Origin of the sequence: Clostridium tyrobutyricum DSM 2637 = ATCC 25755 = JCM 11008, from assembly GCF_000359585.1 — a bacterium.
Taxonomy (GTDB): Bacteria; Bacillota; Clostridia; order Clostridiales; family Clostridiaceae; genus Clostridium_B; species Clostridium_B tyrobutyricum.
In genome coordinates this window covers 1-57671 of the sequence record NZ_APMH01000024.1, presented here as the reverse complement: position 1 = coordinate 57671, position 57671 = coordinate 1, and the positions used below count along the sequence as shown (strand labels likewise).

General features: G+C 30.4%; 72 protein-coding genes and 2 riboswitches. Of the genes, 3 read left to right on the top strand and 69 right to left on the bottom strand.

What is annotated here, in order from left to right; genetic code table 11:
• Positions 1-65: 65 nt before the first annotated feature.
• Genes J418_RS0110615 through J418_RS0110595 form a run of 5 tightly spaced genes read right to left on the bottom strand, consistent with a single transcriptional unit; the run spans position 66 to position 4948 of the window.
• Positions 66-2384: a sulfurtransferase TusA family protein gene (locus tag J418_RS0110615; RefSeq protein ID WP_017895551.1), complete on the bottom strand. Its 2319-nt coding sequence runs from the start codon at positions 2382-2384 to the stop codon at positions 66-68.
• A gap of 27 nt (positions 2385-2411) precedes the next feature.
• Positions 2412-2822 (bottom strand): M67 family metallopeptidase, encoded by a 411-nt coding sequence (locus J418_RS0110610; RefSeq protein ID WP_017753046.1) that lies wholly within the window; start codon positions 2820-2822, stop codon positions 2412-2414.
• Positions 2823-2828: 6 nt separating this feature from the next.
• Positions 2829-3659 (bottom strand): HesA/MoeB/ThiF family protein, encoded by an 831-nt coding sequence (locus J418_RS0110605; RefSeq protein WP_017753045.1) that lies wholly within the window; start codon positions 3657-3659, stop codon positions 2829-2831.
• Positions 3649-3864 carry a sulfur carrier protein ThiS gene (gene thiS, locus J418_RS0110600; RefSeq protein WP_017753044.1) on the bottom strand — a complete coding sequence of 72 codons (216 nt, stop codon included), beginning with the start codon at positions 3862-3864 and terminating at the stop codon, positions 3649-3651. Before thiS ends, J418_RS0110605 begins: the two co-directional genes overlap by 11 nt.
• A gap of 10 nt (positions 3865-3874) precedes the next feature.
• Positions 3875-4948, bottom strand: a complete 1074-nt coding sequence (locus tag J418_RS0110595; protein WP_017753043.1) for an ROK family protein — start codon at positions 4946-4948, stop codon at positions 3875-3877.
• Positions 4949-5206: 258 nt separating this feature from the next.
• A riboswitch (SAM riboswitch) is annotated at positions 5207-5311 on the bottom strand.
• A 181-nt stretch (positions 5312-5492) separates the two neighbouring features.
• Between J418_RS0110595 and J418_RS0110590 the strand changes: the two genes are divergently transcribed.
• Positions 5493-6107 carry a histidine phosphatase family protein gene (locus J418_RS0110590; protein WP_017895550.1) on the top strand — a complete coding sequence of 205 codons (615 nt, stop codon included), beginning with the start codon at positions 5493-5495 and terminating at the stop codon, positions 6105-6107.
• Between the two features lie 71 nt (positions 6108-6178).
• Here J418_RS0110590 and J418_RS0110585 read toward each other — a convergent pair whose 3' ends face one another.
• The 16 genes from J418_RS0110585 to cdaA all read right to left on the bottom strand — a co-directional run bounded on the left by J418_RS0110585 (position 6179) and on the right by cdaA (position 24840).
• The gene (locus J418_RS0110585; RefSeq protein WP_023625168.1) at positions 6179-6709 is read right to left on the bottom strand and encodes a phosphatase PAP2 family protein; all 531 of its coding nucleotides are present in this window, start codon (positions 6707-6709) and stop codon (positions 6179-6181) included.
• A gap of 61 nt (positions 6710-6770) precedes the next feature.
• Positions 6771-8150 carry a 4-aminobutyrate--2-oxoglutarate transaminase gene (gene gabT, locus J418_RS0110580; protein ID WP_017753040.1) on the bottom strand — a complete coding sequence of 460 codons (1380 nt, stop codon included), beginning with the start codon at positions 8148-8150 and terminating at the stop codon, positions 6771-6773.
• Between the two features lie 197 nt (positions 8151-8347).
• Positions 8348-9556 (bottom strand): PucR family transcriptional regulator, encoded by a 1209-nt coding sequence (locus J418_RS0110575; protein WP_017753039.1) that lies wholly within the window; start codon positions 9554-9556, stop codon positions 8348-8350.
• A gap of 135 nt (positions 9557-9691) precedes the next feature.
• On the bottom strand, positions 9692-10468 hold the full coding sequence (locus J418_RS0110570; RefSeq protein WP_017753038.1) for an ABC transporter permease: 777 nt from the start codon (positions 10466-10468) through the stop codon (positions 9692-9694).
• The gene (locus J418_RS0110565; RefSeq protein ID WP_017753037.1) at positions 10468-11373 is read right to left on the bottom strand and encodes an ABC transporter permease; all 906 of its coding nucleotides are present in this window, start codon (positions 11371-11373) and stop codon (positions 10468-10470) included. The genes J418_RS0110570 and J418_RS0110565 overlap by 1 nt, the downstream gene beginning before the upstream one ends.
• Before the next feature lie 101 nt (positions 11374-11474).
• Positions 11475-12530, bottom strand: a complete 1056-nt coding sequence (locus J418_RS0110560; protein ID WP_017895549.1) for an ABC transporter substrate-binding protein — start codon at positions 12528-12530, stop codon at positions 11475-11477.
• A gap of 31 nt (positions 12531-12561) precedes the next feature.
• Positions 12562-13650 carry an ABC transporter ATP-binding protein gene (locus tag J418_RS0110555; protein ID WP_017895548.1) on the bottom strand — a complete coding sequence of 363 codons (1089 nt, stop codon included), beginning with the start codon at positions 13648-13650 and terminating at the stop codon, positions 12562-12564.
• 277 nt (positions 13651-13927) lie between these two features.
• Positions 13928-14779: a dimethylarginine dimethylaminohydrolase family protein gene (locus tag J418_RS0110550; protein ID WP_017895547.1), complete on the bottom strand. Its 852-nt coding sequence runs from the start codon at positions 14777-14779 to the stop codon at positions 13928-13930.
• Positions 14780-14902: 123 nt separating this feature from the next.
• Positions 14903-15736 (bottom strand): MerR family transcriptional regulator, encoded by an 834-nt coding sequence (locus J418_RS0110545; RefSeq protein ID WP_017895546.1) that lies wholly within the window; start codon positions 15734-15736, stop codon positions 14903-14905.
• A 99-nt stretch (positions 15737-15835) separates the two neighbouring features.
• Positions 15836-17491 (bottom strand): hydroxylamine reductase, encoded by a 1656-nt coding sequence (gene hcp, locus J418_RS0110540; protein ID WP_017753032.1) that lies wholly within the window; start codon positions 17489-17491, stop codon positions 15836-15838.
• A gap of 115 nt (positions 17492-17606) precedes the next feature.
• Positions 17607-18980, bottom strand: coding sequence for a DUF4179 domain-containing protein (locus J418_RS0110535; RefSeq protein ID WP_017895545.1), 1374 nt, complete (start codon positions 18978-18980; stop codon positions 17607-17609).
• Entirely contained in the window at positions 18973-19545 is a 573-nt protein-coding gene (locus J418_RS0110530; RefSeq protein ID WP_017895544.1) for a sigma-70 family RNA polymerase sigma factor, read from the bottom strand. The genes J418_RS0110535 and J418_RS0110530 overlap by 8 nt, the downstream gene beginning before the upstream one ends.
• Positions 19546-19706: 161 nt before the next feature.
• A complete protein-coding gene (gene glmM / locus J418_RS0110525; RefSeq protein WP_017895543.1) occupies positions 19707-21071 on the bottom strand; it encodes a phosphoglucosamine mutase in 1365 nt (454 codons plus the stop codon).
• Between the two features lie 91 nt (positions 21072-21162).
• Positions 21163-22761, bottom strand: coding sequence for an NAD(P)/FAD-dependent oxidoreductase (locus tag J418_RS0110520; protein WP_017895542.1), 1599 nt, complete (start codon positions 22759-22761; stop codon positions 21163-21165).
• Complete coding sequence (locus J418_RS0110515; protein WP_017753027.1) at positions 22742-24022, bottom strand: CdaR family protein; 1281 nt, start codon at positions 24020-24022, stop codon at positions 22742-22744. The genes J418_RS0110520 and J418_RS0110515 overlap by 20 nt, the downstream gene beginning before the upstream one ends.
• Positions 23989-24840, bottom strand: a complete 852-nt coding sequence (cdaA, locus tag J418_RS0110510) for a diadenylate cyclase CdaA (RefSeq protein ID WP_017753026.1) — start codon at positions 24838-24840, stop codon at positions 23989-23991. Before cdaA ends, J418_RS0110515 begins: the two co-directional genes overlap by 34 nt.
• 152 nt (positions 24841-24992) lie before the next feature.
• Positions 24993-25126: riboswitch (cyclic di-AMP (ydaO/yuaA leader) on the top strand.
• Position 25127: 1 nt separating this feature from the next.
• Here cdaA and J418_RS0110505 point away from each other — a divergent pair.
• Positions 25128-25652: a cell wall hydrolase gene (locus J418_RS0110505; protein WP_017753025.1), complete on the top strand. Its 525-nt coding sequence runs from the start codon at positions 25128-25130 to the stop codon at positions 25650-25652.
• Positions 25653-25725: 73 nt separating this feature from the next.
• Here the strand turns inward: J418_RS0110505 and J418_RS0110500 are convergent, their stop codons facing one another.
• The 4 genes from J418_RS0110500 to ptsP form a co-directional block, all read right to left on the bottom strand.
• Positions 25726-26592 (bottom strand): NAD(P)/FAD-dependent oxidoreductase, encoded by an 867-nt coding sequence (locus J418_RS0110500; RefSeq protein WP_017895541.1) that lies wholly within the window; start codon positions 26590-26592, stop codon positions 25726-25728.
• Positions 26593-26686: 94 nt separating this feature from the next.
• The gene (gene trxA, locus J418_RS0110495) at positions 26687-27004 is read right to left on the bottom strand and encodes a thioredoxin (RefSeq protein ID WP_017753023.1); all 318 of its coding nucleotides are present in this window, start codon (positions 27002-27004) and stop codon (positions 26687-26689) included.
• Between the two features lie 88 nt (positions 27005-27092).
• Entirely contained in the window at positions 27093-28316 is a 1224-nt protein-coding gene (locus J418_RS0110490) for a tetratricopeptide repeat protein (RefSeq protein WP_017753022.1), read from the bottom strand.
• A gap of 140 nt (positions 28317-28456) precedes the next feature.
• Positions 28457-30070, bottom strand: coding sequence for a phosphoenolpyruvate--protein phosphotransferase (ptsP, locus tag J418_RS0110485; protein WP_017895540.1), 1614 nt, complete (start codon positions 30068-30070; stop codon positions 28457-28459).
• Between the two features lie 388 nt (positions 30071-30458).
• Between ptsP and J418_RS0110480 the strand changes: the two genes are divergently transcribed.
• Positions 30459-32471: a sigma 54-interacting transcriptional regulator gene (locus J418_RS0110480; RefSeq protein ID WP_017753020.1), complete on the top strand. Its 2013-nt coding sequence runs from the start codon at positions 30459-30461 to the stop codon at positions 32469-32471.
• A 16-nt stretch (positions 32472-32487) separates the two neighbouring features.
• Here J418_RS0110480 and J418_RS0110475 read toward each other — a convergent pair whose 3' ends face one another.
• From J418_RS0110475 to rpsJ, 44 genes are all read right to left on the bottom strand, one after another.
• Entirely contained in the window at positions 32488-33168 is a 681-nt protein-coding gene (locus J418_RS0110475; protein WP_017753019.1) for a tetratricopeptide repeat protein, read from the bottom strand.
• Between the two features lie 27 nt (positions 33169-33195).
• Positions 33196-33279: a hypothetical protein gene (locus tag J418_RS17090; protein WP_368076304.1), complete on the bottom strand. Its 84-nt coding sequence runs from the start codon at positions 33277-33279 to the stop codon at positions 33196-33198.
• A 37-nt stretch (positions 33280-33316) separates the two neighbouring features.
• On the bottom strand, positions 33317-33808 hold the full coding sequence (locus tag J418_RS0110470) for a citrate lyase holo-[acyl-carrier protein] synthase (protein WP_017753018.1): 492 nt from the start codon (positions 33806-33808) through the stop codon (positions 33317-33319).
• Between the two features lie 157 nt (positions 33809-33965).
• Positions 33966-34529, bottom strand: a complete 564-nt coding sequence (locus tag J418_RS0110465; protein ID WP_017753017.1) for a Fe-S-containing hydro-lyase — start codon at positions 34527-34529, stop codon at positions 33966-33968.
• Positions 34530-34551: 22 nt separating this feature from the next.
• On the bottom strand, positions 34552-35394 hold the full coding sequence (locus J418_RS0110460; RefSeq protein WP_017753016.1) for a fumarate hydratase: 843 nt from the start codon (positions 35392-35394) through the stop codon (positions 34552-34554).
• A 21-nt stretch (positions 35395-35415) separates the two neighbouring features.
• On the bottom strand, positions 35416-36438 hold the full coding sequence (locus J418_RS0110455; protein ID WP_017753015.1) for a GntR family transcriptional regulator: 1023 nt from the start codon (positions 36436-36438) through the stop codon (positions 35416-35418).
• A gap of 42 nt (positions 36439-36480) precedes the next feature.
• Positions 36481-37176, bottom strand: a complete 696-nt coding sequence (cwlD, locus tag J418_RS0110450) for an N-acetylmuramoyl-L-alanine amidase CwlD (RefSeq protein WP_017753014.1) — start codon at positions 37174-37176, stop codon at positions 36481-36483.
• 191 nt (positions 37177-37367) lie between these two features.
• The gene (gene rpsI, locus J418_RS0110440; protein ID WP_017753012.1) at positions 37368-37760 is read right to left on the bottom strand and encodes a 30S ribosomal protein S9; all 393 of its coding nucleotides are present in this window, start codon (positions 37758-37760) and stop codon (positions 37368-37370) included.
• A 27-nt stretch (positions 37761-37787) separates the two neighbouring features.
• Entirely contained in the window at positions 37788-38222 is a 435-nt protein-coding gene (rplM, locus tag J418_RS0110435) for a 50S ribosomal protein L13 (protein ID WP_017753011.1), read from the bottom strand.
• 159 nt (positions 38223-38381) lie between these two features.
• The gene (truA, locus tag J418_RS0110430; protein ID WP_017753010.1) at positions 38382-39116 is read right to left on the bottom strand and encodes a tRNA pseudouridine(38-40) synthase TruA; all 735 of its coding nucleotides are present in this window, start codon (positions 39114-39116) and stop codon (positions 38382-38384) included.
• Positions 39116-39925: an energy-coupling factor transporter transmembrane component T family protein gene (locus J418_RS0110425; RefSeq protein ID WP_017753009.1), complete on the bottom strand. Its 810-nt coding sequence runs from the start codon at positions 39923-39925 to the stop codon at positions 39116-39118. The genes truA and J418_RS0110425 overlap by 1 nt, the downstream gene beginning before the upstream one ends.
• A gap of 11 nt (positions 39926-39936) precedes the next feature.
• Positions 39937-40791: an energy-coupling factor transporter ATPase gene (locus J418_RS0110420; protein WP_017753008.1), complete on the bottom strand. Its 855-nt coding sequence runs from the start codon at positions 40789-40791 to the stop codon at positions 39937-39939.
• The gene (locus J418_RS0110415; protein ID WP_017753007.1) at positions 40776-41621 is read right to left on the bottom strand and encodes an energy-coupling factor transporter ATPase; all 846 of its coding nucleotides are present in this window, start codon (positions 41619-41621) and stop codon (positions 40776-40778) included. The genes J418_RS0110420 and J418_RS0110415 overlap by 16 nt, the downstream gene beginning before the upstream one ends.
• A gap of 169 nt (positions 41622-41790) precedes the next feature.
• Complete coding sequence (gene rplQ / locus J418_RS0110410; protein ID WP_017753006.1) at positions 41791-42132, bottom strand: 50S ribosomal protein L17; 342 nt, start codon at positions 42130-42132, stop codon at positions 41791-41793.
• A 36-nt stretch (positions 42133-42168) separates the two neighbouring features.
• Complete coding sequence (locus J418_RS0110405) at positions 42169-43116, bottom strand: DNA-directed RNA polymerase subunit alpha (RefSeq protein WP_017895539.1); 948 nt, start codon at positions 43114-43116, stop codon at positions 42169-42171.
• 63 nt (positions 43117-43179) lie between these two features.
• Positions 43180-43800 carry a 30S ribosomal protein S4 gene (gene rpsD / locus J418_RS0110400; RefSeq protein ID WP_017753004.1) on the bottom strand — a complete coding sequence of 207 codons (621 nt, stop codon included), beginning with the start codon at positions 43798-43800 and terminating at the stop codon, positions 43180-43182.
• Positions 43801-43821: 21 nt separating this feature from the next.
• Positions 43822-44220 (bottom strand): 30S ribosomal protein S11, encoded by a 399-nt coding sequence (gene rpsK, locus J418_RS0110395; RefSeq protein WP_017753003.1) that lies wholly within the window; start codon positions 44218-44220, stop codon positions 43822-43824.
• Between the two features lie 12 nt (positions 44221-44232).
• Positions 44233-44607, bottom strand: a complete 375-nt coding sequence (gene rpsM / locus J418_RS0110390; RefSeq protein ID WP_017753002.1) for a 30S ribosomal protein S13 — start codon at positions 44605-44607, stop codon at positions 44233-44235.
• Between the two features lie 154 nt (positions 44608-44761).
• Positions 44762-44875 (bottom strand): 50S ribosomal protein L36, encoded by a 114-nt coding sequence (rpmJ, locus tag J418_RS0110385; RefSeq protein ID WP_017753001.1) that lies wholly within the window; start codon positions 44873-44875, stop codon positions 44762-44764.
• A gap of 16 nt (positions 44876-44891) precedes the next feature.
• Positions 44892-45110 (bottom strand): translation initiation factor IF-1, encoded by a 219-nt coding sequence (infA, locus tag J418_RS0110380; RefSeq protein ID WP_017753000.1) that lies wholly within the window; start codon positions 45108-45110, stop codon positions 44892-44894.
• 174 nt (positions 45111-45284) lie between these two features.
• Positions 45285-46043: a type I methionyl aminopeptidase gene (gene map, locus J418_RS0110375; protein ID WP_017895538.1), complete on the bottom strand. Its 759-nt coding sequence runs from the start codon at positions 46041-46043 to the stop codon at positions 45285-45287.
• Entirely contained in the window at positions 46024-46692 is a 669-nt protein-coding gene (locus J418_RS0110370; RefSeq protein ID WP_017752998.1) for an adenylate kinase, read from the bottom strand. The genes map and J418_RS0110370 overlap by 20 nt, the downstream gene beginning before the upstream one ends.
• Before the next feature lie 23 nt (positions 46693-46715).
• Positions 46716-47996, bottom strand: coding sequence for a preprotein translocase subunit SecY (gene secY / locus J418_RS0110365; protein ID WP_017752997.1), 1281 nt, complete (start codon positions 47994-47996; stop codon positions 46716-46718).
• A 1-nt stretch (position 47997) separates the two neighbouring features.
• Positions 47998-48438: a 50S ribosomal protein L15 gene (gene rplO, locus J418_RS0110360; protein WP_026093979.1), complete on the bottom strand. Its 441-nt coding sequence runs from the start codon at positions 48436-48438 to the stop codon at positions 47998-48000.
• Between the two features lie 21 nt (positions 48439-48459).
• A complete protein-coding gene (gene rpmD, locus J418_RS0110355) occupies positions 48460-48639 on the bottom strand; it encodes a 50S ribosomal protein L30 (RefSeq protein WP_017752995.1) in 180 nt (59 codons plus the stop codon).
• Between the two features lie 12 nt (positions 48640-48651).
• Entirely contained in the window at positions 48652-49149 is a 498-nt protein-coding gene (gene rpsE, locus J418_RS0110350) for a 30S ribosomal protein S5 (protein WP_017752994.1), read from the bottom strand.
• A gap of 16 nt (positions 49150-49165) precedes the next feature.
• A complete protein-coding gene (gene rplR / locus J418_RS0110345; protein WP_017752993.1) occupies positions 49166-49525 on the bottom strand; it encodes a 50S ribosomal protein L18 in 360 nt (119 codons plus the stop codon).
• Positions 49526-49544: 19 nt separating this feature from the next.
• Positions 49545-50087: a 50S ribosomal protein L6 gene (rplF, locus tag J418_RS0110340; RefSeq protein WP_017752992.1), complete on the bottom strand. Its 543-nt coding sequence runs from the start codon at positions 50085-50087 to the stop codon at positions 49545-49547.
• A 30-nt stretch (positions 50088-50117) separates the two neighbouring features.
• Positions 50118-50516 (bottom strand): 30S ribosomal protein S8, encoded by a 399-nt coding sequence (gene rpsH / locus J418_RS0110335; RefSeq protein WP_017752991.1) that lies wholly within the window; start codon positions 50514-50516, stop codon positions 50118-50120.
• Positions 50517-50547: 31 nt separating this feature from the next.
• A complete protein-coding gene (locus J418_RS0110330) occupies positions 50548-50733 on the bottom strand; it encodes a type Z 30S ribosomal protein S14 (RefSeq protein ID WP_017752990.1) in 186 nt (61 codons plus the stop codon).
• 12 nt (positions 50734-50745) lie between these two features.
• On the bottom strand, positions 50746-51291 hold the full coding sequence (rplE, locus tag J418_RS0110325; protein ID WP_017752989.1) for a 50S ribosomal protein L5: 546 nt from the start codon (positions 51289-51291) through the stop codon (positions 50746-50748).
• A gap of 21 nt (positions 51292-51312) precedes the next feature.
• A complete protein-coding gene (gene rplX, locus J418_RS0110320) occupies positions 51313-51630 on the bottom strand; it encodes a 50S ribosomal protein L24 (protein WP_017752988.1) in 318 nt (105 codons plus the stop codon).
• An 18-nt stretch (positions 51631-51648) separates the two neighbouring features.
• Positions 51649-52017, bottom strand: coding sequence for a 50S ribosomal protein L14 (rplN, locus tag J418_RS0110315; RefSeq protein ID WP_017752987.1), 369 nt, complete (start codon positions 52015-52017; stop codon positions 51649-51651).
• 23 nt (positions 52018-52040) lie between these two features.
• The gene (rpsQ, locus tag J418_RS0110310) at positions 52041-52295 is read right to left on the bottom strand and encodes a 30S ribosomal protein S17 (RefSeq protein WP_017752986.1); all 255 of its coding nucleotides are present in this window, start codon (positions 52293-52295) and stop codon (positions 52041-52043) included.
• Positions 52296-52314: 19 nt separating this feature from the next.
• Positions 52315-52527, bottom strand: coding sequence for a 50S ribosomal protein L29 (rpmC, locus tag J418_RS0110305; protein ID WP_017752985.1), 213 nt, complete (start codon positions 52525-52527; stop codon positions 52315-52317).
• Positions 52517-52960 carry a 50S ribosomal protein L16 gene (gene rplP, locus J418_RS0110300; protein ID WP_017752984.1) on the bottom strand — a complete coding sequence of 148 codons (444 nt, stop codon included), beginning with the start codon at positions 52958-52960 and terminating at the stop codon, positions 52517-52519. The genes rpmC and rplP overlap by 11 nt, the downstream gene beginning before the upstream one ends.
• Before the next feature lie 17 nt (positions 52961-52977).
• Positions 52978-53649, bottom strand: a complete 672-nt coding sequence (gene rpsC, locus J418_RS0110295) for a 30S ribosomal protein S3 (RefSeq protein WP_017752983.1) — start codon at positions 53647-53649, stop codon at positions 52978-52980.
• 17 nt (positions 53650-53666) lie between these two features.
• Positions 53667-54002: a 50S ribosomal protein L22 gene (gene rplV, locus J418_RS0110290; RefSeq protein ID WP_017752982.1), complete on the bottom strand. Its 336-nt coding sequence runs from the start codon at positions 54000-54002 to the stop codon at positions 53667-53669.
• Positions 54003-54025: 23 nt separating this feature from the next.
• Positions 54026-54328, bottom strand: a complete 303-nt coding sequence (gene rpsS / locus J418_RS0110285) for a 30S ribosomal protein S19 (protein ID WP_017752981.1) — start codon at positions 54326-54328, stop codon at positions 54026-54028.
• 66 nt (positions 54329-54394) lie between these two features.
• Positions 54395-55228: a 50S ribosomal protein L2 gene (gene rplB / locus J418_RS0110280; protein WP_017752980.1), complete on the bottom strand. Its 834-nt coding sequence runs from the start codon at positions 55226-55228 to the stop codon at positions 54395-54397.
• A gap of 62 nt (positions 55229-55290) precedes the next feature.
• The gene (rplW, locus tag J418_RS0110275) at positions 55291-55587 is read right to left on the bottom strand and encodes a 50S ribosomal protein L23 (protein ID WP_017752979.1); all 297 of its coding nucleotides are present in this window, start codon (positions 55585-55587) and stop codon (positions 55291-55293) included.
• Entirely contained in the window at positions 55587-56207 is a 621-nt protein-coding gene (rplD, locus tag J418_RS0110270; protein ID WP_017752978.1) for a 50S ribosomal protein L4, read from the bottom strand. The genes rplW and rplD overlap by 1 nt, the downstream gene beginning before the upstream one ends.
• Before the next feature lie 24 nt (positions 56208-56231).
• On the bottom strand, positions 56232-56861 hold the full coding sequence (gene rplC / locus J418_RS0110265) for a 50S ribosomal protein L3 (RefSeq protein ID WP_017752977.1): 630 nt from the start codon (positions 56859-56861) through the stop codon (positions 56232-56234).
• A 79-nt stretch (positions 56862-56940) separates the two neighbouring features.
• On the bottom strand, positions 56941-57249 hold the full coding sequence (gene rpsJ, locus J418_RS0110260) for a 30S ribosomal protein S10 (RefSeq protein WP_017752976.1): 309 nt from the start codon (positions 57247-57249) through the stop codon (positions 56941-56943).
• Positions 57250-57671 lie beyond the last annotated feature (422 nt).

The window sequence follows — 57671 nt, the reverse complement described above, 5'->3', positions numbered from 1 at the left end:
ATTTTCACCTCAATCTATTTAAAGATGGAACAAATTAAATTTATTCCATCTTTCTCAACTAACTTCTATTTTTTCTCTACAACAAGCAAATTATAGCCTTCATAATTTGTATCTATTGAAATTATTTTATGACCCTCTTTTCTAACACTTTCGGGAACATTTTTTATTGGATCTCCATCATCTAGATAAAATCCCCTTTTTTCACCAGATTTAATCTTGGATAGCTCAATTTTGACTTTTACAAAATTTATAGGACATTTTACCCCTCTAAAATCAATAACCTTATATCCGTCTTTTTCATTATTATCTTCTTTATCATCAGCTTTAGAATCTACAACTTCTTCTTTGGGAAGTGTTATTTCAAGTTTTCCGTCCAGTGATTTGTACATAGCTTCTACTTTTTTAAACAAATATTCAACTTCAGGCAATTTATCAGATATATTAGCTAAATCCCCAAGTTTATAATCTATAAGGCTTTCAAACAACTTCTTAATTGATGACTTTACATAGCCAGGATCCACAAAATTCTTTTCAAATTCTTTGAATATCTCTCTATCCTTATTCGTATCTACTCCTCTTAATACTAGAAGTGTTCTCGCTGAGGAAACTGCTGAAGAATACAAATCTGAATCCTTTTTAGTCTGTTTGTATTTTTCAAGTGAAGATCCTGCATTTGATAAATCCAGTTTGATTACATCCATTACTCCGCTGCTGCATTCCCCAGGTCCTCTGCCTTTTAATGAAAATCGCTCACATGAACCAAAATCAAAATAAATATCTGAATCCCCTGCAAATTTCTCTATATCAGTATATTTACTAACTAATTCTTTTATATCATCATTCTTATTATCTAAGAATTCATAAAAGTCTTCATAACCTGAATCCGCTTTTAGATATGCTAGTTTATGTAGAAATTCAGGTATCTTCTTTGCTGGAATATCTCCGTACTCTTCGCCCATTTTTGCTCCACCAGAGCCTATTCTTCCTCCAAAGGATACAGAATACATTGGTATAAGGCCATTTTGTGTTCTTTTTGCTCTTCCGTGCAAACCTATCTGACCTTTTTCATGCTGAGCACATGAATTAGGACATCCTGATATATATAATCTTGGAAGGGCTTCTTTCACATTTTTGTCAACAGATTTAAACTCAGCTTTTATTCCTATCAAAAGATTTTGTGAAAGGCAAAGGCCAAGCTGGCATGTTGACGCACCTACACAAGTTAAAGAATTATCTATATTATATATAGACGTAAATTCTTTGATTATATCAAGTAGTTTTTGGGCATCATTTTCTTTTAAATCTCTTACAATAAAGCCCTGAGTATTAGTTGTTCTTATGGATATATCATAGTTAAGTTTGTCAATAAAATTAAGTACTTTGTCAAGATTATCTACATTTAAATTTCCACTTTGTGGGTGTACGTAAACGGAATAATACCCTGCTTGCTTTTGTGGGAACAATATATTTTCAAGATCTTTTGACACTTCAGCTTTTTCTACTATTTCAGCTGATTTATTTACTATAAATTCATCCGGATTTACATTTATATCAAGTTTTGACTCTGCTTTTAATTTATTTACTTCTTCATTAAATCTTTCAATAAACTTTTCTTTTCCAAGTCTTTTAACTATAAATCTTATTCGTGCCTTATGCTTGTTGGTTCTATCTCCTTCAGCTTCAAACAGGTTCTTCATGCCCTGAATATAATATAAAATATCTTTGTCAGGTATGAAGTCTTTAAGTTTTAAAGATACCTGTGGACTTCCACCAAATCCACCACCACCATACAGTTCAAAACCTCTTTTTCCATCTACAATCTTAGCTATGAATCCAAGATCAGAAATTGTAGCATTGCCAGTATCAACTCCACTATTTGAAAAAGCTATTTTATACTTTCTTGGCATATTCATTGTGGTAGGATCTTTTATTAAATAATTGGTAGCAGCCTTCATATAAGGTGTTACATCAAACACATCATCTAATGAAACCCCTGAAAGTGGTGAACACTCAATGTTTCTTACAGTATTTCCACCTGTTCCCTTTGTAATTATTCCAACTTCTATAAGAGATTTCATTATTGGATATGCATCCTCTAAATTTACACTGTGAAACTGTATATCCTGTCTTGAAGTAAATCTTACTTTACCATCAGCATATTTTCTTCCAAGTTCACTTATAACCTGAAATTGTTTTAAATTTATTACTCCACCCGGCACTCTAGTTCTCAACATATAAGTTTCTTTTTTCCTCTGTTCATAAAATCCCATAGATACTCTGAAAGCCTTAAATCTTACAGGATTTATACTTCCCTCTGCATACTGCTTTGACTTTTCTCCTATATCTTCTATAGCTTTATAGTTTTCTTGACTTATATCTATCATAAATATCAATCACTCCCAACAATTTACTTAAACAATTTCATACTTAAGCTTTTCCACATTTTTGTCCCTGTCTATTTTAAATAGGTTAAACACAGGTTCTTCCTTTTCAAGTGATAGTATTCCATACAGTATGCTTGGATCAAAAGCAAGCCTTTTGTCCTCCTCAGATGGTCTAGAAGGAGATTCTGGATGAGAATGATAATTTCCTATCATTACAAGTCCTTCATTTCTTATAGTTTTTATAGTATTGAACTGTTCTTTTGGATCCATAGAGAAATGTTCATTACTATGATCTATATTTGTCAAAGGATATACTTTTTTTATAAAAATATCCTCTCCAGATTTTTTGCCTCCTAGATATCCACAACACTCATCAGGAATTTCTCTTCTTGCCTGATCCACAATTTTCTCGTATTTCAATCTATTTATATAAATCATATTATATCACCCTTTTAAATTTCCTGTTTTCAGATCACAAGCAGCTTGTTCATAATCTATAAGATTTGTTATAGTAGGATGTTCACCGCATATACCGCATTTTTTATTTTTAGAAACCTTTATCTTTCTAAACTGCATAGTCAATGCATTATAAGTTAAAAGATATCCTGCCAAACTGTCTCCAAGGCCTAGAATGTATTTGAGTGCTTCTGTAGCCTGAAGAGATCCTATTACTCCTCCCATTACACCTAAGACACCTGCCTCTCTACAAGTTGGCACAACACCAGCTGGTGGTGGTGATTGAAATATACATCTATAACAAGGTGTTCCATTGTCAGGTATATATGTAGTTAACTGTCCCTGAAATCTTATTATTCCTCCATGTGAGAATGGTTTTTTGGCAAGAACACAAGCATCATTTATAAGAAATTTTGCTGGAAAATTATCTGTTCCATCTATTATAAAATCATAATCTTTATCCTTTATAATATCCATTATATTCGTAGAATCTGCAATTTCATTGTAGGTAATTACATTTACATCTGGATTCAATTCATTTATTGTTTCTTTTCCTGATTTAACTTTAGGTTTGTTTACATCTTTTGTCTGATGTATTATCTGTCTTTGTAGATTAGAAAGATCAACTACATCTCCATCTACAAGCCCTATAGTTCCTACACCGGCAGCAGCCAGATACATAGCAGCAGGAGCACCCAATCCACCAGTACCAATTACGAGAATCTTGGAATTCAAAAGTTTTTCCTGTCCTTCTACTCCAACTTCGGATAATATTATATGTCTTGAATATCTTTCTATTTGTTCTTCATTAAAGTCCAAAAGTTCCACCTCCCATAAAATACAAGAAATCTATCTTATCATTTTCTTTTAATGCAGTATCAGAAAATTTATCTCTGTCTACAAATTCATCATTTAATTGAACTGAAACCATATCTGGCATCTCTACATTTTCAATTTTCAAAATTTCAGTTATTGTTACTCCATCCTTTATATCTTTGTCTTCTCCATTTACTTTTATATTCATAATTTTCCTCCTAATTATAGTTATCTAAATATTTTTCCATTATTACGGCAGCAGCACCTATGGCTGCGGTATCTTCTGCAAAATATTCTTTCTTTTTAAAAATAACTTTTGTACCTTTATCCAAATGTAACTTTTCAGACACCATTTTAATACATATATCATAAAACATTTTGGAGTTTTTGGGTAAATCTCCAGTTAATATTACGACTTTTAAGTCCAGCAATTGTATGTAATTAATCAATCCTATTCCAAATGCTATTGCTGCTTCTTTTATTATACTTATTGAAAGATCATCATTTTGTTCAGCTGCAATACATATATCTTTATAATCTATATTACTTAAAGATTTATTTATAATTGTAGTGCCACCTTTACTTATTCTGGCAATAAATCTTTTTACTAAAGCATCGGTAGATGAATAAGTTTGAATACATCCATTTGAGCTATGTAAACACTCGTTGATATCCACAATCATATTTTCAAATGCGTCTTGTCCACTATTAAAAGTTCTCAAAATTTTCCCTGATAAGATTATTCCAGTTGTAATTTTGGACTCACAGTTAAAATAACCTATATTTTTAAATGCACAATTAAATTTATAAAAATATTCCAAAACAACAGATGAAATTGCTCTGTTTTCTAATATAACTGGACAATCCAACTTTTTTTGCAGAATATTTTTTATAGATATATTTTTTAAATCAGTAGCATCAACAACTGATATTCCTATACCAATAAGACTCAGATAATCAAAACTTAGATTTAAAACCATCTTGTCTATAGTTTCCAATATTTTTCTTGTAATCTTATCAGGATTATCTTTATATTCTATTTTAAATACTTCCTTACATACTATATCAATTTTTAAATTACTAAATACAATTTTTACATAATTATTATATATATCCAATCCTATTATATATGAGGCACATAGATTTATATTATACAATACAGGTCGTCTTCCTCCTGTAGAATCCCCCATAAGATATTTAATTACCATATTATTTTGCTCAAGAGGTTTCATTACACGGTTTAGGGATGTCAATTTCATTTTTGTTGCAAATGAAATTTCATTTTTTGTCATAGAACCTTTTTTTTGAAGTAAACTAAATATTCTTTTACCTTCAGTACTCAGACTGCTAAATAAGTCACAATTACAATTGACATTTATTTTTCAACCACACCTTCCCTAAACTTTTAACCATTATGGTAAAAAGACTGTAAAATAAAACTTAATAAAGTAATTTACAAACTATCATTTTATTACAACTAAAAATCAAGTAACCTAAAATTCAAAAAAGCTTTCCTGACTAAAATTACAAGAAAGCTTTTTTATTGTACTCTCTCATCTTTCAGGTATATACCTGCTGGAATTAGCACCGTTGAATAAACTTACTCAGGTTGCCGGGTATCATAGGGCCAATCCCTCTACCTCTCTTGATAAGAATTCCGTATTTAGTTATCTTAACTTTACCATATTTCAATTAAATTTTCAATATAAAAAATTATCCAATAATCTTTTACATATACTTTTCTATAACATTTTATTGACTTGACAAGTTAAATATTTTAATATTTATATATAAATATTTTTAGTTTATATAAAAAATTATTATGGGAGATAGCTAATGGAGACTGAATTACTATTAATAAGGCATGGAGAAACTAAATGGAATAAATTAGGTAAATTTCAGGGGTGTTCAGACATAGAATTAGCATCAAAGGGAGTAGAGCAAGCTGAATATTTGGGTAAAAAACTAAATGGAGACTTTGATTATATATACTCAAGTCCTTTAAAACGTGCTAAAAAAACTGCCTCAATAATAGCTAATGGAACTGGGAAAAAACCTTTAATAGTAAATGATTTACACGAAATCAACTATGGAAAATGGGAAGGATTAACTACAAAAGAAATTTTACGTAACTATAAGGAAGAATATAAAGCTTGGAGAACAGACGATATAGAGGGACCTTTATGCGGTGGAGAACTAAGTCTCAAGAATGCTTGCTTTAGAGCTAAAAATGCTATATTATCCATTGTAAAAGAACATAGAGGCAAAAAAATTGCTATGGTTGCTCATGGTGGTATTATAAAAGCGGGATTAACTGGATTATTTGATTGGAAGCTCACTATGTATCATAAAATCATACTTTTAAATACATCTGTGTCAAAAATACTTTTTGATGATAATTTAAATCCTGTAATACTTACCATAAATGATACTTCACATTTGCTTAAATAATTAGTTAAAACTATAAATATAGATATGTTCTATATTTATAGTTTCTAAGCATCTAAAAAACATAAAATACATTAATATTCATATCTTTTAAATATATAAAAAGTCAATCTGCTGCATATCAATCCCAATGCTATACCGCCCATCACATCTGTGGGATAATGCATATACAAATATAGTCTTGAAAAGGCTATTAAAACTGCTAGTATCCAAAATGCCGCCCCATATTTTTTAAAACATTCAGATAGTATACCTGCAGCTGCAAAAGCTGCCGTGGTATGTCCTGATGGGAAAGATGATGATGTTGGTTTTGAAATCAGCACATTTAATGTGTGTACAGCAATAAATGGTCTTGGTCTTTGAAATATGTGTTTTAATATAACTTCTCCAAATACAGCTCCTAAAATTATAGCCATTACAGTCATATACCCTATATGTCTATATTTTTTATTTGCTATTAATAGAATAGCTATCGCTATCCATATAATACCCATGTCTCCAAGAGATGTCACCAAAATCATTAGTTTGTCCATAATATATCCATGCATATTATTCTGTATGAATTGTAATATACTATTATCAAACTGATGTATAAAAAATGTCATATACAATTATTTCCCTTCATTTATATGTTTAATTATAAGGGAAATTATACATCAATTACGTTTAAAAAACAATTTTCTTCTTTACTGGAGAATTCTGTTTACATAATGATATGTCAATGGCTTTATCTAATACATTCAATCCATAATCCAGCTGTTCTTTTGTAATTACAAGTGGTGGTAAGAATCTAACTACATTTCCAAATAATCCTGCATTTAAGAATATTACTCCATGTTTAAAACAATATTCTGTAATTTGCTTTACAAGTTCTCCATAAGGTTCCTTTGTAACTCTATCTTTTACAAATTCCAGGCCAATCATTGAACCAAGTCCTCTTACATCTCCTATTACATCATACTTTTCTTTCATGGCATTAAGCCTTTTAATTATATATTCTCCCATTTTCCTAGATTTATCACAAAGCTTATCATTTTTTATTTTTTCTATAACTTTAAGTGCTGCTACACATCCAAGTGGACTTCCTCCATAAGTTCCTCCAATGCCTCCTACACAGGCTGCATCCATAATTTCAGCTTTTCCTACAACTGCACTCAATGGAATTCCATTTGCAATAGACTTGGACATTGTTACGATATCTGCCTCTACGTCAAAATGTTCATGAGCAAATAATTTACCCGTTCTAGCAAAACCTGCTTGTACTTCATCTATAATAAACACTATACCATTTTCATTACATATTTCCTGAAGTATTTTAAAATACTCTTTTGGAGGTACTACAAACCCCCCTTCTCCCTGTACTGGTTCTGCTATTAAACAAGCTATCATATCACTTGATATTACCGTCTTTAGCATTGTTCTGAGTTTTTCAGCGCATGCAATTCCACATTCAGGATATTTACATCCAAGTGGACATCTGTAACAATATGCTGCATCCGTTTTATATGTTTCTGTTGAAAATGGGCCAAAGCCATTTTTATAAGGTTTATATTTACTTGTTATTGACATAGTCATGTTAGTCCTACCATGAAAAGAACCTTGAAGCGAAATAACTCCAGCTTTTTTTGTATATGCTCTTGCTATTTTGATTGCATTTTCAACTGCTTCAGCTCCACTATTAGCAAACATGGCTTTTTTAGCATAATCTCCAGGTGTAACTTCCACAAGTTTTTCTGCCAAATTAATATAAGGTTCATACATATTCACATGAAAACTTGGATGAATATATTTATCAAGTTGAGCCTTTACAGCTTCTACAACTCCATCATCTCTATGTCCAATATTTTGCACTCCTATAGCTCCTGCAAAATCAACAAATACATTTCCATCTATATCTTTTATAAGAGCACCTTTAGCCTCATCTACAAATATAGGTGCAGAACATCCAACTCCCTTAGCTACATATTTTTGTCGTTTTGAAATAAGCTCTTTTGATTTAGGTCCAGGAATTTCAGTTACAATCTTAGCACTATTTTCTTTAATCATATCAATCCCTCCAAATATTATATTTATAATAATTATTTCATAATGAATAGCAATAATAATTAAATTAATTTCATTAAATTAATTAATAATTTATTAATTTATCAACTAATTTATATATAATTTATCATATTATCAATAATATTTGTATATGTAAAAGATACAATTATAAGCACTCTTATTTGTATTTTAAGTACACATTATAAGTTTTTAATTTTAAAAGCAATACTAAAGTTTAATAAATTCTCCATATCTTTGAGATCACAGTCCAATATCTCCTCTATTCTTTTAATTCTATATTTTAATGTATTCTTATGAATAAAAAGTACATTTGCAGTTTTAATCAAATTACAATTTTGCTTAATATATTCGTTTAAGGTCCTTACCAACTTTGTAGTATTTTTCTTATCATATTCAACTAGTTTTCCAAGTACCTCATAATAAAATTTTTTCATTTCCTGCATGTTGTCTATTTCAAACAATAATCTATATACACCAATATCATTATAATTGCATATATAACTTTTATCTTTTGTAACTTTCAAAATTTTCAATGCCTTTTTAGCATTATCAATACTTTCTTTAAACTTTCCTAATTCACTGCAGTAAGTTCCAATACCAATGCTTATTTTTAGTCCTTTTATCCTAGAATGTATATTTTTTATTATTTCTTCTGCAATATTATTCATTTTCTTTTCTATTTCCTGCTCCACAGGTATCATAATAATAATAATATTGTTTTCAGATATACGAATCGTATTTTCATTATATCTGTTCATAATATTTACTATGACCTGATTGATTTGCTGCACAGTTCTAAATACAATTTCTTCGTCCCATATACCATTATTCATAGCAAACTTTGTGAAATTATTTACACTCACTACAAATGAACAATACCGCTTACTCGAATTATATCCATAGAACATAGCCCTATTTACAGTTTCTTCATTACATTCTAGATCACCGGATAATATATTTTTCATAAAACTGTTCATTGATTCCTGCTCTATTCTATTCAGGAAAATTGCCTTACATATACTCTGACTTATATCAATTAATCTTAATTCAAAAGGAAGCTCAAATATAGGAAAATCCAAAGAATCTGCAAGTTTAATAGCTTCTAAAGGAGTCTTATCAATATAAGGTCCTATATTTATTACAAGCCCAGATGCATTTTTAAAATTTAAATCTGTAATAAGCTTTAAAAGTGTATTCATATCTTGGTCCATATCCATAAGGACTCCTGTTATGAGAATTAATTCTCCTCCTTTTAACCAATCTATATATTCGGGATTCTCCATAAAATGCACCCACTTTATTACCCTATCCAATCCATTCTTTCCCGCCACCAATTTTAATTTATTTGCATAATTCAAAGTTTTTATATTTCCACAATTAATTATCATAATTATTAAACATCTCCAAATATTTTATAGTTATGATTCAATTATAATATAAATTTTTACAAATTTATTCTTTAATATAATAAAAATAGATACCCCAAAATAAAATTTGAGATATCTATTTTTATTTTATTATTTTCAACTTTGTTTTATTTTCGCTGTTCTACCTTTTACAAGTCCCTGTACAGCAATCATAACTAGAGTAATAGCAATTAATATAGTAGACACTGCAGCTATATCTGGAGTTATATTATTCCTCATACTTTCCCACATAGCCACTGGTAATGTCTTGGTATTAGCACCAGCTATAAACATAGTAACAGTTACCTCATCAATTGATGTACTAAACGCAAATATTGCAGCAGATAATATAGACGCCTTGATTTGAGGCAATGTAATGCTGAAAAACACATTAATGGACCTAGAACCCAGACCCATTGCTGCTAATTCAGTATTTCTATCCACTGTTTTTAAACCTGTCATTACAGTTACAAATACCATAGGTATAGCCAGCAAAGTATGTGATAGTACTATTCCTGGTATAGTATCAGTTAATCTCAATGGTGAAAATGTATTATACAATGCTATACTAACTATGATAACAGGAATAACCATTGGCATAACCATAAATGCCATGAAAATATCTTTATACTTAAATTTAAGCCTTGTAACAGCAGCAGCTGCCATAGTTCCTATAATAAGTGACAATATTACTGTTAGAGCAGCTACACCTAAACTTCTAACAAAACACTCTATCCATTGACTGTTATTGAAAAATGCATGATACCATTGTGTTGAAAAACTTGGTGGTGGAAATTTAAAATAGCTTAACGAAGTAAATGACAATGGTATTAAAACAAACACAGGTGCTATAAGAAAAAATAGTACAAAAACTACAATTATAGGGAGCCACATTATGATTCATCTCCTATCATATGATTTCTTTTCATTATTAAACCCAATACTATTAAAAGTGCCATAGTAATAATAAAAAGTACTAATGCAAGTGATGCAGCCAAAGGCCAGTTCAATGTAGCACTTATATTATTTTGTATAAGAGTAGAAATCAGCATATTTTGTGAACCTCCCAACAGAGATGGAGTAATAAAATATCCTAAGGATAAAACAAATACAAGTATTGATCCAGATAAAATTCCTGGAATAGATAATGGGAAAAACACCTGCCAAAAAGCTTTAATAGGCTTAGCCCCCATAATTTGTGCTACCTGCACCAATTGCATATCTATATTTTCCATAGATGAATATATATTTAGTACCATAAAAGGGAATAGAACATGTACCATACCAATTGTCACAGATTTAGTATTATATAATAAATGTAATGGCTTATTTATTAATCCAATATGAATTAATAATGTATTTAATATACCTTGATCTTGTAAAATTATTATCCATGAAAAAGTACGTACTAGTAAGCTTATCCAGAAAGGTATCATAATAATTAAAAGAACTACCTTTTTAGCTCTGACGGATTTTGTTTTAACAATAAAGTAAGCTACGGGATAAGATAAAATAATTGATAGTACGGTTACAATAACTCCTGTTTTTAAAGTAAGTAATATTACTTGCATATAAATTTTCTGTGTGAAAACTTGCGATAAATATTGTAATGTAAATCCATTCTGATCTATAAAACTTAATTTAAACAATTTTATCATAGGGATAAATGCAAAGGCTACAACAAAAAGCAAAGGCAATAAAATCAATATATATTTTGGATCAAGCAAACTATAAAGCTTATTCTTAGTTGAGCCATTTTCCAACATCAATTCCTGTTTATTTAAATTTTCATTCATCATATTTTTATACCTCCCAATCTTATAGGTTAACTCCTTATATTTATTAATACTCTGAGATTATACTTACTAAATAAAACCTCAGAGTACCAATATAATTTTGTTTAATTAATTAACCATTTTTGAAAACGCTCGTCTACAGAATTATAGTTGTCAGCCCACCAATTAATATCTACAACAATTTGTTTTTTGGATTTATCTGAATCAGACTTTCCAATACTCTTTTTTCTATCTTCTGACAACAAGCTTAATGCTTTAGAATTAGTAGGTGCATAATCAATTAATTTTGAAAATTCTGCCTGCTGCTCTGGAGTACTCATATAAGCAATAAATTTCATAGCTAAATCTTTATGTTTTGCTCCTTTTGGCACCACCCATGAATCTCCACATACTAAGGATTCATTATATTCTACATCCTCTGGTGATCCTTGACTCTTAGCTGTAGTAATACGTCCATTCCAAGCTGCTGCTGCAGTAACATCTCCACTAGCAAGAGCTTGTGGAGGCTGAGCTCCTGTAGCCCACCAAATTTTAACATTGCTCTTTATTTTATCAAGACTTTTAAAAGCTCTATCTACATCAAGTGGATACAAATTCTCAGGTTTAACACCATCTGCCAAAAGTGCACTTTCTAAAGTTGCCAAAGGATATTTCCACATTGAACGATCACCCGGGAATTTCTTTGTATCCCAAAATTCAGCCCAAGTTTGTGGATGATTAGCCTTGGAAAAACTATTAGTATTATACGCTAAAGCTACATTAAAAGTATCTGATCCTATACCATAATCATTTACAAAACTCTTATCAATATCATCCTTTTTAATTACATTATAGTCCAACTTTTCAAGTAATCCCTGTTTTCCACCTCTTACAGAAAAATCAGAATCCACATTCACTACATCCCATTCTACATTTCCCGATTGTACCATAGCCTTTAATTTGCCATAGTCAGTTGGATTTACAACAGTTATTTTAACTCCATATTTTTTCTCAAATGATTGATAATTTGCTTTATTCCTTGCATCTGAATAAGCTCCACCCCAATCAACAACAACTAAACTTTTATCACCATCTGCCTGATTTTTTGAAGAACTTCCACATCCTGAAAAATTTAAAAGCACTAACATAATACCGATTAAACATAAAATCTTCTTTTTCATAAGCTTTTCTCCTTTATCAAATTTTTTATAACTAATTACCTATTAAAGAGCACTTACCTATATCCCAATTCAATATAATTTCTTTTCCTATAGTCAATAATTCCTTATAAGATGGTTTAACTTTTATCATCATTTCTTCTTGTTTTTTATTAATTACTTTTACTTTTAAGGCATCTCCTACAAAAATAACTTCTTTAATTATTGCACTAATATTATTATCATATTTAGGCTTGTCCTTAGTAACGTAAATGTTCTCAGGTCTTAATGCTATAGAAACAGCCTTACCTTGAACAAATTGATCCGGTTCATCCATTTCTGCTTTTACAATCTGTTTATTGAATATTTCTATAATTGCAACTTTACCCTCCGTTTCAAGTATTTTCCCTCTAATGAGATTTATTTCACCAATAAACTCTGCTACAAACCTACTTTTAGGCTTTTGATATATATTTTCAGGAGTATCTATTTGTTCCAATTTTCCCTTGTTCATTATACAGACTTTATCAGACATAGTAAGTGCTTCTTCTTGATCATGTGTAACACTTATAGTAGTAATTCCTACTTTCTGCTGTATATGCTTAATTTCAAGCTGCATCTTCTGTCTAAGATTCTTGTCTAGAGCTCCCAAAGGCTCATCTAGTAATAGTAATGGAGGATTAAATACTATGGCCCTTGCTAGAGCAACTCTTTGTTGCTGTCCACCACTTAATTGTTTAGGATACCTATTTTCTACCCCCTCTAAATCTACCATTTCTAACATCGCCATAACTTTTTGTCTAATTTGATCTTTAGAAAGCTTTCTAATCTTGAGAGGATAAGCTATATTATCAAATATAGTCATATGAGGAAACAAAGCATAGTTCTGAAATAGCATTCCAATATTTCTTTCGTATGGTTTTTTTGTTTCAATATTCTCCTTGTTTAAAAGAATTTCTCCTGAATTTATTTTTTCAAATCCGGCAATTAATTTTAATAATGATGTTTTTCCTGAACCACTTGGACCTAATATAGTTAAAAATTCTCCCTTATTGACACTTAGACTTACTTTGTCAACAGCCTTAAAACTTTTATAGTATTTTTCCACATTATTCATCAGCAAGTTTGCACCAACTACAGTCATTTTTATTCCCTCCCTATATATAAAATCAATTAATGCATGTTTATTAAGATACTTTAATTAATATTAGAATATTTATATATATAATTGATTTAATTTATTAATTTAATAAATATGTTATATATAATTTATCATATTATTAATAATATTAATATATCCAAAATAAACAATTATACACATATTCATTTGTTCTTTAAGTACATATAGAACATTTATAAATTAAAATAAAAAAGCATCCTTACTTTTAAATTGAAAATAAGGATGCTTTTTTATTTTAATTCTATACTCTTTCTAGTGGAAAAGTCATACAATGGGGACCTCCTCCACCTTTAAGTATCTCTACTAAATCCAATTTTATTGTTTTAATTCCAAGTGCCTCAAGTTTCTCATTTACATTTTTATTATCATTAAATGTTATAACTCTATCATTTCCAAGTGATTGAAGATTACAATAGTGCCTGAACACACCTTCCTGAGGTACATCTATTAATGTAAATTTTCTTTTTTCAAGCATTTTCAAAAAATTATATGGTAAAGCTTCCTTACATACCACTGCCACTTTTTCAGCTACTATATTAAAACACATATCTAAATGGAGATTTTGCCTTAATGCAGGGACCATAATCATATTATATCCAAGTTCACTTACCTGTCTTTTAATATTTTCAGCTCCATCAAAGTCAGTTCTGGCTATTACTCCTTGAGCTAATGTGTACTCATCAAGAAACCAAAAATCTCCTCCTTCATAAGCACCTGATGTACATCTTGCAACGCATGGTATTCCAAGCTCCCTCATCTTATTTTCATATTTAGCGGTTTCACCTTGACGTACTGGTTCTCTAAATTTACCCATAATAAATCCTTCAGATATACATCCACCAAAATCTCTTGCAAATACTTCATAAGGTAAATTTATATCAGGGTCCATTATCTCTACTTCTACACCATTTTCTTTATATGCTTGAACTAACTCACTATGTTCTCTCAAACAAGCTTCTTTATTGGATTTTTCTCCCTTATCAAGCCAATCTTCAGTTATCACATTAATTGGCTCAAATTCGAAATATTTAGGTGAACATAATAATACCTTTTTTAGAACACCTGTTGAGTTTTTAACATAAGTTTTTTTCATATAATTTCCCCCTCTGATTTGCTCTAATTTATTATCAAGTATAAATGCTTGTGTTACACAAAGGTCAATAGTATATTTTAGCAAATAAAAAACAGCTTATTGATTAACAAGATTATCAACAAGCTATTTGTCATTTATCTTAACTGGAATTTGAATTTCAAAACATTCTTCCTCTAAAATATCTGTAACTGTTATATCTATTTTGGCAACCTGAAGTGCATCACCTATTACTACAAGATTATTATCCTTAATATATTTAATGATTTTTTTCACGCTTTCTTCTCTATACCATGGTTTTCCACTATTATATATACAAGCATAAACTCCACCTTTAATATTTCTAATATATTTTCTGTCAACTTTAGTCTTTCCATTATAAAATCCAAAAATTTTATTTTCTCTTGTATTTTTTAATGATTCAATATTTTCCTTAGGTATTATAAAGCCCAGCCTATTGCTCGCCAAAATTGGTGCTATTTCTTCAAAACTATTTTCGAGTTCAAGAAAACCATAACTCAAGTCAATTTGATTTTTCATTAGTTTGCCAAAGGTAAATATCTTTCTATCATAAAATTTCTTTAAAACAACATTATTAGTATTAGATTCGTCTATAGCTGATTTTAAAAAATTAATCTTTTGAGATATGCTTATTTCTAATAATTGCAATTTAGTTATTTTATCTTTTAACTCACTATGTTTATTTACCAACATTGATAAAGATTTTTTTGAGCTTCTATTGTCAAAATACTCTTTTATTTCCTTTAATTTCATTCCAAGCTGACGTAATTCCTTAATTGTTCCTAATTTTTCATATTGCAATATAGAATAGTATCTATATTTTGTATTGGGATCAACATATATTGGCTTGAACAGTCCTATTCTATCATAATATCTTAAAGTCTCTGTAGTTACATTTCTAAGCCTGGCCAAATCTGTTATAGATATTCTATCTTTCATTAGATCATTCCTTTATACATTTAAATATATTACTATTTTATCAAAAAAGAAAGCATTAATATAGTATTTAACCACCTATATTAATGCTATACTTCTAAACTAGCATTTTAATCCTAATATAACTTGTAAATCTTCATCAGGAGTTGATACTGGCTTGATTTTAAATTTATCTATTAATATTTGTAGAATATCCGGTGTTATAAAAGCTGGAAGTGTTGGTCCAAGTCTAATATCCTTTATGCCAAGAGATAAAAGCGTGAGTAGTACACTTACTGCTTTTTGCTCATACCATGATAAAATTATAGATAAAGGTAAATCATTTACTCCACAATTAAATGCATCTGCAAGAGCTAATGCAATTTTTATGGCTCCGTATGTATCATTACATTGACCCACATCTAAAACCCTTGGAAAATCTCCAATCTTACCTAAATCCAATTTATTAAATCTATATTTGCCACAAGCAAGAGTTAATATTATTGTATCATTTGGTGTCTTTTGTGCTATTTCACTAAAATAATTTCTGCCAGGTCTAGCACCATCACATCCACCAATTAGAAAGAAATGCTTTATAGATCCGCCTTTCACAGCTTCTACAATTTTATCGGCATTACTTAAAACTGCATTATGACCAAAACCTACCGTTATTTTCTTTTCAGGTTCATCTTCTGTAAACCCTCCAAGTTCAAGGGACTTACTTATTATTAAGCTGAAATCTTTTTTCCCATTTACTTCTTTTATATGAGAAATATCAGGCCAGCCTACAACACTTGTAGTAAAAATTCTATCCTTGTATGAATCTCTAGGTTTTTGGAGACAATTCGTAGTCATAAGTATACATCCTGGAACTCCATCAAACTCCTTTTGCTGATCCTGCCATGCTCCACCAAAATTTCCCACAAGATTAGGATATTTCTTTAATTCAGGATAACCATGTGCTGGAAGCATTTCTCCATGTGTATATATATTTATTCCTTTATCCTTGGTCTGTTCAAGTAAATCCTTTAAATCTTTCAAATCATGACCGGAGACAATTATAAAGGGTCCTTTTTTCTTTGTTATAGACACCTCTGTAGGTACTGGATTTCCAAAAGATTCTGTATTGGCTTTATCCAAAAGTTCAATACACTTCAAATTTACCTGACCGAACTCCATATTTAAATTAAACAAATCTTCTGCTGTAAGTTTATCGTCAATTACTGAGGAAAATCCTTTATAAAAAAACTTATTTACATTACCATCCTGATATCCAAGTACATATGCATGATGAGCATATGCTCCCATACCTTTCATACCATATACAAGTGTTTCCCTTAGAGAACGTATATCAGCATCCACAGTTTGATCATACATTATTCCTGCCATTTTTGAGTCCTCAAGCATTTGCTCCTTGGTATCAGGAAGTTGATATTTTACTATATCAGGTACTTTTCCAATAAGCCATCCAGCTTGTTTTTTTAAGTCATCCTTAATATCTTGTGCTTTCTTTAAATATTGAACAAATCTTTCCGGATCAAAGTTTACATTGGTAAGAGTTGAAAATGCAGCATCAATCATAAATTTGTCAATTTCATTGCTTATCTTTTTTCCTTTTTCAATCAATCTCTGTCCATAAAATCCTATCCCTTTAAGTTCATATATAAGTAAATCTTGCAGTGCAGCTACTTCTGAACTTTTACCACAATTTCCTGCTTTAGTACAGCCTTTACCTCCTATAGTCTGTTCACATTGGAAGCAAAACATAGAATTTTCCATATGGGTTCACCCTTTCATTTGTAAAATAAAAAATACTACATATATCTCAATGTAGTATTCTTCATGTTATGAATTTTATTCAAGTTAAGCTTAAAATCAATTAATATTTACTTCTTCAATCTATTCTAAATTTCAAATCATTCCTTATATTTATATTATCAAAAAAACTTGTACTTCCTATAAAATACATTTTGTTTTTATCAAGCATGGGAAACTCCAGAGTATAGTCTACAGAATTACTGTTGCTTCTCTTGACCTCATTAATCTCTGCTTTAGGGGTAATTACATTTTTTTTATCATCTTTTATATACAACTCCCTAGCCTGACTATACGGTACTAAACCTTCGGCAGTATATTTTACAATCGTTTTATTACCCTCACTTACAATCTCTTTAATTACAAGCTTTCCTACTTTACTTTGAATAATCTCAATAGGGTATTTTCCATCTATAGGTTTTAAATTGCCACCATGAATTTTAGATATTTCTAATTGATAAGGTATAACTGTTAAGTACCTGGGAATGTAATTTAATCTAGCTAAATTTCTATTAAACTGAAATACATTTCCATCATCACTTTTTTGCATCATACTATATTCTATTATTTGTCTCCCCTTATCATCAAATATAAACCAATAAACAGGTAAATCGGAGTTAGATTCCTTTTTTGTAAACTTTCCATCTCCTAATATATAAGTACCAATGGGACTTATACTTACTTTTCTTATATTTATATCTTCTTCTGGAAGTTTTGCAAAAGTATTTGGTTCAAATACAGCAGTTTTTCTGGATATATCTTCTCGCGACACATTAAAATCCAGCTTCCAACTTCCCTTAACTCCATATATTTCTTTTACATCTAGATTTATATTAAAAGTATTGCTCAAATTTTTATCAGATATATTTATATCATCATAAGAAAGATACGTATGTTTATCTAAATACTTTCCCGTACCTCCTGAACCACTTGCAGGACTAAATTGACCATTTATTTTTAAATAAGTACCTAGAAACAATGGCATTGCATTTTTTTTTCTTCTAGACATATCTACCAAATCTCTGATATCATCTTTGCTAGTTAAAGTATAAGCTACTTCTAAAGTATTATCATCACATATGATTTCTTTTACTTTTAAAGTTATCCCATTGTCAGTTGCACTGTTTTCCAGCTGTTTAGAATATTTTTTATAGTCACCATCAATTCCTTCTTTGTCCTTAAGATTTTGAATAATAGAATTTATTACTGGAATGTTCTTTGCAAAAGTAGGTACAGTAAAACAAATAGAAATTAATATTATACAAGCTACTGCCGCTATTTTATATTTTTTCTTTGAATTTTTGTCAACTATATTTTTCATTAATTTTTTTCTCAATTGTCTCTTTCTAAAATCATCTAGTCTTATATCCATTTCATCTTTATAATTACCATTACTTTCTACATAGTTCAATAATTTAAGTATATCTTTTTCATTAAAATCATCTTTATTCATTTATACAACCTCCTTTTTTCAAAAAAGCAAGTTTCTCTTTTAATATTTTTCTTCCCCGGGTAAGTCTATTGTCTATTACATTTCTATTAACTCCCATTGATTCTGCAATATCAATTATATCTTCCTGTATTAAATATCTTCTTATGAATATTTCTCTATCTAGTTTTTTTAATTGACCTATTGCCTTTATAACTTCATTCTTATTTTCTTTAGACACTAAAATATCTTCAACCTGTTCTTTAGAAGAAAATACATAATCTTCTATACAATCTATATTTTTTGATTTAATTATCTTTTTCTTATAGTTTATAGCTTTATATTTAGCTATAGTCATAAGCCAATTCTTAAAATTCCCTTTTTGAATATCAAAAGCATCTATATTATTCCAAACACACATAAAACTATCATTGATGCATTCATCTACATAAGTAACATATTCTGAAGATGCAAATACCCTATATACCACTCTATATACTGTATCTGCATACATATTAAATATATATTCTAGGGCTTTGGGATTTCTATGCTTTAATTTATTTAAAAAGTTGTTTTCATTTATGCCCAATCTTTTCCTCCTTGCATATGTTTTTTATTTTAAAGAGCTCTTCATATATTAATACAAAAACTAAACACTATTTCTATCAATATTTTATAAATTTTTATAAAAAATAATAAGGCATAAATACCAAAATAGCATTTATGCCTTATTATTTAAAAATATTACAATTAGCAATTAGCCTTTTCATTTGCTTTTTCTTCAATTAATATAGCGAGATCATTTGCCATATTATCTATTTCAGATTGAATCTTACCTTCAAGCATTACCCTGACAAGAGGTTCTGTACCAGATGGCCTTATAAGGACTCTTCCGCATCCATCCAATTTTTCCTCCATCTTCTTAATTTCCATCATTATTTCTTCATCTTCAGTATATATATTCTTTCTATCATTTGGAACTTTAGCATTTACCAGTACTTGAGGAAGTTCCTTTACAAAAGATGCAAGTTGAGACAGAGTTTTACCTCTTTGTTTTACTATGGCTGCAGTTTGTATAGCTGTAATCAATCCATCTCCAGTTGTATTATAGTCAAGCATTATTATATGACCTGACTGCTCTCCTCCTAATACATAACCGCTCTTTTTCATCTCTTCAAGTACATATCTGTCTCCAACTTTGGTCTTTACAGTTTTTATTTCCTCTTTATTTAATGCTATATCCAATCCAAGATTACTCATAACTGTAACTACTACAGAGTCTTTATTCAATTTTCCCTTGTCCCTTAAATACTTTCCAATTACAGCAATTATAAAATCTCCACTTATAAGGTTGCCTCTTTCATCTACAGCTAGACACCTGTCTGCATCTCCATCAAAAGCAAAACCAATGTCACATTTTTTATTTACAACATACTCCATAAGTTCTTCACAATGTGTAGATCCACAATTCTTATTTATATTTACTCCATCTGGATCATTGTTTATAACATAAACATCTGCTCCTAATTCTTTAAAGGCTTTGACTGATGTTACAGATGATGCCCCATTTGCACAATCGAGTGCTACCTTAAGTCCTGTTAAATCTATATCTACAGTAGATTTAGCAAATTCTATATAATCAGTCAATGCTTTATGAGATTTTATTGTCTTTCTTCCTATCTCACCGCCTATAGGCATTTCTATTCCTGAAAATTCACTTTCAATAACTGATTGTATCTTATCTTCTAACTGGTCTGGAAGTTTATACCCTTGTCTATTGAAAAACTTAATTCCGTTATATTCTACTGGATTATGCGACGCTGATATTACAACTCCAGCATCTGCTTTGTACTTTCTGGTGAGATATGCAATAGCAGGAGTTGGTATCACTCCAACACATATGGCCTTTGCACCTACAGAAAGTATACCTGAAACAAGTGCATTTTCAAGCATATCCCCAGATATTCTTGTATCCATTCCTACGAGTATTTTGGGACTTTTAGTACCTTCCGTAAGTACAAAAGCACCTGCTTTACCAAGTTTATATGCTAATTCACAAGTCAATTCTTTATTTGCTATTCCTCTTACACCATCAGTTCCAAACATTCTATGCATAAAATAATACCTCTCTTATTAAAAATGTTATTATTAAAACAAAATACACATGTTATATTATATTATAGTAGAAAAATTTGTACAATCTTATTTATTTAAATGGTCTATATTTACAAATTATTTTCTCAGCTATCTTTATGCCATCCACTGCAGCAGATATTATTCCTCCTGCAAAGCCAGCTCCTTCACCACATGGATAAACTCCCTCTGCAGATATACTTTCCAGATTTTCATTTCTTGATATTCTAACGGGAGCTGAGGTTCTGGTTTCTATACCTGTTATAACTCCATTACCATTTGAAAAGTTTTGTATCTTTCTTTCAAAATTTATAAATCCATCTTTCAGTGCATCTGAAACTGCCTTTGGAAGACATTTTCTTAAATCCCTAAATTCATATCCAGGTCTATAACTAGGTTCAACATCTCCAAGTTCGGTAGATACCTTATCATCTAAAAAATCCCTAATCAACTGTACTGGAGCCATATAATTGCCCCCTCCAAGTTTATAGGCAAGTTCTTCATAATGTCTTTGGAACTCTATACCACTTAAAGGTAAATCACTTCCAAAATCATCTTTTCCTACCATTACTACTACAGCAGAATTTGCATTTTTGGCATCTCTTTTATAGTTACTCATTCCATTTACAGCCAATCTACCATTTTCTGAAGATGCAGCTACTACTTTCCCTCCAGGACACATACAGAAACTATATACACCTCTTCCATCTTTACTTCTTGCTGTAAGTCTATAATCAGAAGCTTTTAACTTAGGATGCTCTGCATATTTCCCATATTGATTTATATCTATCATATGTTGGAGATGTTCTACACGCACCCCAATTGCAAATGGCTTTTGTTCCATAAATATACCATTTTCAAACAACATTTCATATGTATCCCTCGAACTATGACCTATAGCTAAAACTAAGTTATCACAAGGTATTATATCGTCTCCTGCTTTAACAGATTCAATTTTTTTATCTTTTATATTTATATCTTTAAATCTAGTATTAAATAATATTTTTCCGCCTTGCTCCTCTATTTTATTTCGTATGTTTTTTACTACCTTCTTTAGTATGTCAGTACCTACATGAGGTTTTCCACTATATAATATCTCTTTAGGTGCTCCACATTCTACAAATGTTTCAAGAACAATATTACATCTCTTATCCTTTATTCTAGTAGTAAGCTTTCCATCTGAAAATGTACCTGCTCCACCTTCCCCAAATTGTATATTTGATTCAGTATTCAAATTCCCGGTTTTATGAAATATTTCTACATTCTTGGTTCTATCCTCTACTTTTTCTCCCCTTTCCAATATAATAGGTTTATATCCATATTTCGCCAAAATAAGTCCTGCAAACATTCCTGCAGGTCCCATTCCAACTATTACAGGTCTATTACTCATATATTGAGTTCCAAATTCAAGGGGTTTAACAATATCTTCTTTTTTTAGTATTACGTCTCTATCATTAATTTTAGATACTATTTTTTCTTCATTTTTTAAATTAATTTCTACAATGTAATTAAATTTTATCTTATTCTTTCTACGTGCATCTATTGATTCTCTTAAAATCTTAAAGTTTTTCAGATCATCCTCTTTTAACCTTAATTTTTTAGCAGCTTTTTTCCTTAAATCATCTTTATCTTCATCTAAATGTAAAGTTAAATTATTTATTCTGATTGACATTTTCATCCCCCGATACTTTTTTTCTAACAGTAACTTTAACAGTTTGTGGAGTCTTGGACACTAAGGTAACTCCTTTTGGCAGATTTACATTCAATTCAGCATCTTTTTGACCTTCAACTGCAGATTTTAAATTCACAAAACAATTTATATCATCCTTAGTTAAATTATTTATAATCTCACTATTACCATATACTACAATCGTAGCATTGTTATTTTCAATATCTGCTATATAATTCCCATTTAAATTGTTCGCTTTTATTTGAGAATTAAAAGTTTTCTCAGAATTTTGTTGATTAACCGTCTTATCATCACTAGTATTTTTAGAATCATTTATATTAATATTGACATTTATATATCCATTACTATTAACCAATTTAACTTTATCAGGTATAATCAATTTCGCATTTACAGTAGTATTACTTGAAATATTGCTTAAGTCAATAGGCTCAGTGTCCAAACTACCTATATCTGATATAACACCTGCATCTCCTGATATATCTACTTTATCAGGAGATGACAATATGGATTCAATATTAGTCTGTCCTAATGGCTTTCCAGTAGTTTTAATACTTACAGGCACATTTTTTGTATTTTTTACCGGGATATTTACTTTAACAGTTTTAGGAGTTATATTAACATTTTTTATTACATTACCATTTGAATCCTCCGCTTGCAAGGCTACATTTACAGTTGTATCTTTAGAAATATTCTTTATATCATATCTTGCTGTTATTCTGTCTGCATAATATACATAATTAGAGGCACCTGAAACTTGTGCCTGTTTTATCTGAACAGTAGGATTTGATACAAACAACCCACTTTTAGTCTCACCATTTATTAAAAGCTTTATAGGAAGCATCCTCTTTACAAGTCTATCTAATTTTATACTTATCCATAGATTTTGATTATTTGCTATGCTAACATCACTTGGACTTTTTACTACTTTTGCAGGTATATTATTGTCACCTTTTTTCATTACATAAGATTTTAAATCACATTCTATTTTAAAATCATCAGCTTTAACTGAAAATACATCTGATGCATTTCCCCTTATTTCCAGAGCTACCGAAGAATTTTTATCATCTATTTGTACAAAATTTGATTGGGCAAGTACATCTTTGTTTACTATTTTCACAGGTACTACAATTTTTCTCTGTCTAACAGGATTTTCTACGTTAAATATGTAAAGCCACAATACAAATGATGCAATGACACAACATACTTTTATTAGGATTTGGTTTTCTGAAATTTTTGTTTCCATTTATTCACCTTCTCCCTAAAACCATTTCTCTTTTCCAATCTATTTTTCATTATACGAATCAACAGATTTTTCAATCTTTCTTTCGTATATTCTCTTGTAATTCTTCCATGTACAGCAAGTGATATAGTTCCAGTTTCTTCAGATACAATTATAACGAGAGCATCTGAATTCTCTGACATGCCAATTGCCGCTCTATGTCTTGTTCCAAGTTTTCTATTTAAACTATTATTATGTGTAAGTGGTAGAAAACAGCCTGCAGACACTATCCTGTCGTTTCTTATTATAGTAGCTCCATCATGAAGTGGTGTATTTACTACAAATATATTTTCTAAAAGTGCAGAAGATACTACAGCATCCAATTTTGTACCTGTTTTTATTATGTCTTCAAGTCCTGTAACTTGTTCTATTACTATAAGTGCTCCGGTCTTGCTTTTAGATAAATTTTCTACTGCATTTACAATTTCATATATAAGCTTTTTCATAGCCTTTTCATCTTGCATAATATGCTTATCTATAAATGTAGTCCTTCCCAAATGTTCAAGTCCACTTCTAATTTCTGGCTGAAATATGATAACAATTGAAAGAACTCCTATAGTTAAAGTCTTGGTAAGTATCCAGTTAAGCATAGTTAAATTAAAAAAGCTACTTATAGGTATTAAAAATATTAAAAGTATTATTCCTTTTAAGAGCTGCTCTGCTCTCGTTTCTTTCATAAGCATATAGCCTTTATATAATATATAAGATACAACAAGTATATCCATTACAGAGGACACATTTATATATCTTACTGAGTTAACAACCATTTGCAATAATTCCATTTATTTCACCCCCTTTTATGATTAATTTTCTAAATAAGTTCACCTGTTTATAATTATACACTATTTAATATTGTTTATATCATGGTAGCTAAGTATTTCTAAAATTTTAATAAATTATATTAAAATTTGTATTTTTTTTTATAAAATGGACATAATATCATTAGCCTAAGTTTAACAAAAAACGCGGGGAACCCAAAAAAGACTATTGGGGTGAATCGTTATTTTACGTAGGTTATGCCTTTACCGAACCCGTCAGCTAACCCCGTAGGTAACAAGGAGAGGATAATTTGAGAAAATTTTTTTGTTTTGTAAGTTTACTATTACTACTTTCAATTCCATTAGGAAATGTATCCGCCAAAGATATAAGTAATAAAGATACTAATCTTTTTAATGGAAATGAGGAAATAGTTCAAGTATTTAACTATTCAAATCAAAGATTATATATAACACAAAATGATGTAAATCTTATGGCAAAAGTAGTATATGCAGAAAGTAATGGTGAACCTTTTGAAGGGCAAGTTGCTGTAGCATCCGTCATACTAAACAGACTAACATATCCAAGGTTTCCAAAAACTGTAGAAGGTGTTGTTAAACAAAGCGGCGCCTTTTCATGTGTTAGAAACGGAAATATAGATGTGGTACCTAGCCAAAGCAATTACAAGGCAGTATCTCAAGCACTAAAAGGGCAAGATCCAACAAATAAGGCAGTATTCTTCTATAATCCTAGAATTGCTACTTCAACTTGGATGAAAGATATAAATAAGCGAAATATAAAAATTATAGGAAATCACGTATTCTTTATAGCAGATTAAAACAAAAACAACTGTTACTAAATAAAATTTATTATCTTATTTTGGAACAGTTGTTTTTATAATTTATTAACACTTAATTTTTATTTGAATCTAAGTAAGAAACTGCATTTAATGCAGCTACCTGTCCTTGTCCAGCTGATTTAATATACTGATAAGGCTTGCCTGTACAATCTCCTGCTGCAAAACATCCTTTTATACTAGTTGCCATATTCAAATCAACTTTTATATGATTATTTTCCATTTCGAGTCCAGGAACAAGCTGACCTGGTGACACACTGTCCTTTAGCACAAATACTCCATCCGTGTCAATAGATCCATTCTTTAATATAACCTTTTCAACTTTTTCATTGCCCTGTATTCCTATAACCCTGTCCTTAATAATTTCTATGTTATCTTTTAAATCTAATTCATCTTTATATACAGGTATATAGTAGGTTTTCCCTGCAAGTTCACTTACATAATTTGCATCAGCTTCAGCTTCTTTATTATATCCTATAATAGTTACAACTTTGCCTTTATAAAGTGGAGCATCACATGTAGCACAATAGCCTACCCCTTTTCCCAATAACTCCTCTTCTCCTTTTAATGGTTTGGTATATTCAATTCCCGTTGCCAATATTACTGTTTTAGCTTCATACATTTTTCCACTTACATCCAGTGCAAAATAATCACCCATAGAATAAATAGTGTTTATTTTTTCAGTAGTTACAGATATGTCCATAAATTCCAAGTGCTTTTTAAATTTTTCTTTAAACTCTTTTCCAGTTATGTTGTAAAACCCCAAATAGTTATTAACTATCGGAGCCTTCATAACTTTATTACTTAGCTCTTTTATTCCAAATAGGATTATACTCTTATTTCTTATTTTTGCATTAATTGCAGCAGATAATCCTGCAGGACCACTTCCCACTATAGCTATATCATATCTTTCATTATTCATTTATATCACCCCAATTAATATAGTAAAGTGACAAATTAACTTTTATACTAATTTGCCACTTTATACAATTCAATTAGATCCAACATTTATATAATTATATGTGTTTTTGTAATACTTGCTTTACAGCATCTTTAGGTTTAAAACCTATGAATTTATCTACTACATTGCCATCCTTAAATACTATTACGGTAGGAATGCTTGATACTTTAAATTGAGATGCCGTACTTGGATTTTCATCTACATTAACTTTGAAAAATTTAGCTTTTTCACCTAGTTCCTGAGAAACTTCATCCATTATAGGAGATAGCATCTTACATGGGCCGCACCATGAAGCCCAAAAGTCTACAACTACAGGTGCCCCTGATTCACTAACTGATTGAGAAAAATTTTCATCTTTTATTTCTTCTATCATTTTTTTAGCCTCCTTATACCCAGTTAGGGTATCCTATTAATTACATTTTATACTCTATTATCTACCTAGTCAATATTTTGTGCAAGTTTCAATTGTTTACTATAGAATTTATTATGGAATTATTATATATAGAAGATGGATATTTATCTATTAGATTTTGAGCATATGTCTTTGACTTTTGTTTGTCTAAATCATTATAGATAAGTGAGAGCTTATAAAGTACTGTTTCCTCATAATCTCCATCTGAATAACTATTATCGTATTGTTCGTAGTATTTTATAGCTTCATCTACATTACCGGATGACTCCAAAGTATTTGCAAGCATATAAATTACATCAGGATAAACATATGTATTTGAGCCATACTTAGATGCCCTTAAAAAATACACTTCTGCATCCTTGTAATCTTTATTACTCAAGTAATCACAACCTGTTTTATAAAAATTTTCAACTCCCTTTGAAACCAGTAGTTCTTGAGCTTTAGATAAAAGCACCTGATCATTTGTAGCTAGTTTTTTGTTTTTAAACTTTTCTACTACATTATATATGGCATTATAGTTTTCATTATCAATATAATTTTTTAAGGTATCATATTTAAAATCTATATCTTGATTTTTATAAGTATTATTCTTCAACTCTTTTTTATCTTGCTTATTTTTATTACTGGTTTCAAACTTACTCATCTTTATATTAGATTTAGTGATGTTTTTATTTTTTAACTTCAAATAGCTCAAGGAGGATATTGAGATTATAAATACAAACAGTAGAAAAATGCAAGCTATCTTTTTTGCATTAAATTTTTCTTTAGTATCATTCATATTATTTATAGTGTTGATACTATTTTGAGCCCTCTTATTATTCAGATCAATTTCCAGAACCTTGTCTAAATATTTAATAGCCTTACTACAATTTCCTTTTTTCATGTAACAAATAGCCAGATGATTATTTACGTTAATTATGTTAAAATCACTCTCACTACATTTAGTTAATAAATCAATTGCTTTATTTATCTTCATGTTCTTAATTAACATTATTGACTCTCTATAAAACTTTAATCTTTCTAAGTCCCTACTTGAACTTTCCAAATACTTTTCTGAAACTCTGTCCTTATTAATTTCGGAGTTCATTTTCCATAATTTTTGACATGAATTGATATCGCCTTTTAAATACATGAGAAGGCCCTTAAGATTAATTGATGCCGCATTATTTATATTTAAGGATATGCTTTCTTCGCATAACTCCAAAGCCTTATCTATATAGCCATGATTATATTTTTTTAAGGCCTTAACATATATCCTTTGAGATTTATCCATATAAAAATACTCCTTATAACAACTAGTATTTAATTAACATACTAATTTATAGGTTATCAGTAAATCTAAACTTTTTCAATAGCATAAAAACAAATGACCTAAATTAAATTTTAATCTAGGTCATTTATAAATAAATTTATTTATTTTTGCATTATAAGCTGTTTTGCCTTTAACATTGAGGATGCACTCATGGAAAATTCATCAAGACCATACTCAACTAAAATAGGAATAGCCTTTTCATCTCCAGCCATTTCTCCACACATTCCACACCATTTTCCAGCTTTATGAGCAGATGCTATAGTTAACTTTATAAGACCTAATACAGCTGGATGAAGTGGATTGTATAAATAAGATACCTTTTCATTCATTCTGTCTGCAGCTAAAGTATACTGAATCAAATCATTCGTTCCTATACTAAAGAAATCAACATGTTTAGCTAATTCTTCTGAATTTACAGCAGCTGCTGGTATCTCAACCATTATTCCCGTTTCTATATCATCACTATATTCTTTGCCTTCTTTTTTAAGTTCAGTTTTACATTCATTAATTACATCTTTAGCTTGTAAGAATTCTTCTAAAGAAGATATCATAGGAAACATTATTTTTAAATTACCATAAATTGAAGCTCTAAGTAATGCTCTCAATTGAACCTTAAATATATCTGGTCTATCAAGACAAAGTCTTATAGCTCTATATCCCAAAAATGGATTCATCTCTTCTGGAAGAGGTAAATAAGATAATTTCTTATCTCCACCTATATCAAGAGTTCTTATAACTACTGGTTTACCTTCCATCTTTTGAAGAACTGTTTTGTAAGATTCAAATTGCTCCTCTTCACTAGGCATATCATCTCTATCCATATATAAAAATTCAGTTCTAAATAAACCTATTGCATCTCCACCATTTGCTACAACTTGATCTACATCTTGAGGTTTTCCTATATTTCCTGCAACTAAAACACGTTTTCCATCTTTAGTCACTGTCTCTACATTAATTAATTTCTTAAGTTGTTCTTTCTCCTCTTCATATTTTTCTTTTTTCTTTTCATATTCTACTATAGTACTTTCATCTGGATTTACTATAGCTGTTCCTTCAATTCCATCTACAATTATTGTATCTCCATTTTTAACACAAGATGTTATATCCTTCATACCAACAACTGCAGGTATTTCCAAAGTTCTTGACATAATGGCACTATGTGAAGTTCTACCTCCTATATTGGTAAGAAAAGCTATTACCTTGTTTTTATCTAGTTGAGCAGTATCAGATGGTGTTAAATCATTGGCTACTATTACTGTATCTTTGTCTACATCATCAAGACTTGAAATATTTCCAGTTAAATTAGCAAGTATTCTATGTCCTACATCTTTTATATCTGCTCCCCTTTCTCTTAAATACTCATCTTCCATAGCCGCAAAGGTAGCCGCATATGTTTTCACTACATCGGAAAGTGCTTTTTCTGCATTTATACTATTATTTTCAATTTCATTTTCTACTGTCCCTGCAAATTCTGGATCACCTAAAAGCATAATATGGCTGTCAAACACTGCTGCCTTATCTGCTCCTACTTCTCTTTGTGCCTTTTCTTTTATCTTTTTTAACTGACTTTCTGAAGCATCAAGTGCTTTTTTAAATCTAGCCTGCTCTTCTTGTACATTTTCTACCTTTTTATCCGTTATCTTTATCTCTTTATCTTCTTTTAAAAATACTTTGCCTATAGCATAACCCTTTGAAGCTGCGATACCCTTTTTCATTTATTTTCCTCCTTGTATGTTAAAAAGTCTTATATACTTTATTTAGAATTTAATATTTATATAATACAATCTTATTTACTATTAAAGCAATTTTCATGCCAAATAAAGATACTATTAATTTCTTCATTAATCTAATTTTTTATACCCAGTCAATATCTCTATTTGTCTAATAAAATAGAAAAATAAAATTTTTTGCACCTTTTTTACAAAACTCTCCTGATAAATAATATGATAAAAAATATCAACTATATTTGCAACTGTTTATATATATGTGTAATATAAACTTCGAAACGCTGGATTTTATATCTTTCTTAGTGTAATATAATAGTTGATAAAAAATATCAACTATTATATTACAATTGATATATTTTAGCATGGAGGTGAATATATGTATAAAAATACCATTAAAGTTCCAATTCCAAATGGAATTCATACAAGAATTGCAGCAACAGTTGTTCACAGAGCAGTTCAATTAAAAAATAAATATGGAATAAATTTATATATAAAAACCCTATCAACAAAAGAACCTTTAGCAGTAAGTATGTTGGCCTTAGTTTCACTAAAAATAAGAGAAAATGAAGCAATTGAGGTATCTTGTGCCGAAGATATACCTAATGGAAAAATGGCAGTTAAAAAATTATGTGATTTTATAACTAAAGATCTTGTAAAAAATAATTTGGATATATCAAAGATAGATGACATAATAGAAGAAAATACTATAGCCTATGAACAAATAGTTGAAAACATACCGGTTGGTATTGTAGTAATAGATAAAAATGGACGTATTACTACTATGAATGACTATGCTCTAAAAATAGCTAATAAATCTCTAAGTGAGGTCATAGGGAGATTTATAAAAGACATAATTCCAACTTCTGATTTAACTAATGTATTGAAAATTATGAAAAGAAAAGTAGGAGAAACTCAGTATATAAATAATAACCTTGTAATTTCAAACAGGTCGCCTATATTCTCAAACAATACAGTTATAGGGGCACTTGGTGTATTTCAAGACATATCTGATCTTGTAGGTATAAAAGAGTTAAATGAACGATTTAAAAAGATATTGGAAGCTTCTCATGAATTAATTTGTTTTGTAGATGACAGACGAATTATAAGCTATATAAATCCAGCTTATGAAAAACATTATAAGGTAAAAAGTGAGGACATAGTAGGAAAAGACTTGATTGATATTTCACCAAACGGAATCAGAATAAAAGTATTTAATTCAAAAAATACAATTAAAGACATGGTTTATCATAAAGATAATAAAACTATAGTATCTACTGTAGCTCCTATATTTGCAGATGGAAAATTCAAAGGAGTAATCTCTATATCAAGAACTGCTGACGAGCTAAAAGATCTCTTGAATAAATTAAGAGAATCAGAAGAAAAATTAAATTTTTATAAAGAAGAACTAAATAGACATAATAAAATAAGTGGGTCCTTTGATTCAATAATAGGATACAGCAGCTCTCTTAAAGAATGTCTTATAATCGCAGAAAAGGCATCTAAATCTACTTCTACGGTATTAATTAGAGGAGAAAGTGGAACCGGGAAAGAACTTATTGCAAAAGCAATTCACAATAATAGTAATAGAAAGAATGAACCTTTCGTAAGAATAAATTGTGCTGCTATACCAGAAAATTTATTTGAAAGTGAATTATTTGGATATGAAAAAGGTGCTTTCACTGGTGCTTTAAAAAGTAAACCTGGAAAATTTACATTAGCCAATAAAGGTACTATATTTTTAGATGAAATAGGTGACATGCCTGTATCAATGCAGGTAAAACTTTTAAGAGTACTCCAAGAAAGGGAATTTGAAAGTGTAGGAGGGCTTACTACACATAAAGTTGATGTAAGAATAATAGCTGCTACAAATAAAGATCTAGAGGAAATGTTAAAAACCAATAAATTTAGAGAGGATTTATACTATAGATTGAATGTAATAAATATACTGCTTCCTCCATTAAGAAACAGAAAAGAAGATATAAATTTATTAGTTGAACATTTTATAAAAAAACTAAATAAGAGATTAAATAAAAATATTCAGGGAATAGGTAAAAATCTTTTAAGCTATCTTCAGGAATATCGATGGCCTGGGAATATAAGAGAATTAGAAAATATAGTAGAAAGAGCTATGAATATGTGTGATGGAAATATTATAAAATCTAAAGATCTTCCTTTCTATATAAAAAGTGAAAATTCAGAACAGGAGAGCCTTATAAATTTAAAAGATGGAAATTTAGCTACAATACAGGAGTATGAAAAAGAAATTATAACAAAAGCTATGGAAAAGTATAAAAGTTATAATAAAACAGGTAAAATTTTAGGTTTAACTCATCGTACAATTTCATTAAAATGTAAAAAATACGGAATAAACGTAAGTGACACCCATTAACTTGGGTGTCAAAATTTTAGTTTATCAGCTGTTGAAATTCTTTTGAATTTTTAACAGGATCAAAATCTTTTTCATCTCTGGCAATATCCTTTATTTCAGGTGACATATCCAATGCAATTTTCAAATACTTAACCGTATTTGTTACATCACCACGTCTACCATAAATACTAGCCTTTCCATAATAACTCCATACATATTTCTCTATACTAAGATTTTTATCATACCATAATAAAGCTTCATCATATTTCCCATATAACTCGTAAGCAAGTGCCTTATTAAATTTCGCATATCCATAATTTGAATTTAAAGCAATAGATTTATCTATATTTTCCATTCCTTTTTCAAAATTTCCACTATAACTCAATGCTATCCCTTTTATATTATAAGCCTTATAAAAATTCTTATCTTCAGTTATAATCTCATCAGCTTTTTTTATACAATCCGAATATTGCTTATTTCTAAACATTTGCTCTGCTTCTTTATACTTTTGATTTAATTTTTTACTTTTTTCATTCTCATAATATTTCAAATTAGATTTAGTAGTACTATTCTCTTTTACAATTTGAGAATTCATATTATTGTAATTATACTTTCTATTATAGATTATCTTATTTACAGCTATTATTATTACAATAATACTTAATATGCAAAATATTACTGACTTAGTTTTTAAAGAAAATCTGCCTTTGAATCTCATCTACATTATCTCCTATACTAAATTAAATCACTTGCTATTTTTAAGATATTCCTCTAATCTGGCAATAATATTATTCCTTACATACTTAGAACTGTGGTTTTCGATTTTTATACATATATCAGCATCTTTATTACATATATAACAATTTTTAGACTTTAGACTTTAATCCTATATCTTTTCTAGTCAATATATTTCCGTCAGTATCATAAACATCTATATAAATATACTTCCCAATACTGCTTCCTTCTTCTATTTTTACTGTTTCCCCTTTTATATGATTCACATCTTCATTTACAATAAGGGTTAATATTGGTCCTTCTGCCGTTACCTTTAAATTTTTATACATAATTTTATTGTTGAATTTATCTACTAATACAGGACCTAATTCTTTCATTATTTCAAAAGCTATACAATCATTTTTATGCGACTCTGGATAAGTTACTCTTGCAGAAATAAGTGGTGCAAAATAATCTTTTATAAGCCATTCCTGTTTATGTATTCTCTCCTTCTTAGCCTGTATCATATCATCTTCAGTATAATCTTCTGAAACCATAGACTCTAAGCCATTGTAATTTTCAGATATACATTTCATATATATATCCCTTATTAATTCCTGTTTACTTTCATCATTATCTATCATACTTATATCCATATTTTAACTAGAAGAATTAAACAATTAATATCTTCAAAATATTCTCCCTTCCACAATTTGGACTGACAATTTAATAATATTTATTATTAACATACATATTCATTATTATACTTTTTACTTTAAGTTCCTGCAATAACATTATCCTTCATTCTTTATAAATACTTTCCAAATATTTTTTTCTTCCAAACTCATACAAATTATTTCCCTTTGAGTCAATAACCACAATAGCCGGTAAATCCTTAACCTTCAATTTTCTTATTGCCTCAGATCCTAAATCTTCATAAGCTACTACTTCTGAACTTACTATGGATTTACCTATTAATGCACCAGCTCCACCTATCGCTCCAAAATAAACTGCTTTATTTTTCTTCATAGATTCTATAACTTCAGAAGATCTTATTCCTTTTCCAATCATACCTCTTAATCCCAATTCCAAGAGCCGTGGTGCAAAACTATCCATTCTATAACTAGTAGTAGGGCCTGCTGATCCAATTGGCCTTCCCGGTTTTGCTGGAGTGGGACCTACATAATATATTATCTCGTCTCTTATATTTATAGGAAGGTTTTGTCTCTTATCTAATAAATCTATTAATCTCTTATGTGCTGCATCTCTTGCAGTATATATTATTCCTGAAATAAGTACATTGTCTCCTGCACTCAACTCCTCCACTTTTTGTTTTGTAAACGGAGTTTCTAATTTTTTATTCATATGACCAATCTCCTTGTAATATTTAAAGTTCAATTTTTTTGTGTCTCGTAACATGACAATTTATATTTACTGCTACCGGAAGTCCCGCTATGTGAGTTGGATATGTTTCAATATTCACCGCTAAAGCAGTAGTACGACCGCCAAATCCTTGAGGTCCTATTCCTAAAGAATTTACCTTTTCTAAAAGTTCTATCTCTAAGTTTGAATAAAACTCATCACTATTTCTTTGATTTAAAGGCCTTATAAGTGCCATTTTAGCAAGACTTGCAACCTTGTCAAAATTACCTCCTATGCCTATACCAACAACTATTGGCGGGCAAGGATTAGGGCCGGCATTTTTTACTACTTCAACTACAAATTTTTTAACTCCTTCTATTCCATCAGATGGTTTTAACATCTTTATCTGACTCATATTTTCTGAGCCAAAACCTTTGGGTGCAGCAATTATAGTTAATTTATCCCCTGGAATTATATTGTAATTTATTATAGCCGGAGTATTGTCACCTGTATTTATTCTCCTAATGGGGTCTTTAACTACTGATTTTCTAAGATATCCTTCTTCATATCCCTGCTTTACGCCTTCATTTATTGCTTTTTCTATACTTCCACCTACAATATGAACTTCTTGTCCAATTTCTATAAAAATACATGCCATTCCAGTATCTTGACATATAGGAACATTTTCATTCTTAGCTATATTTGCATTATCTAATATTTTATTGAGTATATTCTTAGCAATTGGCCAATTCTCTGACATTTCTGATGAAATTATTTTATCTTTTACATCGTTTGAAAGATAATAATTAGATTCAATACATAATTTTTTTACTGCTTTTGTTATATCTTTAATATTAATTTCCCTCATTATGGAATATTCTCCTTTATATTAATTCTTATACTTCAATTCTACTATCTTAGACTTCAATGATTTTATAGAGTCATCATCTAAATTATATAGGAATTTTAATATAATTTTATTATTATCTGTATTATCCCTTACACTCTTATATCTACCAGGGGATGTTATTACAACATCTGAATTTTCTATAATATTTTTTAATTTATTCCGATTGATTGTATTGGTATATTCAATATCTATATTCCCAAGTCCAGCTCTTTCAAGTGCCCCTCGAGCCTTAAACATAAATTCATTAGAAATGCATACAAAAGCAAATTTAGTTTTTTCAGGATAGCGTGCAATTTTAACTATAGTCTCCAAATCAACATTTATCGCCACTCCTATTACTTCTTTTTTAAATTCTTTAATAAGATGTGTAACTTCATTTACATGATTAAAAGTTGCTATAACAACCTGGCTATTCTCCAATATATTCTTAGTATTATTATTTAAATCTTTTAAATCACTAATTGTAAGTGGTATAACATTTATATCAGTACTTTCCATGAGTTGTTTACTAAACATTTTTGACTGTTCAATATTACATTCTACATATATTGCATTTATCTTGCTCATAATTTTTCTTTTCTCTTTAATTCTTTTAGTTATAATTTCTAAAAATTCAGATGAATCTATTCCTATCTCAAGAGCTTCTTCAAAAGCAAGATCTATAAATTTTGCTATTTTTTGCTCTACATTTTGTATTTTCCATGGGTTTACATCTTCTGCTACAAAAGTACCGCGTCCTTGATATGATTTCAAAACACCTTCTTGTTCAAGCTCATTATATGCGGTACTTATAGTATTTCTACTTACCTTTAATAAAGAAGACAATTCCCTTTCTGTAGGCATTTTATTGCCTACTTTTAAAATATTATTTTTTATCAAATACATTATTTGCTTTTTTAATTGTATATAAAGTGGAATGCTTGTATCCTTATTTAATTTTATATCTATTTTAACCACCTCAGAGTTCATTTGATTAATAACTATGCAAACTAATAGTATCATAATCAACAAGGTAGATGCAATAAACTAAATTCTCATTAGAATTTAATCCTGATTATTATAGTACTCATCTATAGAGTTTGAAATTGAGCTGGCTATACTATCTTGATATTTATCAGATGCTAACTTTTCTCTTTCTCTATCATTTGATAAAAAACCACATTCAACTATTACAGATGGCATAGTATCATTTTCTCTAAGTATTTTATATGAATTCAATGCTGCTTTTTCCTGTCTATCATTATCCTTGTCTAAATCCTTTTTCAAATTATTTTGCAATATTTTTGCAAATATTTTACTTTTCTCATTTTTAGAATACCATACTTGAGCTCCATAATACTTTGATTGAGGAAACATATTTAAATGTATGCTTATAAACATATTACATTTTGTATCCTTTTTCATCTTCGCTCTATTATTTAAGTCTTCTACTTTCTTTTTTCTTATTCTTCCATTTTCAGTATACAGTCCAGTATCATTTTCTCTTGTCATAACAATTTTATATCCACGTTTCTTTAAAGTATTCTTTAATTTATTACTAATTTTTAAGTTTATATCCTTTTCCTTAATACCATCTTTACTTTCAGCACCACCATCTATTCCTCCATGACCTGGATCAATTAATATAATTATATCTTTCTTCTTATTTAAAGAATTAGAGTAAACTATATTTTGAAAAAATACCAAAAATAATCCACATATGATCATAGTAACAAATATCTTTTTATTAACTTTTTTCATAATACATTATCACTCCTATAAATTATCATTCCATATTATTTTGCCTTTTGTATATAAATAATATACAAAAGGCAAAAAGATTTATATAAATCTTTTTGCCTTTTATCAAATTCAATAATAATTTATAAGCAACATCTTCAATATAATTCAAAACATATTGAAAATACATATATGTAGAAAAAATTTGCAAGCTATCTCTTTGAAAACTGTGGTGCTCTTCTTGCTTTCTTAAGACCATATTTCTTTCTTTCTTTCATTCTTGGATCTCTTGTTAAAAATCCTGCTTTTTTGAGTTCTAATCTCAAGTTTTCATCTGCCTTTAAAAGAGCTCTTGAAATTCCATGTCTTATAGCTCCAGCCTGACCAGTAAATCCTCCTCCTTGAACATTTACTAGTACATCAAATTTACCCTTTGTTGAAGTTAATTCCAATGGCTGATTAACTACAACCCTTAATGTTTCCAAACCAAAATATTCTTCAATATCTCTCTTATTTACTATTACCTTACCATCTCCTGGTACAAGTCTAACCCTTGCTACTGATTCTTTTCTTCTTCCTGTTCCGCAATACTGAACCTTAGCCATTTTTTTATCCTCCTTTCAAACTTTAAATTAATATTTTAATTCCAATACTTCTGGTTTTTGAGCTTCATGATTATGCTCTGAGCCCTTGTATACTTTTAATTTTTTAAACATCTGTCTTCCTAATACTCCCTTTGGAAGCATTCTTCTAACAGCCTCTTCAAATACAAATTCTGGTTTTTTCTGTAGAGCATCTCTATATGGAGTCTCCTTCAATCCGCCGGCATACAGTGAGTGATGTCTTAAAAACTTCTGATCTAATTTTTTACCAGTTAAAACTACTTTTTCTGAATTTATTACTATAACAAAATCTCCAGTATCTACATGTGGTGTAAATATAGGCTTGTTTTTACCTCTTAATATTGAAGCAACTTGACTTGCTATTCTTCCTAATGGCTTTCCAGCTGCATCAACAACATACCACTTTCTTTGAATATCTTGTGCTTTGGCAATATATGATTTCATTTGGTTTTCCTCCTTGAACTCTCTTATTATTACGTTTCTCTATATAAAGATCCGGGGCTAGTGGATCTTTTATTCTTAGATACAAACATTTATATTATAATACAATCATCCTGGCGTGTCAATGTATGACAAGTAACAAGTTAAAATATTATTATACTATCAATAGAAAACTTTTTCTAGACATAGTCCTCTAGCAGGAGCTGGTTTTCCTGCTTTTGACCTATCTTTAGATCTTAATATATCAAGTACATACTCAGGGCTAAATCTTCCAACTCCAACTTCCAATAACGTACCTACCATAATTCTAACCATATTATATAAAAATCCATCTCCAGTAACAATAAACTTTATTAAGTTTTCCTGTTTTGAAACAGTAAATTTTTTTATTGTTCTAACGGATGTTTTGGCAGAACTTCCATTAGATTTAAATGCTGAAAAGTCATGCTTTCCTATAAAAAACTTACATGCAGTTTTCATATTATCAATATTTAATCTTCTTTGAAAATAGTATATATAATTTCTTCCAATTGCAGGCCTATTATTACCAATTATAATAGTATAACTATATTCTTTACCTATAGTATTATATCTAGAATGAAAATTAATATCTACTTCTTCAGATTTTAATACTACTATATCTTCTGGCAATTGTGAGTTTAAAACCATTTTAAACTTAGATGATGGTATCTTACTGTCAGTTAAAAAATTGCATGTAAATTGTCTTGCATGAACTCCTGAATCTGTTCTGCTGCATCCTATAGTATTACAATACTTACCTGTTGATTTCTGAATTGCCATTTCTAACTTTTCCTGTATTGTCATAGCATTTTTTTGCCTTTGCCAACCTGAGTAATTTGTTCCATCATACTCAATAACAAGCTTGATATTTTTCATTAATGCCACCATATTCTACTCAAAACCGATACAACAGTCAGGAGTATTACAACTAAAGAGGCTGTATAATCTCTATTAGTAATCTTAAGTTGTTTCATCCTAGTTCTTCCTTCGCCGCCCCTATAACATCTGGATTCCATAGCCATAGCAAGCTCATCAGCTCTTCTAAAAGAACTTATAAAAAGAGGAACTAAAATTGGTACAAGGCTCTTTGCTCTATGAATTAAATTACCAGATTCAAAATCAGCTCCTCTTGCCATTTGAGCTTTCATTATTTTATCAGTTTCATCCATAAGTGTTGGTATAAATCTAAGCGCTATTGTCATCATCATAGCCAATTCATGGGCTGGTACTCCTATTTTCTTCATTGGATTTAATAACTTTTCTATTCCATCTGTTAATTCTATTGGTGATGTAGTCAGGGTTAAAAGTGATGTTCCTATTATCAAAAATACAAGTCTTAATACCATAAAAGCAGCTAAAATTAATCCTTCACTATATACAGTTATGATTTTCCATTTGAATAATGGAGGATTTGCTCCTGTAGTCATAAATATATTCAATACCGCTGTTATAAGTGCTAAAATTAAAATAGGTTTTAATCCCTTATATATATATCCAAATTTCACCTTAGATATAATGATTGAAATAAAAGTAAAGGCCACTATAAATATATATCCTCTAAAGCTATTCATTATAAATAAATCTATAATATAAACTATAGAAATCAATATCTTTACTCGCGGATCTAACTTATGGACAAAAGAATTTCCAGGTATGTACTGTCCTATTGTAATATCCTTAATCATAATTAGCTTCCCTATCCTTTATTTAATATTCTAAGTATTTCATCTTTAGCTTGTTGTACTGTAAATACACTTGTAGACATATTAAATCCTTTTTTATTTAATTTTTTTGCTAGATATGTTACTTGTGGAACAGCAAGACCTACACTTTCTAAAGTATCAGCTTCTGAAAATACTTCTTGGGGAGTGCCATCCAATATACATTTCCCACTATCCATAACTAAAATTCTATCTGCAAGCTTAGCTACATCTTCCATACTATGTGATACTAATATTATAGTCATATTATATTCTTTGTGTAAGTCTTTTATCTTACCTAATATTTCATCTCTACCTTTTGGATCAAGTCCTGCTGTAGGTTCATCTAATATAAGGACTTTAGGTTCCATTGCAACTACACCAGCTATAGCTACTCTTCTTTTTTGACCCCCACTTATCTCAAAAGGAGATTTATCCTTATATTTATCATATTCTAATCCAACCATATTCATTGCTCTTTTTACTCTTTTATTTATGTCATCATCACTTAGTCCTAAATTTCTAGGGCCAAAAGCAATGTCTTTTTCAATAGTCTCTTCAAATAATTGATATTCTGGATATTGGAATACAAGTCCAACCTTTTTTCTTATAAAACTTAAATTTGTATTTTTATCTGTTATGTCAACTCCATCTACTATTATCTTACCTGAATCAGGCTTTAAAAGACCATTGACATGTTGAATAAGTGTAGATTTTCCTGAGCCTGTATGACCTATAAGGGCCACAAATTGTCCTTCTTCAATCGTAATAGAAATATCATTTAATGCTTTCTTTTCAAAAGGTGAACCTTTCATATATATATGAGTTAAATGTTCTATCTTAATTGACATAATTCATTCACCATCTCATCTATAGTTAATATATCTGATTTTATATTTATTCCACTTTTTCTAAGTTCATAAGCCAACTCTGTCATTTGAGGAACATCAAGTCCTATATGCTTCATTTTCTCAACTTGGCTAAATATTTCTCTAGGAATACCCTGCATTATAACTTTTCCATCATCAACTACAAGTATCCTATCTGCTTGTGCAGCTTCCTCCATATAATGAGTAATTAATACAATAGTCATATTATAGCTATTATTTATTTCCCTTATAGTATTCATTACTTCTTTTCTACCTGAAGGATCCAACATGGCTGTAGATTCATCAAAAATTACACAATCAGGTCTCATAGCAAGAACTCCTGCTATGGCAACTCTTTGTTTTTGTCCCCCGGAAAGTAAATGAGGCGCATGTCTCCTATATTCATACATATTTACTTTCTTTAAACAATCATCTACTCTGTTTCTTATATCTTCAGGAGCAATTCCTAAATTTTCAGGACCAAAAGCAACATCTTCTTCTACTATAGTTGCAACAATTTGATTATCTGGATTTTGGAATATCATACCTGACTTTTGTCTTATATTCCATAAATCTTTTTCATCGGAAGTATCCATATTTTCTATATACATTTTTCCGCTAGTAGGAACTAAAAGTGCATTTATATGTTTAGCTATAGTAGATTTTCCAGAGCCATTTCTTCCTAAAATGGCTAAAATTTCTCCCTTTTTAACTTGAAATGTAACTCCATTTACTGCCAATTTAGAGTTGTTCTCATTTATATCCATATACTTAAAGCTTATATTTTGACAATCTATCATATTTTCTTTCATATAAACACCCCATAATTAGTTGTATTAAAAAGTTCCTGACACTTTTTCACTTTAATCTGCTAATACTAAATATACCATGTTTAAAGAATAAGTTAAAGGATATCTATAGAAAATTTAAATATAATAAAATGGGGATTAAGCTAGCTTACTTAATCCCCCCAAGAGTTTTCTATACTAACTCCAATATAACTAACTCAGCTCCGTCGCCTCTTCTTGGACCCATTTTATACATTCTTGTATATCCACCATTTCTTTCATTGTATTTAAGAGCTATAGTATCAAATAATTTTTTTACAACTTCCTCTTCTGTTACAAATGAAAGCACCTGTCTTCTAGCATGAAGATCTCCTCTTTTAGCTAAAGTGATCATCTTTTCAGCTATATTTCTAGTTTCCTGTGCTCTTGTGGATGTAGTCTGAATTTTTTCATGTTTTAAAAAGCTTGTAACTAAATTTCTAAGCATTGCTTTTCTCTGATCAGTCGGACGACCTAATTTACGATATGAAGCCATCTATATCCCTCCTTACCTGTACTAGTATAAACTAATTTATTCTTCAATTAATTTCAATGATAAGCCTAAAGCATCTAATTTTTGTTCAACCTCTTCCAGTGATTTCTTTCCAAGATTTCTTACTTTCATCATATCATCCATACTTCTCTCAGTTAATTCCTGAACTGTATTTATTCCTGCTCTCTTTAAACAATTATAACTTCTAACAGAAAGATCTAATTCTTCAATTGTCATTTCAAGAACTTTTTCCTTCTTGTCTTCCTCTTTTTCAACCATTATTTCAACATTGTTTGCATGATCAGTAAGAGTCATAAATAGCTTAAAATGTTCTATTAAAATTTTAGCTGACAAGCTAACAGCCTCATCCGGCATTATAGTTCCATTAGTCCATACTTCAAGAGATAACTTATCATAGTCGGTAATCTGACCAACTCTTGTATTCTCAACATTAAAATTAACTCTCTTTATAGGTGTGTATATGGAATCCACAGGAATTGTACCTATTGGCATATCCTCAGTTTTATTTCTAGCTTGAGACACATATCCTCTACCTGTGTTAACCATAATCTCCATATATAATTTAGCATTGTCATCTAAAGTTGCTATATGTAAATCTGGATTTATTATTTCAACATCACCATCAGTTTTTATGTCTCCTGCCTTCACTTCTCCTGGTCCATCAGCATCTATATATATAGTTTTAGGTTCATCACCATTCATCTTTAAAGCTAATAACTTTATGTTTAAAATTAATTCTGCAACATCTTCTTTTACTCCACGAATAGTTGAAAATTCATGAAGTACTCCATCAATCTTGACATGATTAGCTGCAACTCCTGGAAGAGAAGAAAGTAATATTCTTCTAAGTGCATTTCCAAGGGTAATTCCATAACCTCTTTCCAATGGTTCAACTACAAATTTTCCATAATTACCATCTTCACTTACATCTACACATTCTATTTTTGGCTTTTCTATTTCTAACATGAATATAACCCTCCTTCTATTTATATTATAATTTATTTTGAGGGCAACTGATTTCTATATTAATTACTTACTATATAACTCTACAATTAATGTCTCATTAACAGGAATATCTATATCTTCTCTTGAAGGTTCTCTGACAACTTTTCCTTCAAAGTTCTCTACATTTCCCTCTAACCAAGTTGGTAATGTCTTAGGATTTTCTGCAAAAGTTTTGAATTTTTCTGATGCTTTACTCTTATCAGAAATAGATATAACATCATTTATTGATACTTCATAAGAAGGAATATCTACCTTTTTACCATTGATTAAAAAATGTCCATGAGTAACTAATTGTCTTGCTTCTGATCTTGACTGACCATATCCTAGTCTAAATGCAACATTGTCAAATCTCATTTCAAGAAGTTTTAATAAGTTCTCACCTGTTATACCTCTTTTTCTATCAGCCTTTTTATAATATTTTCTAAATTGTCCTTCAAGTACACCATATATTCTCTTAGCTTTCTGCTTTTCTCTTAACTGCAAACCATAGTTAGATACCTTTTTTCTTCCCTGTCCATGTTGTCCTGGTGCATATCCTCTTCTAGAAAATGCACATTTATCTGTATAACATCTATCTCCTTTAAGGAATAGTTTCAAACCTTCTCTTCTACAAAGTCTGCATACTGATTCAGTATATCTTGCCATTAAAATTTACACCTCCTATTACTAAACTCTTCTTCTTTTTGGTGGTCTACAACCATTATGTGGTATTGGAGTAACATCTTTAATCAAAGTAACTTCCAAGCCTGCAGCTTGAAGAGATCTTATAGCTGCTTCTCTACCTGCTCCTGGTCCTTTAACATATACTTCAATACTTTTTAATCCATGTTCCATAGCTGCCTTAGCTGAAGTTTCAGCTGCCATTTGTGCAGCAAATGGAGTACTTTTTCTCGAGCCCCTAAAACCTAAACCACCTGCACTAGCCCAGGATAAAGTATTTCCAACAGCATCAGTTATAGTAACTATTGAATTATTAAAAGTTGATTTTATATGAGCACAACCGTGTTCAACATTTTTTCTTTCTTTTCTTCTTCTTGTCTTTTTGACTTTAGATCCTGCTGCCATCTATTTACCTCCTTATACTATTTTCTTTTTTCTTGCTCCCACTAATTTCTTAGGTCCTTTTCTAGTTCTTGCATTTGTCTTTGTCTTTTGTCCTCTAACAGGAAGACCTCTTCTATGTCTTATTCCTCTATATGAACCTATTTCTATTAATCTCTTTATATTAAGAGCTCTTTCTCTTCTTAAGTCTCCCTCAACTGTCAAATTCTTTATATAATCTCTTAAAAGATTAACTTCTTTTTCTGTTAAATCTTTTACTCTTGTGTCAGGATTTACTCCTGTCTCTTTAAGAATTTTTCGAGCAGTTGATAAGCCTATTCCATATATATATGTTATTCCTATTTCTACTCTTTTTTCCTTTGGCAAATCAATACCTGATATTCTTGCCATATTAAATTACACCTCCTGATTATCTAATTGGTTTGTTAAGGATTATTTCTAAATAATTCTATTTTTATATAAAGTTCTAAGGTAAGCAGAAATATTTTATTCTGCTACAGCCGCACCTTAAAACAATATTAACTAAAATATTAATTTGTTCAAGTTAGCCCTGTTTTTGTTTGTGTTTAGGATTTTCACATATTACCATTACTTTTCCTTTTCTCTTTATTACTTTACATTTTTCACACATGGGCTTAACTGATGGTCTCACTTTCATAGCTAATCCTCCTTAATTACTTTGCTCTCCAGGTTATTCTTCCACGAGTTAAATCGTAAGGAGAAAGTTCTACTGTAACTTTATCGCCTGGTAGTATTCTTATAAAGTTCATTCTTAATTTACCAGATATATGTGCTAATATTTTATGTCCGCTTTCTAATTCTACTTCAAACATTGCATTAGGTAAAGATTCTACAACTGTACCTTGCATTTCTATAACATCATCTTTTGACATAAGGCAATCAAACCTCCTTGTTCTTGTCGTAAGATTGCAAAAAACTTTTTATCATGGAGTTTGTAACAATAGCATTATTATCCAAATTTTTTTATTATGAACCATACAACTTGTAAAAGTCAAATGTTTAAGTTTCTTCTTTTAAATCTAGATAAAACTACTTTTCCAATATAACTATTCCTGTTTATCTAAGGTTATTATTTTAGCTCCATTCTCCAATATAGCAATTGTATTTTCATAATGTGCTGATAAACTTCCATCTACAGTTACAACTGTCCAGTTATCTTGTCGAACTTTGACATTATGTTTTCCAATACTAATCATCGGTTCTACAGCTAAACACATACCCTTTATAAGCTTAGGGCCTCTTCCCGGTGCACCAAAATTTGGTATTTCAGGTTCCTCATGTATGTCACGACCTATGCCATGACCTACATAATCCCTTATAACTGAATATCCGAGACTCTCAGCATATTGTTGAATGGCATGAGATATATCAGTAAGCTTATTACCTACTATAGCTTGCTCTACACCCTTAAAAAAACTTTCTTTAGCTGTATCTATTAAACTTTGTGCTTCTTTAGAAACATTTCCAACAGGAAAAGTTCTAGCTGCACCTCCATGATATCCATCTAGTATGGCACCACAATCTATACTTATTATATCTCCTTCCATCAAGATTTTATCCTTTGATGGAAGCCCATGAACTACTTCATCATTAACTGAAGTACATATAGATGCTGGAAACTGACAATAACCTTTAAATGATGGAATTGCATTTTGAGATCTTATATATTCATCTGCAATTTTATCCAATTCATAAGTAGTTATCCCTGGCTTTATTGATCCATAGATCTTTTCCAGTGTATCAGATACCACTCTCCCCGAGCGTTTCATAAATTCAATTTCTCTATTAGTTTTTATTATTATCATCCAAATAAGCCTCCAAAGAGATTTTCACTCTTTTAAAAACTTCATTTATATCTCCAGTACCATTTATTGTAGATAGTTTGTTTTGTTTCTTATAATAACCTATTAAAGGTTGTGTTTGCTCATCATATATATTTAATCTATCCTTAACAGTTACTTCCGTATCATCTTTCCTTTGTACTACATCCCCACCACAAATATCACATTTGCCATTTACTTTAGTAGGATTAAATTTCACATGATAACTAGCACCACAAGATGAACATACTCTTCTTCCAGTCATTCTCTCTAGAATTGATTCTTTAGGAACATCTATAAGTAATGTTGTATCTATTTTTTGATCTTTATTATCTAAGAATAAATCTAAAGCTTCTGCTTGAGTTACTGTCCTGGGAAATCCATCTAACAAAAATCCATTTTTACAATCTTCATTCCCTAATCTATCTTTCACTATATCTATAGTCACTTCATCTGGTACTAATTTGCCTGCATCCAAATAACTTTTTGCTTTCAGTCCAAGCTGAGTTTTTTCCGCAATATTTTTTCTGAAAATATCTCCTGTAGATATATGTGGTATAGAATATTTTTCACTAATAAACTTAGCTTGAGTACCTTTTCCAGCTCCCGGAGGTCCTAACAAAACTATTTTCAATTGCATCATCTCCAAAATTATCTTTACTTTAAGAATCCATGATAATGACGCATTACTAATTGAGATTCTATTTGTCTCATGGTTTCAATTGCAACATTTACTATTATAAGCAACCCAGTTCCACCAAAATATATACCCTTAAAGTTTGTGAAAGCTTCTCCAACTATAGGAGCTATTGCGATTATTCCTGCAAATCCGCCTCCTAAAATTGCTACTTTCGTCAATACTTTCTCTATATACACAGCTGTTGGTTCACCTGGTCTTATTCCAGGAATGAATCCCGAAGATTTATTCATATTTTCTGCCATCTCTTCTGGCTTCATAGTTACTTGAGTATAAAACCATGTAAAAAAGATTGTCAACAGAAAATATAGTAATGCATACTCCCAACTACTTTGTTTAAATGGGCTAAAGCTTCCTGTCATTACAAATTTATAAAAAGATGAGTTAGGCCAAAATTGTCCTATAGTCATTGGAAATTGCATAACAGATATAGCAAATATTATTCCTATAACTGCCGATCCATTAACATTGATAGGTATATGTGTTGATTGACCCTTATACATCCTTCCACCAGCAGTTTTACCTGCATATTGAATAGGAATTCTTCTTTCAGATAAACTCATAACCACTACAGCTACAAAAAGCACTACTATAATTGCCAAGAAACCAATTACTTCAACAAAATTAACTATTTGAGTCTGCTGAAGTTTTAAAATTCCAGACATTGTAGATGGAAATCTTGAAATAATATTTATAAATATTATAAGAGAAACTCCATTTCCAATTCCATGTTCAGTAATTTTATCGCCAAACCACATTAAAAATGTAGAAGCCGTTGTTACAGTAAGTATTATTATAAACATATTTAACTTATTGGATGGATCTACAAGTGCTCCAGCACTAGCTATTATAGCATATATACTAAAGCCCTGTATTATGCCTAAAGGAACAGATGCATATCTTGTATATTCCTGTATTTTCTTTCTTCCTTCTTCTCCCTCTTTAGACAACTGTTCCAAACGAGGTACAGCAACTGTAAGTAGCTGCATTATAATGGAAGAGTTAATAAATGGGACAACTCCCATGGCGAATATACTAAATCTACTTAATGCTCCTCCTGATATAAGATCATAAAAATTAATTAAAGATCCTCCCTTAGTTAAACTTGCTAACTTCGCAGTATCGATTCCAGGAACAGGAATAAAATTTCCCATCCTGAAAATTACTATCATAAATAGTGTAAATAATAATCTTTTTCGTATTTCCGGAGCTTTCCAGGCATTACGTAAGGTTGCAATCACCCTATATCACCTCAACTTTTCCTCCAGCAGCTTCTATTTTTTCTGCTGCAGCTTTGGTAAATTTAGCTGCTTTTACTGTAAGTTTTTTATTTAACTCACCATTTCCAAGTATTTTTAATCCATTTTTAGATTTTTTAATTATTCTCTTCTGTAAGAGTAACTGTGGAGTTACTTCTGTTCCATCTTCAAATATATTTAATCTGTCAATATTTATCTGCGAATATTCTTTTGCAAATATATTAGTAAAGCCTCTTTTAGGTATTCTTCTGAACAATGGCATTTGTCCGCCTTCAAATCCTAATCTAACTCCTCCACCAGATCTAGCCTTCTGTCCGTTTTCACCCTTACCGGCATTTCTACCTAATCCTGAACCAGTACCTCTGCCAACTCTTTTAGGTGCCTTTCTTGATCCTGGTGCAGACTTTAATTCATGAAGTTTCATTTGCATTCACACCTCCTCTTATTATGCTTCTTCAACTTTTAAAAGATAGCTCACTTTGTTTATCATACCTCTTATTTGAGGAGTATCTTCTTTTTCTACTACACTTCTAATCTTTCTTAATCCAAGTGCCTGAACTGTAGCTATATGATCCTTTTTTCTTCCTATTAAACTTTTCTCCAAAGTTACTTTAATTTTAGCCAAAGGTATTACCTCCTAACCTAAAATTTCTTCAACAGTTTTACCTCTAAGTACAGCAACTTGTTCTGCTGTTCTTAATCTTGATAAACCGTTAATAGTGGCATTTACCATATTTATTGGATTATTGGTTCCAAGTGACTTTGCTCTAACATCTTTTAATCCTGCAAGTTCAAGTACTGCCCTAGCTGGGCCTCCAGCTATGACTCCTGTTCCTTCTGATGCAGTTTTTATAAGTACTCTTCCAGTACCAAATTCGCCAATTATATCATGTGGTACAGTAGTACCAACTATTGCAACATCAACTAAATTCTTTTTAGCATCTTCTATGCCCTTTCTAATTGCTTCAGGTATTTCTATAGATTTACCAGTTCCTACACCTACGTGTCCTGCTTCATCTCCAACTACAACAAGTGCACTAAATCTAAAATTTCTACCACCTTTAACAACCTTAGCAACTCTATTTATAAATACAACTTTTTCTTTAAGATTTAAAGTGCTAGGATCAATTCTCATTAATTTCCCTCCTTTTTTAGAATTTTAAACCAGCTTCCCTTGCACCTTCTGCAAGATTTTGAATTCTTCCGTGATATATATATCCGCCTCTATCAAACACAACTTTGTTAATTCCCTTTTCAATAGCTCTTTTAGCAATAATTCCGCCTATAACTTTAGCAGCTTCTTTATTGCTTCCTATTCCTTCAAAGTCTTTATCAAGGCTTGATGCAGAAACTAAAGTTGTTCCTTCAATGTCATCTATTACTTGAGCATATATATTCTTTTCACTTCTATAAACTGCAAGTCTTGGTATTTCTGAAGTTCCAAAAATTTTCTTTCGAACTCTTAGATGACGCTTTTTTCTTAACTTTTTTTTGTCATCTTTCTTAAACATACAGGTTCACTCCTTTCTACTACTTCTTACCAGTTTTACCTTCTTTACGTCTTATATGTTCATCTTGATACTTGATTCCTTTTCCCTTATAAGGTTCTGGTTTTCTCCAATTTCTTATGTCTGCTGCTACATCTCCAACCAATTCTTTATCTATACCTTTTATTACTACTTGGTTAGCAGTTGGTGTTTCAAAACTTATTCCTTCAATAGCCTCAACTTCTACTGGATGTGAATATCCAAGATTCATAACTAATTTCTTACCTTTAAGTTGAGCTCTATATCCTACTCCTATTAAATCCAAAGTTTTAGAATATCCTTCTGTAACTCCAAGTACCATATTATTTATAAGTGCTCTAGTTAATCCATGCAAAGCTCTAGTTTGTTTTTCATCATCATGTCTTTTAACTACTACATGGTTATCTTCAACTTCTATATTCATTTCTTTTCTTAAAGCTTTAACTAGCTGACCTTTAGGCCCCTTTACAGTAACTAAATTTTCTGGTGCCACTGTAACTGTTACGCCATTTGGAATAGCTATTGGAAGCTTCCCTATTCTTGACATTATTACACCTCCTGTGGTATTCGTAGGACATTACCATATGTAACAAAGTACTTCTCCGCCTACTCCTAATTTTCTTGCTTCTTTATCCGTAACAATTCCCCCAGAAGTTGATATTATAGCAACCCCTAGTCCATTTAATACTTTAGGAATTTCTTCTTTTCTGCAATAAACTCTTAATCCTGGTTTTGAAATTCTTTTTAATCCAGTTATAACTCTCTGTTTATTTTCACCATACTTCATGGAAAATTTTATCATATTAATAGAGCCATCTGTATATTCTTCTAAATCTTTTATATATCCTTCTTGAAGCATTATATTTAATATAGCCTTCTTAATGTTTGAAGAAGGTACTTCTACTATCTCATGTCTAACAATATTTGCATTTCTTATACGTGTAAGTAAATCTGCGATAGGATCAGTCATTACCATTTATTGTGCCTCCTTTCATCTATATTAACAATTACCAACTTGCTTTTCTGCACCCAGGTATCTCACCTTTATATGCAAGTTCTCTAAAACAAATACGACATATTCCATACTTTTTTAATACAGAATGTGGTCTTCCACATATTCTGCATCTAGTATAAGCTCTAGTTGGATATTTTGGTGTTTTCTTGCATTTTTCTATCAAAGCTTTACGTGCCAAATTCTTCCCTCCCTAATTTTGAGCAAATGGCATACCAAGGAATCTAAGTAATTCTCTTGCTTCTTCATCAGTATTAGCAGTTGTAACAAAGATTATATCCATTCCTCTTACTTTATCTATTTTATCATATTCTATTTCAGGAAATATTAACTGTTCTTTAATTCCTAATGAATAATTTCCTCTTCCATCAAAAGATTTATCAGAGACTCCTGAAAAATCTCTAACTCTTGGAAGCGCAACATTAATTAGCTTATCTGCAAATTCATACATATATTGCTTTCTTAAAGTAACTTTACAGCCTATTGGCATATTTTCTCTTATTTTAAAATTAGCTACTGACTTCTTAGCCCTGGTTAAAACAGGCTTTTGACCTGTAATTATAGTCAAGTCACTTACTGCTGATTCTAAAACTTTTGGATTATCTTTAGCTTCTCCAACACCCATATTTATAACTATCTTTTCTAACTTTGGTGCCTGCATTACATTTTTATATTTAAACTTTTCTACTAAAGCAGAAACTATTTCTTTATTATATTTTTCTTTTAATCTTGAACTCATATTTTGCCCTCCTTTCAAAGATTAGAATGTTTCTCCGCACTTTTTACATACTCGTACTTTTGTTCCATCGTCCAATATTTTATGACTTATTCTTGTAACACTTTTACATTTATTGCAATAGAGCATCACTTTAGAACTATATATTGGCGCTTCCTTATGGATTATGCCACTTTCTACATTGGCTTTATTTTGTTTTTGATGTTTTGTAACTACATTTACATCTTTTACAATAACTTTACCAGCCTTTGGATTTACCTGTAATACTTCGCCAATTTTTCCCTTATCTTTTCCCGATATCACCATAACTGTATCTTTTTTTCTTACATGCACTTTTGCCACTATAGACACCTCCTTATCTTATAGAACTTCAGGTGCTAATGATAATATTTTTGTAAAATCCTTATCTCTTAGCTCTCTTGCAACTGGTCCGAAGATACGAGTTCCTCTTGGTTGCTTATCATCTTTTATTAAAACTGCAGCATTTTCATCAAATTTTATGTATGAGCCATCTGTTCTCTTTAGACCTCTTACAGATCTTACTATAACTGCTCTTACAACTTCTCCTTTTTTAACAACTCCGCCTGGTGTTGCACTTTTAACGCTTGCAACTATTATATCTCCGATGTTTCCCCACTTTCTTTTGGAACCACCTAATACTCTAACACACATAATTTCTTTAGCGCCAGAATTATCTGCAACTTTCAACAATGTCTGTTGCTGAATCATTGAAATACCTCCTTTCAACTTACCTATTTAGCTTTTTCAACTATTTTAACAAGTCTCCATCTCTTATCCTTAGATAAAGGCCTAGTTTCCATTATCAACACTCTATCATTAATATTCGCTTCATTACTTTCATCATGAGCTTTAAATCTAGTAGTTCTGTTAATTATTTTTCCATATAGTGGATGTCGAACTTTTGTTTCTACAGACACTACTATCGTCTTATCCATTTTATCAGAAACAACTTTACCTATTGTTGTCTTTCTATTTCCTCTTTCCACATGACAACCTCCCTTCAATCTACTGTTCTAATATCCTTAGTTCATTTTCTCTAAGGATAGTCTTAACTTGTGCTATAGACCTTTTTACTTCTTTTATCCTCATTGGGTTTTCTAGCTGACCTACAGCCAATTGAAATCTCAAATTAAATAATTCAGATTTGAAATCAACTAATTTAGCCTGTAAATCTTGAGGGCTATTCTGTCTTAATTCTTGCAATTCTTTAGCCTTCATTACTTTCACCACCCACTTCTTCAAAATCTTTTCTAGTTACAAATTTAGTTTTTATAGGTAATTTATAGGCTGCAAGTCTCATAGCTGCTCTAGCTATTTCTTCACTTACACCTGACAACTCAAATAATACTCTATCTGGCTTAACAACTGCTACCCAATATTCTGGTGAACCTTTACCAGAACCCATACGAGTTTCTGCTGGCTTTTCGGTAATTGGTTTATCAGGGAAAATTTTTATCCAAAGTTTTCCACCTCTTTTAATATACCTATTTATAGCTATTCTTGCTGCTTCTATTTGATTGCTTGTAATCCAACCACACTCGGTAGCCTGTATAGCATAATCTCCATATGCTATGAAATTACCCCTTGTAGCTCTACCTTTCATTCTACCACGTTGTACTTTACGATGTTTAACTCTTTTAGGCATTAACATATCGTATTCCTCCTTTCCTATGCATTAACTTCTTTTTTACTCTCAGCATTTTTCTTAGTTGGAAGCACTTCTCCTCTATAAGTCCAAACTTTTACTCCGATTTTTCCATAAGTAGTATCTGCTTCTGCAAATCCATAATCTATATCAGCTCTTAGAGTCTGAAGAGGGATCGTGCCTTCATGATAAGATTCAGCTCTTGCTATTTCTGCACCGCCAAGTCTTCCCGAACAAGTAGTTTTAACTCCCTTAATTCCAGACCTCATTGCTCTTTGTATTGTCTGTTTCATAGCTCTTCTAAATGAAATTCTCTTTTCAAGTTGAACCGCTATATTTTCAGCCATCAGTTGTGCATCCGCTTCTGCTGACTTTACTTCAACTATGTTAATCAATATAGTTTTTCCTTTAATTATCTTCTGTAATTCAACTTTGAGTGCTTCTATTCCTTGACCGCCTTTTCCTATTACCATTCCAGGCTTAGCTGTGAATATATTCAACTTAATTCTCTTAGCAGCTCTTTCTATCTGAATTTTTGAAACTCCTGCTATTTTAGTTCTTTCTTTTACAAAAGTTCTTATAATATTATCTTCAACTAAATTATCTGCAAAATTTTTCTTATCAGCATACCATTTAGCATCCCATTCTTTAATTACACCAACTCTAAAACCGTGTGGATGTACTTTCTGTCCCATATATTTCCCTCCTTTTACTATTCTTTTTCTTTGACTACCAAAGTTATATGGCTGCTTCTCTTTTTTATACCAAACGCTCTTCCTTGAGCATGTGGTTGAAATCTTTTTAATGTTGGGCCTTGACATGAATATGTCTCAGAAATATACAAATTATTAGCATCTAAGTCCAAATTATTTTCGGCATTAGCTACTGCTGATTTAAGCAATTTACCAACTACTACAGCTGCATCTTTAGGAGTATATTTTAAAATAGCAAATGCTTCATTTACAGCTTTCCCTCTTATTAAATTAAGAACTATCTCAACTTTTGTTGAAGACATTCTTACATATTTAACTATAGCCTTAGCTTCCATATTTTCTACCTCCTTTCAAACTACTAGTTTGCTTTAACCGGACTTGCAACAGTAGTTGTCTTTTCAGTTTTTATAACGTGTCCTCTATAAGTTCTAGTTAATGCAAATTCTCCAAGTTTATGGCCTACCATATCTTCAGATATATATACTGGAACATGTTTTCTTCCATCATGAATTGCTATAGTATGACCTATCATCTGTGGAAATATAGTTGAACTTCTTGACCATGTCTTTATAACTTTTTTTTCACCTTTTTTATTCATATCATTTATTCTCTTTAATAATACCTCTTGAACATAAGGTCCTTTTTTAACTGATCTACTCAATTTTTAGCCTCCCTTCACTAATTACATAAAAATAGTTTAAGGAAGAGAATATATATTCTCTTCAAACTATTTACTATTTCTATTTTTAACTATAAGCTTATCTGAATACTTTTTATTCTTTCTAGTCTTATATCCTAAAGCTGGCTTACCCCAAGGAGTAAGTGGTCCTGGATGACCTACTGGTGATTTACCTTCACCACCACCATGTGGATGGTCATTAGGATTCATTACAGATCCTCTTACTGTTGGTCTTACTCCCAAGTGTCTTCTTCTTCCTGCTTTTCCTAAATTAACTATTTCGTGTGTTAAATTTGAAACTATTCCTATTGTAGCTCTACATTCAATTCTAACATATCTCATTTCACCACTTGGCAATCTAAGTGTTGCATAGTTTCCTTCTTTAGCCATAAGTTGAGCTGATGCTCCAGCTGACCTCACAAGTTGAGCTCCTCTGCCCTTTTGAAGTTCTATGTTGTGAATTATTGTACCAACAGGTATATTTACAAGTGGAAGACAATTTCCAACCTTAATATCTGAATTTGGTCCTGAAACTATAACATCTCCAACCTTTAATCCTACTGGAGCTATTATGTATCTTTTTTCTCCATCTACATAATTTATAAGTGCAATATATGCTGATCTATTTGGGTCATATTCTATAGTTGCAACTTTTGCTGGTATTTCGTCCTTGTCTCTCTTGAAATCAATTATTCTATATTTTCTTTTTGCTCCTCCACCAATATGGCGAACTGTTATTCTACCGTTTGAGTTTCTTCCACCACTTTTCTTCAAATCTTTAAGAAGTGACTTTTCTGGTACACTTGTAGTTAATTCTTCAAATGTACTTACAGTCATATTTCTTCTTGAAGGTGTGGTTGGTTTAAATCCTTTAACTGGCATTATGGTATTCCCTCCTTCTTTGCGCTTATCTGGTTATCTAAAACCAATACATGCTTTATATATTATTGCATTCCATCAAAAAATTCTATAGTTTTGCTATCCTCTGAAAGTTTAACTATAGCTTTTTTGTAATCCGGTCTTTTTCCTACATGAACGCCAACTCTTTTAGTTTTTCCTATATATTTTGCTGTTTTTATATCTTCCACAGTTACATCGAATATATCTTCCACAGCCTTTTTTATCATTGGCTTTGTAGCACGTATATCAACTATAAAGGTGTATTTTTTATCAGTCATGCAAGCCATTGTTTTTTCAGTTACAATTGGTCTTCTTATGATATCATAATCAGTATACTTCATTATGCATACACCTCCTCAATTTTTGATACAGCATCCTTTGTTATTATAAGTTTGTCAAATTTCAATAAATCATATACATTTATGTTATTTACTGGCAATGTTCTAACTCCACTTATATTTCTTGCTGATCTATATACATTCTGATCAGACTCTGCTGTAATTATTAATGTTTTCTTTGCTTCAAAAGCATTTAATACGCTTACCATATCTTTTGTTTTTGGAGCATCGATTTTCAAATCATCTAAAACTACTATCTGTTCTTCCTTAACTTTACTAGTAAGAGCAGATTTCATAGCTACTTTTTTCAAGGACTTAGGAACTGATATCCTATAACTTCTAGGTTTAACTGCAAAAACTATACCACCATGAATCCATTGTGGAGCTCTTATTGAACCCTGTCTTGCTCTACCTGTTCCTTTTTGTCTCCAAGGCTTAATTCCACCTCCAGAAACTTCAGATCTTGTTTTTGCTGATTGAGTTCCTTGTCGCTTATTTGAAAGTAATGCAACAACTACTTGGTGAAGTGCATATTCATTAACTTCAACTCCAAATACTTTGTCAGATAATTCTAAATTTCCAACTTTTTTTCCTTCTTTATTAAATAATCCTACTGTAGGCATTCTGTATCCTCCTTTCTATTAAAACTAAGCTTTTATAGTACTTTTTATAGTTACAAATCCTTTGTTAGGTCCTGGTACTCCACCCTTTATTAAAATAAGGTTCTTTTCAGGAATCACCTTAGCAATTTGTAAATTTATCACTGTTGAATTTACATTACCCATATGTCCTGGCATTTTCATATTTTTAAATGTTCTTGATGGATCTGATGCAGCCCCCATTGAACCAACTGCTCTATGAAACTTAGAACCATGAGACATAGGCCCTCTTTGAGCATTCCATCTTTTTATTGTTCCTTGGAATCCCTTACCTTTTGACACTCCTGATATATCTACTTTATCACCTTTTTCGAAAATATCAGCCTTTATTTCTTGACCAACTTCATAGGAATCAATGTCTTCAAGTTTAAATTCTTTCACAAATCTCTTTAAAGCTACATTTGACTTCTGAAAATGTCCTTTAAGTGGCTTATTTACAAGTTTTTCTCTTATATCATCAAAACCTATTTGTATAGCCTCATATCCATCTTTTTCTATAGTTTTTTTCTGTATTATCACACATGGACCTGCTTCAATAACAGTAACAGGTACCACCTTTTTATTTTCATCAAATATCTGAGTCATACCAAGTTTTTTACCCAGTATTGCCTTCTTCATTCGATACACCTCCTCAACATATTAGCGGATCACATAATGCAATCATAATAGTTCGTAATAGTTTTACTCTCTATTACAATTATAATTTAATTTCAATATCAACACCTGCTGGTAGATTCAATCTCATTAGAGCATCTACAGTTTTAGGTGATGGGCTTATAATATCGATAAGTCTTTTATGTGTTCTTATTTCAAATTGTTCTCTTGAATCTTTATATTTATGTGGAGCTCTAAGTACTGTAACAACATCCTTCTCTGTTGGCAATGGTACTGGACCTGCTACTTTGGCTCCAGTAGATTTAGCTGTTTCCACAATTCTTTCTGACGATTGATCTAATATGTTATGATCAAAAGCCTTTAATCTTATTCTTATTTTTTGTTTTGCCATTTAATTTCCCTCCTTTTCATGCACGCTTTGCTTCTTACGTACAACAGTAGATATATTCTATAAACTGTTCCTGGCGTTTCATTATACAGCCAAGGAATACTTCACAGAACCACTGTCATCTGGTTCAAAGACCTAGATTAGTTCAATCAAGAATTACCCGGAAGCCCGGCAACCTCTTGCATCATCACTGTTATAATAATACAACTTCTTAATTATACTATATATTTTTTTAATTTACAAGTAAAAAATAAAATTACTTTTTATATAAATACATAAATATAATTTTATAAAAATAAGTTATAAAGATAATCAAAAGCGTCCTTTCTTTTATCTTTATAACTCATTTAAAAAAGTCCTATCCTATTAATAAAAGTGATATGCTTTTTAATTTTTACAAACAAATTATTCAACAATAGAAGTAA

Bases quoted from the DNA above. Each gene is read 5' to 3' on its own strand.
- J418_RS0110615 (WP_017895551.1), bottom strand. From the start codon at position 2,384: ATGATAGATATAAGTCAAGAAAACTATAAAGCTATAGAAGATATAGGA.
- J418_RS0110610 (WP_017753046.1), bottom strand. From the start codon at position 2,822: ATGATTTATATAAATAGATTGAAATACGAGAAAATTGTGGATCAGGCA.
- thiS (WP_017753044.1), bottom strand. From the start codon at position 3,864: ATGAATATAAAAGTAAATGGAGAAGACAAAGATATAAAGGATGGAGTA.
- J418_RS0110595 (WP_017753043.1), bottom strand. From the start codon at position 4,948: ATGACAAAAAATGAAATTTCATTTGCAACAAAAATGAAATTGACATCC.
- J418_RS0110590 (WP_017895550.1), top strand. From the start codon at position 5,493: ATGGAGACTGAATTACTATTAATAAGGCATGGAGAAACTAAATGGAAT.
- J418_RS0110585 (WP_023625168.1), bottom strand. From the start codon at position 6,709: ATGACATTTTTTATACATCAGTTTGATAATAGTATATTACAATTCATA.
- gabT (WP_017753040.1), bottom strand. From the start codon at position 8,150: ATGATTAAAGAAAATAGTGCTAAGATTGTAACTGAAATTCCTGGACCT.
- J418_RS0110575 (WP_017753039.1), bottom strand. From the start codon at position 9,556: ATGATAATTAATTGTGGAAATATAAAAACTTTGAATTATGCAAATAAA.
- J418_RS0110570 (WP_017753038.1), bottom strand. From the start codon at position 10,468: ATGTGGCTCCCTATAATTGTAGTTTTTGTACTATTTTTTCTTATAGCA.
- J418_RS0110565 (WP_017753037.1), bottom strand. From the start codon at position 11,373: ATGATGAATGAAAATTTAAATAAACAGGAATTGATGTTGGAAAATGGC.
- J418_RS0110560 (WP_017895549.1), bottom strand. From the start codon at position 12,530: ATGAAAAAGAAGATTTTATGTTTAATCGGTATTATGTTAGTGCTTTTA.
- J418_RS0110555 (WP_017895548.1), bottom strand. From the start codon at position 13,650: ATGACTGTAGTTGGTGCAAACTTGCTGATGAATAATGTGGAAAAATAC.
- J418_RS0110550 (WP_017895547.1), bottom strand. From the start codon at position 14,779: ATGAAAAAAACTTATGTTAAAAACTCAACAGGTGTTCTAAAAAAGGTA.
- J418_RS0110545 (WP_017895546.1), bottom strand. From the start codon at position 15,736: ATGAAAGATAGAATATCTATAACAGATTTGGCCAGGCTTAGAAATGTA.
- hcp (WP_017753032.1), bottom strand. From the start codon at position 17,491: ATGGAAAATTCTATGTTTTGCTTCCAATGTGAACAGACTATAGGAGGT.
- J418_RS0110535 (WP_017895545.1), bottom strand. From the start codon at position 18,980: ATGAATAAAGATGATTTTAATGAAAAAGATATACTTAAATTATTGAAC.
- glmM (WP_017895543.1), bottom strand. From the start codon at position 21,071: ATGCATAGAATGTTTGGAACTGATGGTGTAAGAGGAATAGCAAATAAA.
- J418_RS0110520 (WP_017895542.1), bottom strand. From the start codon at position 22,761: ATGTCAATCAGAATAAATAATTTAACTTTACATTTAGATGAAGATAAA.
- J418_RS0110515 (WP_017753027.1), bottom strand. From the start codon at position 24,022: ATGGAAACAAAAATTTCAGAAAACCAAATCCTAATAAAAGTATGTTGT.
- cdaA (WP_017753026.1), bottom strand. From the start codon at position 24,840: ATGGAATTATTGCAAATGGTTGTTAACTCAGTAAGATATATAAATGTG.
- J418_RS0110500 (WP_017895541.1), bottom strand. From the start codon at position 26,592: ATGAATAATGAAAGATATGATATAGCTATAGTGGGAAGTGGTCCTGCA.
- trxA (WP_017753023.1), bottom strand. From the start codon at position 27,004: ATGATAGAAGAAATAAAAGATGAAAATTTTTCTCAATCAGTTAGTGAA.
- J418_RS0110490 (WP_017753022.1), bottom strand. From the start codon at position 28,316: ATGGATAAATCTCAAAGGATATATGTTAAGGCCTTAAAAAAATATAAT.
- ptsP (WP_017895540.1), bottom strand. From the start codon at position 30,070: ATGAAAAAGGGTATCGCAGCTTCAAAGGGTTATGCTATAGGCAAAGTA.
- J418_RS0110480 (WP_017753020.1), top strand. From the start codon at position 30,459: ATGTATAAAAATACCATTAAAGTTCCAATTCCAAATGGAATTCATACA.
- J418_RS0110475 (WP_017753019.1), bottom strand. From the start codon at position 33,168: ATGAGATTCAAAGGCAGATTTTCTTTAAAAACTAAGTCAGTAATATTT.
- J418_RS0110470 (WP_017753018.1), bottom strand. From the start codon at position 33,808: ATGATAGATAATGATGAAAGTAAACAGGAATTAATAAGGGATATATAT.
- J418_RS0110465 (WP_017753017.1), bottom strand. From the start codon at position 34,529: ATGAATAAAAAATTAGAAACTCCGTTTACAAAACAAAAAGTGGAGGAG.
- J418_RS0110460 (WP_017753016.1), bottom strand. From the start codon at position 35,394: ATGAGGGAAATTAATATTAAAGATATAACAAAAGCAGTAAAAAAATTA.
- J418_RS0110455 (WP_017753015.1), bottom strand. From the start codon at position 36,438: ATGATACTATTAGTTTGCATAGTTATTAATCAAATGAACTCTGAGGTG.
- cwlD (WP_017753014.1), bottom strand. From the start codon at position 37,176: ATGAAAAAAGTTAATAAAAAGATATTTGTTACTATGATCATATGTGGA.
- rpsI (WP_017753012.1), bottom strand. From the start codon at position 37,760: ATGGCTAAGGTTCAGTATTGCGGAACAGGAAGAAGAAAAGAATCAGTA.
- rplM (WP_017753011.1), bottom strand. From the start codon at position 38,222: ATGAAATCATATATTGCCAAAGCACAAGATATTCAAAGAAAGTGGTAT.
- truA (WP_017753010.1), bottom strand. From the start codon at position 39,116: ATGAAAAATATCAAGCTTGTTATTGAGTATGATGGAACAAATTACTCA.
- J418_RS0110425 (WP_017753009.1), bottom strand. From the start codon at position 39,925: ATGATTAAGGATATTACAATAGGACAGTACATACCTGGAAATTCTTTT.
- J418_RS0110420 (WP_017753008.1), bottom strand. From the start codon at position 40,791: ATGTCAATTAAGATAGAACATTTAACTCATATATATATGAAAGGTTCA.
- J418_RS0110415 (WP_017753007.1), bottom strand. From the start codon at position 41,621: ATGAAAGAAAATATGATAGATTGTCAAAATATAAGCTTTAAGTATATG.
- rplQ (WP_017753006.1), bottom strand. From the start codon at position 42,132: ATGGCTTCATATCGTAAATTAGGTCGTCCGACTGATCAGAGAAAAGCA.
- J418_RS0110405 (WP_017895539.1), bottom strand. From the start codon at position 43,116: ATGTTAGAAATAGAAAAGCCAAAAATAGAATGTGTAGATGTAAGTGAA.
- rpsD (WP_017753004.1), bottom strand. From the start codon at position 43,800: ATGGCAAGATATACTGAATCAGTATGCAGACTTTGTAGAAGAGAAGGT.
- rpsK (WP_017753003.1), bottom strand. From the start codon at position 44,220: ATGGCAGCAGGATCTAAAGTCAAAAAGACAAGAAGAAGAAAAGAAAGA.
- rpsM (WP_017753002.1), bottom strand. From the start codon at position 44,607: ATGGCAAGAATATCAGGTATTGATTTGCCAAAGGAAAAAAGAGTAGAA.
- rpmJ (WP_017753001.1), bottom strand. From the start codon at position 44,875: ATGAAAGTGAGACCATCAGTTAAGCCCATGTGTGAAAAATGTAAAGTA.
- infA (WP_017753000.1), bottom strand. From the start codon at position 45,110: ATGTCAAAAGATGATGTTATAGAAATGCAAGGTACAGTTGTAGAATCT.
- map (WP_017895538.1), bottom strand. From the start codon at position 46,043: ATGATAATAATAAAAACTAATAGAGAAATTGAATTTATGAAACGCTCG.
- rplO (WP_026093979.1), bottom strand. From the start codon at position 48,438: ATGAAACTTCATGAATTAAAGTCTGCACCAGGATCAAGAAAGGCACCT.
- rpsE (WP_017752994.1), bottom strand. From the start codon at position 49,149: ATGAGAATTGATCCTAGCACTTTAAATCTTAAAGAAAAAGTTGTATTT.
- rplR (WP_017752993.1), bottom strand. From the start codon at position 49,525: ATGTTTAAGAAAGATGACAAAAAAAAGTTAAGAAAAAAGCGTCATCTA.
- rplF (WP_017752992.1), bottom strand. From the start codon at position 50,087: ATGTCAAGAATAGGGAAGCTTCCAATAGCTATTCCAAATGGCGTAACA.
- rpsH (WP_017752991.1), bottom strand. From the start codon at position 50,516: ATGGTAATGACTGATCCTATCGCAGATTTACTTACACGTATAAGAAAT.
- rplE (WP_017752989.1), bottom strand. From the start codon at position 51,291: ATGAGTTCAAGATTAAAAGAAAAATATAATAAAGAAATAGTTTCTGCT.
- rplN (WP_017752987.1), bottom strand. From the start codon at position 52,017: ATGATTCAGCAACAGACATTGTTGAAAGTTGCAGATAATTCTGGCGCT.
- rpmC (WP_017752985.1), bottom strand. From the start codon at position 52,527: ATGAAGGCTAAAGAATTGCAAGAATTAAGACAGAATAGCCCTCAAGAT.
- rplP (WP_017752984.1), bottom strand. From the start codon at position 52,960: ATGTTAATGCCTAAAAGAGTTAAACATCGTAAAGTACAACGTGGTAGA.
- rpsC (WP_017752983.1), bottom strand. From the start codon at position 53,649: ATGGGACAGAAAGTACATCCACACGGTTTTAGAGTTGGTGTAATTAAA.
- rplV (WP_017752982.1), bottom strand. From the start codon at position 54,002: ATGGAAGCTAAGGCTATAGTTAAATATGTAAGAATGTCTTCAACAAAA.
- rplB (WP_017752980.1), bottom strand. From the start codon at position 55,228: ATGCCAGTTAAAGGATTTAAACCAACCACACCTTCAAGAAGAAATATG.
- rplW (WP_017752979.1), bottom strand. From the start codon at position 55,587: ATGAAGTATACTGATTATGATATCATAAGAAGACCAATTGTAACTGAA.
- rplD (WP_017752978.1), bottom strand. From the start codon at position 56,207: ATGCCTACAGTAGGATTATTTAATAAAGAAGGAAAAAAAGTTGGAAAT.
- rplC (WP_017752977.1), bottom strand. From the start codon at position 56,861: ATGAAGAAGGCAATACTGGGTAAAAAACTTGGTATGACTCAGATATTT.
- rpsJ (WP_017752976.1), bottom strand. From the start codon at position 57,249: ATGGCAAAACAAAAAATAAGAATAAGATTAAAGGCTTTTGATCATAAC.